Here is a 57,671-nt window from a genome sequence, read left to right as displayed (position 1 = left end):
GGAATTTGATGAGGAGTGGCGTTCCGTCATTCATAGTGGGCCATTTAAGGCGCTGTATCTCAAAGTCTATCGTAATGAGATTTTGGAGATGGAACGTGATTTACCATCTATCGTGCAAGAGAATAATCTCATCAAGAGAGCCGAACGGACTCGTGATGCCGTAGGTCCTCTCATTCGAACCTTCCTTGCCGGGAGCCCTGCTCTCATAGAGATCGTCAAGGAATCGCTTCGCCGCATTCATCATCAAGAACCGTCGCTGTCGATGTCAACAAGCGATACTTAAGGAGCGCATATGACGAAATTTCGTAAACTATTAGTTACGGGTGCCGATGGATTTATCGGATCCCACTTGACGGAGGCACTCGTTCGCCGCGGATATGATGTACGCGCTTTTACGCTGTATAACTCCTTCAACTCCTGGGGCTGGTTGGACCATGCTGCGGAGGATGTTCAGGGGAAGTTTGAGGTATTTGCCGGCGATGTAAGAGACCCGCACGGCGTGAAAGAAGCGATGAAAGGCTGCGACGCGGTTCTGCATCTGGGCGCGCTGATTGCAATTCCGTTCTCGTATCACTCGCCCGACACGTACGTGGACACGAATATCAAAGGCACGCTTAACGTCCTGCAGGCCGCCCGGGACCTGGGAATCAGTAAAGTTGTCCATACCTCGACTAGTGAGGTATACGGCACGGCGCAGTATGTGCCCATCGACGAGAACCACCCCCTGCAGGGGCAGTCTCCGTATTCGGCTTCCAAAATCGGGGCGGATCAGATGGCGATTTCGTTTTACCGGTCCTTTGAATTGCCTGTCGGCATCATACGTCCATTTAACACGTATGGCCCGCGTCAATCCGCGAGGGCGGTCATTCCAACGATTATTACCCAGCTTGCAGCGGGCAAGAACAGCATCAAGCTGGGCGCCGTTCATCCCACGCGAGATTTTAACTTTGTGAAGGATACGGTCCAGGGCTTCATTCATATGCTCGAATCGCCCTCAAGCGTAGGTGAGGTTATTAATATCGGAAGCAACTTCGAAATTTCGATCGGACGTACCGCCAAGCTGATCGGAGAGCTGATGGGAAGAGAAGTCGAATGGGTAACAGACGAAGTGCGCATACGTCCCGATAAAAGCGAAGTCGAACGCTTATGGGCCGATAATCGGAAGGCATTTGAGCTGCTGGCATGGAGCCCCGATTATGCAGGAGAAGACGGGTTCCGAAGAGGGCTTCAGGAAACCATAGCTTGGTTTAGCAATCCTCGCAATCTAGAGCAGTACAAGGCTTCGATTTATAACATTTAAGGGGAACTGCGATGTGAGCCAGGAACGCTTGCCAGAAGAAATCGTCGCCATATTAGAGAATATGTTCGGCCGACGGAATGGAGCGCTCGCGCTCCATGAGCCTGAGTTTGCCGGCAATGAATGGAACTACGTCAAGGAATGCATCGATACGAGGTGGGTTTCTTCCGCGGGACCGTTCGTAGACCGGTTTGAAAGAGAGATGGCAGCGCGGACTGGGGCAGCTTATGCGGTGGCCGTTGTGAACGGAACTGCCGCGCTGCACGTCAGCTTGCTGCTTGCCGGAGTCAAGGAAGGGGATGAAGTACTCATCCCTTCCTTGACTTTTGTCGCTACGGCGAACGCGGTCAGTTACTGCGGTGCGATCCCTCATTTTGTCGATATTTCCGGGACTACGCTCGGAATGGATGCAGGTGCAATGGAGACCTATCTGAATGACATCGTGCATTTCGATTCCGAAGGTGAGCCAAGGAACCGAATAACTGGAAACCGCATTAAAGCTGTTGTACCGATGCATACGTTTGGCCATCCCATGGATTTGGATCCGCTTATGGAATTGTGCCTGCGGTATCGGCTCGAACTTGTGGAAGATGCCGCCGAATCACTAGGCTCTACGTACAAAGGCCGGCATACGGGGACGTTTGGACGGCTGGGAGCGTTCAGTTTCAACGGCAACAAGATCATAACGACTGGCGGCGGCGGCGCAATTGTCACCAATGACGCAGAGCTCGCTAAGATGGCGAAACATCTAACGACAACAGCAAAGCTTCCTCATCGCTGGACCTATATGCATGATCAGGTTGGTTACAACTATCGGATGCCCAATCTGAATGCGGCTCTTGGCTGCGCACAGCTGGAGAATTTGGATCAAGCTATTGCCGACAAGAGAGCAGTAGCGGAGCGGTATGTGGAGCGGTTTAGTTCAATGCCGGGCCTTCGTTTGATGACGGAGCCGGTCGATTGCCGAAGCAATTACTGGCTGAACGCGCTTATATTGGATCAACCCGATCCGGCTATGCGAGACCGGATCCTGCAGCAGACGAATGACGCGGGCTTCCAAACGCGTCCGATCTGGGTACCTATGCACCGTCTTCCGATGTTTGAACATGCGCCGCGAATGCCGCTTCCCGTCACACAGCGGATGGAGGATGCTGTTATCAATGTGCCGAGCAGTCAGGGGCTGATCCATTGTTGACGCCAGCTGGGAAAAGAAAGATATGTGTTGTTACCGGCACGAGGGCGGAATATGGACTGCTGACGCCGCTGCTTCAGGAGCTGAATGAAGACCCCGATATCGAGCTTCAGCTCCTTGTAACCGGCATGCACCTCTCTCCCGAGTTCGGACTTACCGTACGGCAAATCGAGACCGACGGGTTCAAGATCGATGCCAAAGTAGAAATGCTCCTGTCGAGCGATACGGCGGTAGGCATAACAAAGTCGATGGGCCTGGCGCTTATTGGTTTCGCGGACGCCATGGAGCGCTTATCGCCGGATATCATCGTGCTGCTAGGGGACCGGTATGAAATCATGACAGCAGCGCAAGCCGCGATGATCGCCAACGTTCCAATTGCTCATCTTCACGGAGGAGAAAGCACGGAGGGGGCTGTTGACGAGGCGATCCGCCACAGCGTGACCAAAATGGCGCATATGCACTTTACCGCAACCGAGAAATACAGGCAGCGCGTGATTCAAATGGGGGAAAACCCTGACAGTGTTCATAACGTAGGTGCAATCGGTCTGGATAACATACGTAAGCTTCGTTTGCTGGACAAGCATGAGCTTGAACAAGCGTTGGATTTCGAATTCGGAACGACGAATCTCCTCGTTACCTATCATCCGCTAACGTTAGCGAAGCAGTCTTCCAGCGAGCTGATCGCACAATTGCTGGACGCTTTGGACTGTTTCCCGGATGCGAAGATCATCTTCACGAAACCGAATTCCGACATGGATGGGCGAGTTATCGGGGCGATGATGGATGAGTATGCGGCTTGTCATCCAGAGCGCGTCAAATGCTTCACTTCTTTAGGGCAGTTAAGGTATTTAAGTGCGCTTGGTCATGTGAGTGCTGTAATTGGGAATTCCTCCAGCGGTATTTTTGAAGCGCCGATGTTTCATATCCCGACGGTCAATATCGGGAATCGTCAGGGAGGACGCATGAAAGGCCCATCCGTGATCGATTGCGGCACATCCAGCACAGACATCGTGCGGGCGATTAACTATGCGCTAACCCCCTCTTTTCAAGAATCGCTGCGGTCCATGTCCTCTATATACGGAGATGGAAATACAGCTCCGAAGATTAAAGCGGTTTTGAAACACATTTCGCTTGAAGGCGTTTTATATAAGTCCTTTTATGAGATAAAGCCATGAGCCATTGCAGTTCAATATCACGGCAGCGCAGCCGGTATTAAGCAGAAGAATGTTCGTACTTCAAAAGGGGATTTGGGAATGACAGGTGCCACTTATATTATCGCAGAAGCGGGAGTCAATCATAACGGTTCGATCGAGCTGGCCAAGAGATTGGTCGAAGAGGCTGCCAAAGCCGGAGCGAATGCGGTTAAATTCCAAACCTTTCAAGCTGCAAAATTAGTCAGCAGCCGTGCTGAAAAAGCCGAATACCAAAAAAGGCTGACGGACTCGCAAGAATCGCAATTGGAAATGATTCGCCGACTTGAGTTGTCTCTCGACGACCACGTGGAATTAATCGAATGCTGTCGACTGCATAACATCGATTTCTTGTCGACGCCCTTTGACGACGCAAGTTTAGTTCTATTGACGGAGAGGCTGCGGCTGCCGCGTCTTAAATTTTCGTCCGGGGATTTATCCAATTTGCCCTTGTTGCTGAAAGCTGCCCAAACGGGCTGCGAGCTGATTGTCTCTACGGGGATGGCCACGCTGGGCGAGGTGGAAGAGGCGCTGTCCGTTATCGCATTCGGACTCGTCTCGGATGAGAATATCAAGCCGTCTCTATCGGCATTTCGAAGTATCTACGCTTCTGAGGAAGGGCAGCAGGCTTTGCGTAATAAAGTGACATTGCTTCATTGCACGACGGAATATCCGACGCCATACGAGGATGTACATTTGAACCGAATGCTTACGCTTGAACAAGCGTTTGGGCTGCCTGCCGGCTACTCGGATCATACGCTAGGAACGGAAGTTTCCGTTGCTGCCGTAGCGCTCGGTGCCAAAATGATCGAAAAGCATTTCACGCTCGACAAAACGATGGAAGGGCCGGACCATCAAGCTTCACTGGAGCCGCAGGAAATTCAGGCGCTGATCAAGCAGATCCGGCATACGGAAGCGGCGCTAGGCACACGGGTGAAATACCCGGCAGCCTCAGAACTAAAGAATATGACCCCTGCCCGCAAAAGCATCGTTGCGTCCCGCAGCATCCAGCCGGGAGAAGCGTTCGATGAGACGAACCTCACGCTGAAACGGCCGGGAAATGGCCTCAGCCCTTCAATATATTGGGAAATCCTGGGGCGTAAGGCGAATCGCAGCTACGAGCAAGACGAGTTAATCGAATGGTGATCCTCGAAGGGCGTCGATTGATCGTCACGCTCAAATCGAGGAGCCTACAGTCGGCAGTATTGCGCATTCTTCATAACATTCAGGTCCATTCTTTCGCATACGGTGTTCCAGCTAAGGAGAAATCATAACATGAAACCAATACAGGAGTTGTTCGTTTCACCTGATCAGTCGATCCTGGATGTACTTCAAATAATCGATCGCGGATCCATGCAAATTGCGCTTGTTGTGGATGAAGAACGGCATTTATTAGGAACGGTTACGGACGGCGATGTGCGAAGAGGCATATTGCGCGGAATCGGGTTAGATTCCCCTGTCTCGATGGTCATGAACCGAGAACCGAGAACAGCTAGACTTGATATGGATCGGGATATGATTTTGAGCGTCATGCAATACTTGAATTTGCGCCAATTTCCCGTGCTGGATGAAGCGGGACGAGTGGTAAGGCTTGACTTGCTCGATGATTTGCTGCAGCGGAATAGCCGGGATAATTGGGTCGTTCTGATGGCTGGAGGACTTGGTTCGCGGCTTGGGGAAATGACCAAAGATTGTCCGAAGCCCCTGCTTAAGATCGGTATGAAGCCTATCTTGGAAGTGATCCTCGAAAGCTTTATTTCCAACGGTTTTCATCGTTTTTATATATCCGTGAATTATAAAGCGGATATGATAAAAGACTACTTCGGCGATGGATCGCGATGGGGAATCGAGATTCGCTACATACATGAAGGGAAGCGGCTCGGCACGGCCGGTGCACTTAGTTTAATTCCGGAGATCTTGACTCAGCCGATTATCGTGATGAACGGAGACTTGCTGACCAAGGTGAATTTCCGTCAGTTGGTCGATTTTCATGTTGAAGCCAAGGCGAAAGCCACCATGTGCGTAAGGGAATACGAGTTCCAAATTCCGTATGGCGTCGTACAGGTTGAGAACCATAGGCTAAGGAAAATCGAAGAGAAGCCTTTGCAGAAGTTTTTTGTCAACGGAGGTATTTACGTTATCGATCCGGAAATATTGCAAATCATCGCCAAGGATACATTTTTCGATATGCCTACGCTATTTGATGAGGCGATCCGACGGGAGTTTAATACGGCGGTCTTCCCGATCAGAGAGTATTGGATCGATATTGGGCGTAAAGATGATTTTGATCGGGCGAACGGCGAATTTATGGAGAATTTCGGATAAATATATCTAGCATCCTTGATGGCAGGGAGTTGACAGTGTGATAGACGGTAAAAAAGTACTCGCTGTTATCCCGGCAAGAGGAGGCTCCAAAGGGCTTCCGAGGAAAAACATCCGGCTGCTGGACGGGAAGCCTCTTCTGGCATGGACGCTGGATGCTGCAATGGCATCCAAATACATTGATTATGCATTCGTATCAACGGATAGCCTGGAGATCGCAGCTGCTGCGAGGGAATGGGGGGGACAAGTTCCTTTCATGCGCCCCGCGGAATTGGCGCAAGACGACACGCCGGGCATATCGCCGGTCATTCATGCGATCGAAATGTTGAAGACGTATGAGATTGTACTGCTTCTTCAGCCTACGAGCCCGTTTCGGATCGCAGAGGACATTGACGGCTGCTTAGAGCAGCTCGTTGCTTCAGGCGCCTCAAGCGTAGTATCAGTAACGGACATGGAGAAGCCGCTCTCCTGGATGTTTACTGTGAGTGAGGAGAGCCGCGTACTCGCTCCCGCGGTGAGCGATGCGGAGTTTGTTCTTCAGCGCCAAGCCGCTTCAAAAGTTTATGTGTTGAACGGTGCCGTATATGCTGCGTACAGTTCTTTTATTGTATCGAATCAATCTTTTTTCTATGAAGGTGCAGAGGGATATAAGATGCCTAAGGACCGCTCATTAGATATCGATACGATGCTCGATTTTGTGGTGGCAGAGAGTATGATTCAACTGCTTAAGAAATGATAGCAGGGGATTGGTTTAAGGTAATGTATTCGCTTACAAAATAGATATTGACAATATTGTGACGGCGATGGTATATTCGATTTGTGGGCCACGCCTAGTGATCTCGCAGCTATTTGAAGATGAAGGGAATGTTCTGAATGCAAGGTAAAGTAAAATGGTTCAACGCTGAAAAAGGTTATGGATTTATCGAGACTGAGCAAGGCGGCGACGTATTTGTTCACTTCTCCGCAATCCAATCCGAAGGTTTCAAAACACTTGAAGAAGGACAATCGGTTGAATTCGACATCGTCGAAGGCGCACGCGGTCCTCAAGCTGCTAACGTAACTAAACTGTAATTATCCCGCTGTTAAGCGGCTACATCATACATGGTATGCGCTTAACGTATCAAGCAAGAGCTCTGGGCAACCAGGGCTCTTTTCCATTTAACAGAACAATTGGGCTAACATGTTCCAGTCTAGTATTACAATCTACTAAATTGTTTAATTATTCAAAAAAAACAGATAATATCTTTGAGATCGCCTGCATAAGATGTTATAATAAGAGTATGTAAAAGGAGGAATGCCATATGAAATACAACATTCGAGGTCAACACATCTTAGTGACAGACGCCTTGCGCGACTATGTCGAGAAGAAACTCAGCCGCCTGGAAAAGTATTTTGAAGAGCCCTTTACCTCCGAAACAAACGTAACCCTGTCCGTTACGAAAGGTAAACATGCCATTGAGGTGACGATTCCGCTGACCAGCGTGATGCTTCGAGCCGAAGAGAAGAGCGAGGATATGTACGCTTCAATTGACCTGGTAGTGGACAAACTGGAACGGCAAATTCGCAAACATAAAACGAAAATAAACAGTAAATTCCGTAAAGAAAGCGGTATTCGCACCTTCTTTAAAGAAGAGGGCTCATCAGTTCGAGTCGCTGATGAGGAGGAGGAATTTGAGCTTGTACGTACAAAGCAGTTCATGTTGAAGCCCATGGATGTTGAAGAAGCCATTTTACACATGAATATGGTCGGTCATTCTTTCTTCATGTTCGCGAATTCTGTGACGAGTGAAGTGAATGTCGTATATAGGAGAAATGATGGTAAGTACGGACTCATTGAACAAACTTAAGCATTCATTTCATTGACACATAGGGATAGGAACGGGGGGTGTCCCAAAAGTCATCAAAAGATGACGATAGGCGCCCCCGTTTCTCTTACCATATCTTTGGTTACCTATCCACTGCGCGGCCCGCATGTTCTTCCGATCGCTGTTGTTCCCGGATTCCTTGCATGTAATTAGTTAAGGTAGGAATCCGCTCACAAAGGCGAACGCTGACGCATCTCCAGAATCATGCGACCTGCTCCGTTCAGGTTACCCTTTAAATTTTAAAACAAAAAGAAACCTTTCCTTGTTAAAATGGAGGTACCACCCACCCATTCTAAATAAAGAGAGGTTTCTTTATGTACAAAGAATATAGCATGGACCAACTCGCTTTGCCAATGGATCTGCAGGAAGACATCCCTCAAAACCATATCGTTCGCGTCATCAACGAAGCCGTCGATCGGTTACCTATGAAGCTCTTCACCAAAGCTTATCCCGGCGGAGGACGAGACAGCTACCACCCCAAGATGCTGACGAAGATCATCATCTACGCCTACGCGCAGCGCATCTACGCCTACGCGCAGCGCATCTACTCCTCGCGCCAGATTGCCAAAGCCGTTTGCGAGAATATCATGTTTATGTGGCTGGCTGCACGGCAGCGTCCAGACTTTCGCACCATTAATCGCTTTCGTTCCGAACGCATGAAAGACGTGCTTGATTCGGCGGATGCATGAACCAGAGAGCGTATTTGGACAGCTGAAAAATAACCGGGGATTTCGAAGATTCCTGCTTCGCGGCCTGCCAAAAGTGAGCCTAGAGGTCGGGTGGCTTTCGCTTGCCCACAACCTGTTGAAGAAAGCCGCGGTGGACCGAAAACGGCAAATGGCGCCACAGGGATAGGACGCTGTAACGCCATTTTTTGTGCGATTAGAGGGTTTTCGGAGTTAGAAGATAATTACTTCAACCCTTTTGAGACAGCCCCTTTTTTATGTTTACTGCAGGTTGTAAGGACTGAAGCGCAACGAAACTAGTTCTACAGAATGTTGGCAATTCCAATAGAAAATACGAAATGTGAAAATATACCTACAAAACGCTATAGTTCTTTCCGATAGTAGTAGTAGAAAACGACTACATCTACTGTGGAGGCAAAGTCAAATGAAATTAAAGCCAAAGTCTAAAGTGCAGCCTAGTAATAAAACAAAGACTGCAAGACTTGCAACAGGATTATTGAGCGCAACGCTACTATTTTCTACAGTGAGTCCATCCATTGGATTTGCAGCTGGAACGACAGCCCCGTCAGCAGCAGCAATTAATGTTGCGAATAATAAGTCAGGGGTGCAAGACACGGTCAAAGTAACCGGACTTGCTGCAGGCGATGTTGTGAAGGTGTACAATGCAGCAACAGCTGGAACGTTGATGGGTACTGCTACCGTAGGAACAGGTGCTACTGAAGCGCTCGTGAGCATTAATCAGCTAGGCAGTGCTGCTGGCAGCGTATATGTCACGGTAACAAGCGGCAATGGTACAGATACGGAGAGCACGCGTGTTGTTAAAGCGTATGACTCTGAAACTTCTGTAGCACCGTTGGCAGCGAACATTACGATCAGTAATGAAAAAACGGGAAGTCCCGATACGGTCAAAGTAACCGGCCTCGCAGAGGGCGATGTCGTCACGGTTTATGGAAGCATCCTTGAAAGTGCAGCAGTGCCAAGCGGCGCAACGGAAGTTACGGTTTCTAAAGCGGATTTGCTGACAGCAACAGGCGGAACTGCTCAGGTTTCGGTTACAAAAGTTAATAAGCTGGAGAGTTTGCGTACGTCCAAGACGTATAACTCCGAGCCGGTATCGACTGTACCGGCAGCAGCGAATATTACTGCGACTAACAATAAAGCAGGCGTAGATGATAAAGTCGTCGTAACCGGTCTTGCAGAAGGCGACGTTGTGAACGTGTATAGCGCACAAACAGGCGGTACGGCAATCGGCACGGCAACGGTAGCAACAGGTGCAACCTCCGCAACGGTAACGATCACGCAAATCAGCGCAGCAGCAGGCAGCGTGTATGTGAGCGTGAAGAGCGTAGATAAGCTGGAGAGCGCAAGAACAGCGAAAACGTATGACGGTGAAATTAGCGTGGCGCCAGCGTTAGCGGTTATTACAGCAGTTAATAACCCAACAGGCAGCGCAGATACAGTGAAAGTAACCGGCCTTGCAGAAGGCGATGTCGTGAACGTGTACGGCGTAGCGACAGGCGGCACGGCGATTGGCACGGCAACGGTAGCATCTGGCGCAACAGAAGCAACGGTTTCTAAAGCGGACTTGTTTGCGGCAACTGGCGGCAGCGTGTATGTAACGGTGACGAAAGTCAATAAACTGGAAAGTGCGCGTACAGCAAGATCGTATGTAACGGAACCAGTATCTGTGGCACCAGTAGCAGCGAATATCACGGCGACGAACAACAAAGCAGGCGTAGACGATAAAGTCGTCGTAACGGGTCTTGCAGAAGGCGACGTTGTAAAAGTATACGGCGCAGCATCCGGCGGCACGGCAATCGGCACAGCAACGGTAGCATCAGGTGCAACTTCGGCAACAGTAACGATTACACAAATCGGTGCGGCAGCAAGCAATGTGTATGTGAGCGTGAAGAGCACGGACAAGCTGGAGAGTGCAAGAACAACTAAAGCGTATGACGGAGAAGTCAGCACAGCGCCAGCGCAAACAGCCATTACGGTAACGAATAACCCAACAGGCACCGCAGATACGATTAAAGTAACGGGTGTGGCAGAAGGCGATGTCGTGAACGTGTACAGCGCAGCAACAGGCGGTACGGCAATCGGTACGGCAACAGTAGCAACAGGTGCAACGGACGTAACGATCTCCGATGAGGACCTGCTCACAGCAGCTGGCGGCAGCGTATATGTAACGGTAACGAAAGCGAACAAGCTGGAAAGTACGCGTACAGCGAAAACGTATGTAACGGAGCCAGTATCTGTAGCACCAGCAGCAGCAAACATCACGGCAACGAACAACAAAGTAGGCGTAGACGATAAAGTTGTGGTAACGGGTCTTCTGGAAGGCGACGTTGTAAAAGTATACGGTGCAGCGTCCGGCGGCACGGCAATCGGAACAGCAACGGTAGCATCCGGCGCAACTTCGGCAACAGTAACGATCACGCAAATTAGCGCAACAGCAGGCAATGTGTACGTGAGCGTGAAGAGCACGGACAAGCTGGAGAGTGCAAGAACAGCTAAAGCGTATGACGGCGAAATCAGCGTAGCGCCAGCGCAAACAGCCATTACGGTAACGAACAGCCCAACAGGCAGCGCAGATACAGTGAAAGTAACCGGCCTTGTAGAAGGTGACGTCGTAAACGTGTACAGCGCAGCAACAGGCGGTACGGCAATCGGCACGGCAACGGTAGCATCCGGTGCAACAGACGTAACGATCTCCGACGAGGACCTGCTGACAGCAACGGGCGGCAGCGTATACGTAACGGTAACGAAAGCGAACAAGCTGGAAAGTACGCGTACAGCGAAAACGTATGCAACGGAGCCAGTATCTGTGGCACCAGTAGCAGCGAACATCACAGCAACGAACAACAAAGTAGGCGTAGACGATAAAGTCGTCGTAACAGGCCTGGCAGAAGGCGACGTTGTAAAAGTGTACAGCGCAGCAACAGGCGGCACGGCAATCGGAACAGCAACGGTAGCTTCCGGTGCAACGTCCGCGACAGTAACAATTACGCAAATTAGTGCAACAGCAGGCAGCGTGTATGTGAGCGTAACAAGCACGGACAAGCTGGAGAGCGCAAGAACAGCTAAAACGTATGACGGCGAAATCAGCGTAGCGCCATTGGCAACAACGATTACTGTAGCTAACAACCCGACAGGCACCGCAGATACAGTGAAAGTTACCGGCCTTGTCGAAGGTGACGTCGTGAACGTGTACAGCGCAGCAACAGGCGGCACGGCAATCGGTACGGCAACGGTAGCGTCCGGAGCAACAGAAGTAACGATCTCCGATGAGGACTTGCTCGTGGTAGCAGGCGGAAGCGTGTATGTCACAGTGACGAAGCCGAACAAACTGGAGAGCGCACGTATAGCGAAAACGTATGTAACGGAGCCAGTATCCGTGGCACCGGTAGCAGCAAACATCACGGCAACGAACAACAAAGTAGGCGTAGACGATAAAGTCGTTGTAACGGGTCTGGCAGAAGGCGACATTGTGAAAGTGTACGGCGCAGCAACAGGCGGCACGGTAATCGGAACAGCAACGGTAGCTTCCGGTGCAACGTCCGCGACGGTAACGATCACGCAAATTAGCGCAGCAGCAGGCAGCGTGTATGTGAGCGTAACAAGCACAGACAAGCTGGAGAGCACAAGAACAGTTAAAGCATATGACGGCGAAATCAGCGTAGCGCCATTGGCAACAGTTATTACTGTAGCTAACAACCCGACAGGCAGCGCAGATACCGTGAAAGTAACAGGCCTTGTAGAAGGCGATGTCGTGAACGTGTACAGCGCAGCAACAGGCGGCACGACAATCGGTACGGCAACGGTAGCGTCCGGTGCAACAGACGTAACGATCTCCGACGAGGATCTGCTTACGGCAACGGGCGGCAGCGTATACGTAACGGTAACGAAAGCGAACAAGCTGGAAAGTACGCGCGTTGCAAAAACATACGTAACCGAGCCAGTATCGGTAGCACCAGTAGCAGCGAACATCACAGCAACGAACAACAAAGTAGGCGTAGACGATAAAGTCGTTGTAACAGGCCTTCTGGAAGGCGACGTTGTAAAAGTGTACAGCGCAGCAACAGGCGGCACGGCAATCGGCACGGCAACAGTAGCAACAGGCGCAACGTCCGCGACGGTAACGATCACGCAGATCACCGCAGCAGCAGGCAGCGTGTATGTGAGCGTAACAAGCGCAGACAAGCTGGAAAGCGCAAGAACAGCTAAAACGTATGACGGCGAAATCAGCGTAGCGCCATTGGCAACAGTTATTACTGTAGCTAACAACCCGACAGGCACCGCAGATACAGTGAAAGTAACAGGCCTTGTAGAAGGCGATGTCGTGAACGTGTACAGCGCAGCAACAGGCGGCACGGCAATCGGTACGGCAACGGTAGCATCCGGCGCAACGGACGTAACGATCTCCGATGAAGATCTGCTTACAGCAACAGGCGGCTCCGTGTACGTAACCGTAACGAAAGCGAACAAGCTGGAAAGTACGCGCGTTGCAAAAACATACGTAACCGAGCCAGTATCCGTGGCACCGGTTGCAGCGAACATCACAGCAACGAACAACAAAGTAGGCGTAGACGATAAAGTCGTCGTAACAGGCCTTCTGGAAGGCGACGTTGTAAAAGTGTACAGCGCAGCGACAGGCGGCACGGCAATTGGCACGGCAACAGTAGCAACAGGCGCAACGTCCGCGACGGTAACGATCACGCAGATCACCGCAGCAGCAGGCAGCGTGTACGTGAGCGTAACAAGCACAGACAAGCTGGAGAGCGCAAGAACAGCTAAAACGTATGACGGCGAAATCAGCGTAGCGCCATTGGCAACAACGATTACTGTAGCTAACAATCCAACAGGCAGCGCAGATACAGTGAAAGTTACCGGCCTTGTAGAAGGTGACGTCGTGAACGTGTACAGCGCAGCAACAGGCGGCACGGCAATCGGAACGGCAACAGTAGCATCCGGTGCAACGGACGTAACGATCTCCGATGAGGACTTGCTTACGGCAACAGGCGGCAGCGTATACGTAACCGTAACGAAAGCGAACAAGCTGGAAAGTACGCGTACAGCAAAAACGTATTTAACGGAGCCAGTATCTGTGGCACCGGTAGCAGCGAACATCACAGCAACGAACAACAAAGTAGGCGTAGACGATAAAGTCGTTGTAACAGGCCTTCTGGAAGGCGACGTTGTGAAAGTGTACAGCGCAGCAACAGGCGGCACGGCAATCGGAACAGCAACAGTAGCGTCCGGCGCAACATCTGCAACGGTAACAATCACGCAAATCAGCGCAGCATCAGGCAGTGTGTACGTGAGTGTAACAAGCGCAGACAAGCTGGAGAGCGCAAGAACAGCTAAAGCATACGACGGCGAAATCAGCGTAGCGCCATTGGCAACAACGATTACTGTAGCTAACAATCCAACAGGCAACGCAGATACCGTGAAAGTAACAGGCCTTGTCGAAGGCGATGTCGTGAACGTGTACAGCGCAGCAACAGGCGGCACGGCAATCGGCACGGCAACAGTAGCATCGGGCGCAACGGACGTAACGATCTCCGATGAGGATCTGCTGACAGCAACAGGCGGTTCCGTATACGTAACCGTAACGAAAGCGAACAAGCTTGAAAGTACGCGCGTTGCAAAAACGTACGTAACCGAGCCAGTATCTGTGGCACCGGTAGCAGCGAACATCACGGCAACGAACAACAAAGTAGGCGTAGACGATAAAGTCGTCGTAACAGGCCTTCTGGAAGGCGACGTTGTGAAAGTGTACAGCGCAGCAACAGGCGGCACGGCAATCGGAACAGCAACAGTAGCATCCGGCGCAACGTCTGCAACAGTAACAATCACGCAAATCAGCGCAGCATCAGGCAACGTGTACGTGAGTGTAACAAGCGCAGACAAGCTGGAGAGCGCAAGAACAGCTAAAGCATACGATGGCGAAATCAGCGTAGCGCCATTGGCAACAACGATTACTGTAGCTAACAATCCAACAGGCACTGCAGATACCGTGAAAGTAACGGGTCTGGCCGAAGGCGATGTCGTGAACGTGTACAGCGCAGCAACAGGCGGCACGGCAATCGGCACGGCAACGGTAGCATCCGGCGCAACGGACGTAACGATCTCCGATGAGGACTTGCTTACGGCAACAGGCGGTGCGGTATACGTTACAGTGACGAAACCGAATAAACTGGAAAGCTTACGTATCGCGAAAACGTACTTGACAGAACCAGTAACTGTGGCACCGTTGGCAGCGAATATCACAGCAACGAACAACAAAGCAGGCGTAGACGATAAAGTTGTTGTAACGGGTCTGGCAGAAGGCGACGTTGTGAACGTGTACAGCGTAGCAACAGGCGGCACGGCAATTGGTACAGCAACAGTAGCAACAGGTGCAACGTCCGCAACAGTAACGATTACACAAATTGGGGTGGCTGCAGGTACGGTGTATGTGAGTGTAACAGGCACAGACAAGCTGGAGAGCGCAAGAACAGCTAAAACGTATGATACGGAAACTACATCTCCTGCACTGGCTGCCAATATCGTTGTACTTAATAACGATGGCGAAGACGATATCGTACGCGTTACCGGATTGTCCGCTGGAGACGTCGTGACAGTATATGATGCTGCGACAGGCGGAACAGCACTCGGAACAGCGACAGTGGCTAACGGAAAAACGGCTGTAAATGTTTCCATTGCACAGCTATCCGTAGGTGCCGGTAAAGTGTACATCACGATTACAAAAGCAAACAAAGCAGAAAGCACAATTGTAATTAAAGAGTATATTGCTGAATAAAAATTTGAGTTGAGGCTCCTTGGCTTCTGTATTAATTACAGAAGCCAAGTTTTTTTTGTTCTCCGCTAACTATGCAAATGAAGGAAATGAACCGTGCCGCCTAGGCACCAACATTGCGAGAACAGCCGCAAACTGTTACAATTTATGCAAACAGGCGTAACATCGAAAGGGGAAGACCATGCTCGGACTTGTGAAGAAATTATTCGGAGACGCCAACGAACGAGAGATTAAGCGTCTTTTGCGTACCGTAGAGGAAATCAATGGTTTGGAGCCGCAAATCGCTCAGCTTTCGGATGAGGGGCTTCGAGACAAGACGACGGAATTCAAATCCCGTCTGGAACAAGGTGAAGATATTGATGCCCTGCTTCCTGAGGCGTTCGCCGTTGTAAGAGAAGCGTCCAAGAGGGTCTTGGACAAGCGTCATTATGATGTACAGCTGATCGGCGGCATGGTGCTGCATGAAGGGCAAATTGCCGAGATGAAAACAGGTGAAGGTAAGACGCTTGTGGCAACGCTGGCCGTGTATTTGAATGCGCTGCTGGGCAGAGGCGTTCACGTCGTTACCGTCAATGATTACCTTGCTACTCGTGACAGCGAGCAGATGGGCCAGCTGTATCAATTTTTAGGTTTAACCGTCGGCTGCAACCTGCACGGCCTCTCGCATGACGAGAAGCAAGCTGCATATGCATGCGACATCACATATGGAACGAACAACGAATTCGGATTCGATTACCTGCGCGACAACATGGTGCTGTATAAGGAACAGATGGTACAGCGTCCGCTTTATTTCTCTATCATTGACGAAGTGGACTCCATTCTCGTCGACGAAGCGCGTACACCGCTTATTATTTCCGGGCAAGCCGCCAAGTCGACGGAGATGTATTTTGCCGCGGACCGGTTCGTACAGCGTCTGAAAGAAGAAGATGATTTCACCGTAGATATTAAGATGCGTTCGGTAATGTTGACGGATGCAGGCGTCGAGAAAGCTGAGAAAGCCTTTAGCATCGAGAACTTGTACGATCATGCCAATATTCTGATCAATCACCACATTCAACAAGCGCTTAAAGCGCATGTTATTATGAAGCGCGACGTGGACTACGTCGTGCAAGAAGAAGAAGTCGTCATCGTCGACGAGTTCACGGGCCGTCTGATGGCAGGCCGCCGTTACAGCGACGGGCTGCACCAAGCCATTGAAGCGAAGGAACAGATCAAAGTCCAGAACGAAAGCATGACGCTGGCGACGATCACGTTCCAGAACTACTTCCGGATGTACCGCAAGCTGGCCGGGATGACCGGTACGGCGAAGACGGAGGAAGAAGAGTTCAAGAAAATCTACGGTCTCGAAGTTATTCAAGTCCCGACGAACCGGAAAAATATCCGTAACGACATTGCCGATGTCGTGTATAAAACCGAGAACGGCAAATTCAAAGCCGTTGTCGAAGAGATCGTGAAGCGCCACGCGAACAAACAGCCTGTTCTTGTGGGTACGGTGTCCATTGAGAACTCCGAGAAGCTGTCCGAATTGCTGAAGAAACGCGGCGTACAGCACAAAGTCTTGAACGCGAAGTACCATGCGGAAGAGGCAGAAATTATTTCGCGCGCAGGTCAATCGGACGCAGTTACGATCGCGACGAACATGGCAGGCCGCGGTACGGATATTTTGCTGGAAGAGTCCGTTGGCGATCTTGGCGGTCTGCATATTATCGGTACGGAGCGCCATGAGAGCCGCCGTATTGATAACCAGCTGCGCGGTCGTGCGGGACGTCAGGGCGACCCGGGCTCCTCGCAATTCTATCTGTCCTTGGAAGATGACCTCATGCGCCGCTTCGGCTCTGAGAACATTATGGGCATGATGGAGAAGCTGGGCTTCGAAGAGGATCAGCCGATTGAGAGCCGTTTAATCTCCCGTGCCATCGAATCCGCGCAGAAACGAGTGGAAGGCAACAACTTCGATCAACGCCGTATCGTCCTGCAGTACGACGATGTCATGAACCAGCAGCGTGAAATTATTTACAAGCAGCGCCGCGAGGTGCTGTTCTCGGAGAATATCCGCGACATCGTGCTGGAGATGATCAAACCGGTCATTACCAAGATCGTGGAAGCGCATTGTCCGGCTGACGAAATTCCGGAGAACTGGGAATTGCAAGAGGTCGTGGATTTTGCGGAAGCGAACTTCCTGAACGAAGAGATGATTACGAAGGATGATCTGTGGGGCAAGGAACCGCAGGAAATCATTGACTTTCTCTACGAGAAGGTCAACGGCCTGTACGATCAGCGCGAAGAGGAAATCGGCTTGGAAACCATGCGCGAATTCGAGAAGGTTGTCGTGCTGCGCGCGGTAGACAGCAAGTGGATGGACCACATCGATGCGATGGATCAGCTTCGTCAGGGGATTCACCTTCGTGCTTACGGCGGTACAGATCCGCTTCGTGAATATCAGTTCGAAGGCTTCGAGATGTTCAAGGAAATGATCGAGAATATTCAAGAAGAAGTCACAAAATACATCATGAAGGCCCATGTCGAGAACAACCTAGAGCGACAAGAGGTTGCTAAGGGCCAGACGGAATCCGGCGGCAGCAGCGAGATTCAGGAGAAACGTCCGGTGCGTAAGGAAGAACGCGTGCGCCGCAACGATCCATGCCCCTGCGGAAGCGGCAAGAAATACAAGCAGTGCCACGGACAATAAGCGTTACAGCTGCATAAGGTAGGCACAGAACGATAGGTTGAGGTGAACGATAGTCATGATAGATATAACGGTGAAACAGGATTTACGTGAAATGGCTAAACGTCTCCAAGAGCTTAGGGGGTCTCTTTGACTTAGATATTAAGCAAGAGATGATCTTGAACTTCGAAGAGAAGATGTCCGCGCCCGATTTCTGGGACGATAACGAACGCGCGCAAAGCACGATTGCCGAGCTGAACGCGGTCAAATCCGTCGTCGATCAGTATGAACGCATGCAGAGCGAGCAGGAAGATCTGCAGACGATGCTGGAGCTGGCCGAAGAAGAGGCCGATGATCAGGATTTGGCGGACGAACTGAAGAAGAGCGTCACGGAGCTCATGAGCAAGGTGAGCGAATTCGAGCTGCAGCTGCTGCTGAACGAACCTTACGACAAGCTGAACGCCATATTGGAGCTGCACCCGGGCGCGGGAGGCACGGAGTCGCAGGACTGGGGCCAGATGCTGTACCGGATGTATACCCGCTGGGCGGAGAAGCACGGCTTCAAGGTGGAACTGCTCGATTATTTGGCAGGCGACGAGGCGGGGATCAAGAGCGTGACAATCTCCGTGAAAGGTCATAACGCCTACGGGTACTTGAAAGCGGAGAAAGGCGTGCACCGTCTGGTGCGCATCTCCCCGTTCGATGCTTCGGGACGCCGGCACACGTCGTTTGTGTCCTGCGATATTATGCCTGAGATCGATGACGATATCGAAATCGAGATTCGCAGCGAAGACTTGAAGGTCGACACGTACCGGGCAAGCGGCGCCGGCGGCCAGCACATCAACAAGACGGAATCGGCTATTCGGATCACGCATGTGCCGTCTGGAATTGTCGTGTCTTGCCAGACGCAGCGTTCGCAAATCCAGAACCGGGAGCGCGCCATGCAGATGCTTCGATCCAAGCTCTATGAGCGCAAGATCGAAGAGCAGCAGAAGCATCTCGCGGAAATCCGCGGCGAACAGTCCGATATCGCATGGGGCAGCCAAATTCGCTCCTATGTATTCCATCCGTACAGCATGGTGAAGGATCACCGGACCTCGGTGGAAACCGGAAACGTCGGCGCGGTCATGGACGGCGACTTGGATATGTTTATCGACGGATACCTGCGCAGTAAAATCCGCCACGACGACCATTAAGTTGGCGGCATGCATAGTCAAGGCAAAGAGTTCCGACACTGATAGGTGTTGGGACTCTTTTTTTTGCATTCCAAGGATGACGGTATAGATAGAGGTAAAGAACGTAACAGGGAAGAGAAGGGCGGAAGAGCACGATGAACGACCGTCAAGGGGACCATAGGGAAGCACTGAAGGTCTCTTCGCTGCATGCGGAGCGAGAAGGAACAAGGCCGGGAGACCGGCCATTAGAAGAACGGCATAGTGGGAAGAGGCAAGGAGACGTGGGATATAACAAGCGCAAGGCGCGAAGCATGGGGCCGAAAGCGGAGGCGCTGCTCAGTGTCGTGCTGCTGATCGCGGGTTCCTTTCTGATCGCGTTCAGCTTTAATGTCTTTCTGGCGCCGCTCGGCATCGCATCGGGCGGCGTTTCGGGCATATCCATTTTGGTTCAGCATGAAACGGGCATTCCGCCGGCGTATACGCAGTGGGCGCTCAATGTGCCGCTGTTTCTGGTGGGATTGTGGCTGCTTGGCAAGAAGTTCGCACTCAAGACGGCGCTCGGCTCGTTTCTGCTGCCGCTGCTTGTCTTGTTCACGTCCCATTGGAAGCCGCTGACGGACAACGCGATGCTGGCGTCCATCTACGGGGGCATCGGCGTCGGCGCAGGGCTTGGTCTCGTGTTCCGCGGCAGGGCATCCACGGGCGGCCTGGACCTGGCTGCGCAGCTGCTTCACCGGTACACAGGTATAAGACTCGGCTTGGCGGTAGCTGCATTCGACGGACTCGTTATCGCTTCGGCAGGCATCCTGATCGCGCCGGAGAATGCGCTGTATGCACTCGTGGGCTTGTTCGTGACGAGCAAGACGATCGATTTCGTGCAGACAGGGCTGGCAACGTCCAAGGTCGCGTTCATTATTTCCGACCGGCCGGAGGCGATCATGCAGTCGGTGCTGCATGATTTGGACCGCGGATTAACGAAGCTGGACGGTCACGGCGGATTTACGGGCGCGGAGCGGCCGGTGCTGATGATCGTCGTCGGGCAGGGTGAGGTTTCGAAGCTGAAGAGCCTCGTGCGCGCGGCGGATCCGGGCGCTTTTGTCATTATCAGCGACACGGCGGAGGTGCTGGGCGAAGGGTTTAAATTACCGTGAAATTCGACATAATTTATCGTTGTATTTATATAAAACCGTATGTATAATAATACAAAGTGTTAGCTATTTCTTATACCCTTCCGTTCGTGTAAAATGGTTAGCTAGGAAGGATAAGGATGGGAGAGACGGACATGAGTACAGTGGTAAGAGCAGCAATTATCGGATCAACGGGATACGGCGGCGTCGAGCTGATCAGGCTTTTGGCGAATCACCCGCAGGTTGAAGTGACTTCGGTTATTTCGTCCTCAAGCGCAGGAGCGCCGATCGCGGAAGGCTTCCCGCATCTAACGGAAATTCGTAACGACGTATTGGACGATGTCGACACGGCCTTGATCAAGAGCAAAGCCGATGTCGTATTTATAGCAACACCCGCGGGCATTGCGACCCGTTTAGTGCCTTCGCTGCTGGCAGAGGGCTTGAAGGTCATCGATGTTTCCGGCGATCACCGCTTGAAGGACCGTGCGGAATACGAGAAATGGTACAAGAAAGAGGCTGCCCAGCAGGAGTATCTGGATAAAGCGGTCTACGGTTTGGCGGAAGTGTACGGCGATGCCGTGCGCGGCGTGGATTTCGTATCCAACCCGGGCTGTTACACGACGACGTCACTGCTTGGCCTGGTGCCTGCGGTGAAGGCGGGCTTCATCGACCCGGATTCCATCATTATCGATGCCAAATCAGGCGTGTCCGGCGCTGGCCGCGGCGTCAACGTCGGCGTTCATTACGCGGAAATCAACGAGAATTTCAAGGCTTACAAAATCAACAAACACCAGCACATTCCCGAGCTTGAGCAGGTGCTCTCCGACGCCGCGGGCAAGAAGGTCGTGACAACGTTCACGACGCATCTCGTTCCGATGACGCGGGGCATTATGGCCACCATGTATGCAACGATGACAGGCAATCATACGAATGAGGACTTCATCTCGTTATATCGCAATTACTATGAAGGCCGCCATTTCGTGCGGATCCGCAAGGACGGCACATGGCCGGCGACGAAGGAAGTATCGGGCTCCAACTATTGCGACATCGGCTTTGCCGTCGATGAGCGCACGAAGCGCGTCACGATCGTGTCGGTCCTCGACAACCTCGTAAAGGGCGCCGCAGGTCAGGCGATCCAGAATCTCAATCTCATGATGGGCTGGGAGGAGACGCTTGGTCTCCGTTTCGTACCGGTCTATCCGTAAAAATAAACCAACTACCGCGCAGAAGGAGAATCGATTGATCAATGGGACAGGGGAATGCTTCATCATCATATATCGTCGTGCCGAACGGCTCGGTCACGACGCCCAAGGGCTTTAAAGCCGCCGGCCTGCACTGCGGCCTGAAGAAAACGACGCGCCACGATCTCGGCGCCATCGTCTGCGACGTACCCGCGGCTGCGGCAGGCGTGTATACGACGAACGCGTTCCAGGCGGCACCTATCGCCGTCACGCGCGAGAGCATCGGCGCAGGCGGCAAGCTGCGCGCTGTTATCGTCAACAGCGGTAACGCCAATGCGTGTACCGGCAAGCAGGGCGAAGCGGACGCGTACGAGATGCGCAGCGCCTTCGCGGATGCGATCGGCGTTCCTGCGGAGCAGGTAGCTGTCGCGTCAACGGGCGTCATCGGCGAGCTGCTGAAGATGGATCGTGTGCGCGGCGGCATTGCGGAGCTGCCGGCCCGTCTTGGCGCCTCGTACGAGGCGGCGGATGATTTCTGCCAGTCGATCTTGACGACGGATTTGGTGAAGAAGGAAGTATGCGTATCCGTCACCGTTGACGGTCAGCTCGTTCATATCGCGGGCGCGTCCAAGGGAAGCGGTATGATTCATCCCAACATGGCGACCATGCTCGGCTTCGTGACGACGGATGCGGCCATCGGCAGCGACACGCTGCACAAGCTGCTGCGCCAAGTTACGGATCTGACGTTCAATATGATCACCGTGGACGGCGATACGAGCACGAACGATATGCTTGTCGCGATGGCGAGCGGCTTCGCAGGCAACGAAGAGCTGCATGACGGCCATCCGGATTTCGCGGCATTTACGGACGGACTTCGCTACGTGTGCGAAGTGCTCGCTAAAGCGATCGCGCGCGACGGCGAAGGCGCGACGAAGCTCGTCGAGGTGCAGGTGCGCGGCGCGCAAACGGATGCTGCAGCGCAGGCGATCGCGAAGACGGTTATCGGCTCTTCGCTCGTAAAATCCGCCGTGTTCGGCGCAGATGCCAACTGGGGCCGAATTATTGCGGCCGTTGGCCGCGCAGGCCAGCCGGTCAATCCCGAGACGGTCGATATCGCGCTCGGCAGCATCGTGACGCTTACGCAGTCGCGCCCGGTCGCGTTCGACGAAGAAGCGGCGCTTGAGTATTTGAAGGGCGACACGGTCATCATTCACGTTGACCTTCACATGGGCGACGGCGAGGCAACGGCTTGGGGCTGCGATTTGACGTACGATTACGTCCGCATTAATGCGGCTTACCGGACATAGGGCATAGCATGTCGACAGCGAAAGGAACGGACGGAACAATGGAACAGCGGTTTGTCATGAAATGCGGAGGCAGCACGCTTGCGGCGCTGCCGGCCTCCTTCTTCGAAGATTTGAGGGATTTGCAGGCGCGGGGCGTTAAAGCGGTCATTGTGCACGGCGGCGGGCCTGCGATCTCCGAGACGCTCGGCAAGCTTGGCATCGAAAGCGAGTTCGTTGGCGGCCTGCGCAAAACGAGCAATGACGTGCTCGACGTGGTGGAGATGGTCCTTGCGGGACGCATCAACAAAGAAATCGTCCGCCGCATTCAGCAGAGCGGCGCGAAGGCGCTGGGGCTCTCCGGTGTAGACGGCGAGCTAATCCTGGCGAAGCCGGTGGCGAACGCGGCCGAGATCGGCTTCGTCGGCGACGTGACAGACGTGAACGCCGCCATCATCGAAGGTGTTATGGGCATGGGCTACATTCCCGTCATTGCGCCAATCGGCATCGATGCTTCGGCACAGCGTTATAACATCAACGCCGATACGGCAGCCGGCGCGGTGGCCTCCCATCTCGGCGTAGAGCAGATGATCGTCGTGACCGACGTGCCCGGCATCATGAAGACGGTCGGTGGCGTCAAGCAGGTGCTGCCGTCCGTGACAGTGGAAGAGATCGAGGCAATGATCGCGAGCGGCGACATTTACGGCGGCATGATTCCGAAGGTGCGAGCGGCGATTGCCTGTATTCAAGGCGACGTCAAGGAAGTCGTTATCGTGAACGGCGATGTGCCGGGCGTGCTTAGCAAAGCGGTGCTTGAAGGCGGCATCGGCACGCGGATCGTGCAGCGTTAATTCATTTTTTATAAGGGGTGAACGAATGATGAGCGATATGAACAAAGCGGCAGTCAGCGGCGGAAGCTCGCTGTTCCCGACGTATGCGAGATATCCGATCTCGTTAGTGAAGGGGGACGGAAGCTGGCTGTGGGATGACAAGGGCAACAAATACTTGGATTTCATGAGCGGGATTGCCGTCACGAATCTCGGTCACGCGCCGAAGCAGGTCAAGGACGCGCTCGTGAAGCAGCTGGATGAGCTGTGGCATGTGTCGAATCTGTTCCATATTCCCAATCAGGAGGCGGCGGCGAAGCTGCTGACGGATAACAGCCATGCGGAAGCGGCGTTCTTCTGCAATTCCGGCGCGGAAGCGAACGAAGCGGCAATCAAGCTTGCCCGCCGTTACCATCAGAAGGTGAAGGGCAACGGTCGCTATGAAATCATTACGTTCGCCCAATCCTTCCACGGACGGACCTTGGCGACGCTGACCGCAACGGGTCAAGAGAAAGTGAAGGAGGGGTATTTGCCGCTGCCGGAAGGCTTCCGCTATATCCCGATGCACGACATCGAAGCGCTTGAAGCCGCAGTGACGGATAAGACGGCCGCTGTCATGCTGGAGACGATTCAAGCCGAGGGCGGCGTCATTACGGTCGACCCGGCATTCCTGCACCATCTGGCGAAGCTGTGCAAAGAACGCGGCGTGCTGCTCATTATCGACGAGATTCAAACGGGCATGGGCCGTACAGGAAAGCTCTTCTCGTTTCAGCACTATGGCGTTGAACCGGATATTTTCACGCTGGCCAAAGGACTCGGAAGCGGATTCCCGGTGGGTGCGATGCTGGCCGGCGGCGAGCTGATCGAAGCGTTTACCGCCGGCAGCCACGGCTCCACCTTCGGCGGAACGCCGATAGCGACTGCGGCAGTGAAGGCCACAATCGAGACAATCGTGCAGGAGAAGGTCGCGGACCGCGCAGCCGAAATGGGCGAGTACCTGATGAACGAGCTGCGCAGCAAGCTGGCGGGCCATCCGCTCGTAAAGGAAGTGCGCGGCCAAGGTCTGCTCGTCGGCATCGTATGCAAGGGTCCCGTCGCTTCGATTATTGCGGAAGGCCAGAAGCGCGGACTGCTCGTTATCACGGCAGGTCCTGACGTGGTGCGTCTGCTTCCGAGCCTGCTCGTGACGCGGGAAGAAATAGATCAAGCGGTGAGCATGCTGGCCTCGATTTTTGCGGATCAAGCGGCGCTCGCGCAGCTGTAGAACGAGAGGAGAACCACCACCCATGTCCCACCTGTTAACAGAAGAACTAGCGGTCAGCCTGAAGGGCCGCGATTTTATAGCTTTGGTCGATTATACGCCGGAAGAAGTGCGTTATCTGATCGATTTGGCGATTGAGCTGAAGCGCAAGCAGCAAGCGGGCGAAACGTATCATCCGCTGAAGGGCAAGACGCTCGGGATGATTTTTGAGAAGTCCTCCACGCGTACGCGTGTTTCTTTTGAAGTCGGCATGTACCAGCTCGGCGGCCATGCGCTGTTCCTGAGCCGCAACGATCTCCAGATCGGCCGCGGCGAAACGGTATCCGATACCGCGCAGACGCTGTCGCGCTATCTGGACGGCATGATGATTCGCACGTTCGCGCACCGCACGGTCATTGAGCTTGCCCGCGCCGCAACGGTGCCGGTTATCAACGGCTTGACGGATCTGTCGCATCCGTGTCAGGCACTGGCCGACTACCAGACCGTGCTGGAGCATAAGGGCCGTCTGGAAGGCCTCAAGATCGCCTACGTCGGCGACGGTAACAACATGGTCCACTCCCTGCTCATGGGCGCGGCGAAGCTCGGCATGCACATGTCGGTCGCAACGCCGGAAGGCTACGAGCCGGACGAGGATATCGTGCGCATGACGAAGGAGAACGCGGCCGAGACCGGCTCGCGTATCCACGTCTGCCGCGATCCGCGCGAAGCGGTTGAAGGCGCAGACGTCGTCTACACGGACGTGTGGGCGAGCATGGGCTTCGAAGCGGAGCAGAAGGAACGCGAGCTTGCGTTTGCGAGCTATCAAGTGAACGAAGAGCTGATGCGCCACGCGAAGAGCGACTTCCTGTTCATGCACTGCCTGCCTGCGCACCGGGGCGAAGAAGTGAGCGAAGGCATCATCGACGGCAAGCATTCCATTATCTTTGACCAAGCCGAGAACCGCCTGCACGCGCAGAAAGCGATCATGGCTGCCATAATGTAGGATATAGTAAGGGAAGCTCGGGCACCTATGCCGCAAGGCTGTTGTTCGAGCTTCCGCACTCATTTTCTATTAAGGAGCGTTCACGTAATCATGGCGAAGGAAAAAATCGTTTTGGCATACTCCGGCGGACTCGACACATCCGTCATTTTGAAATGGCTGAAGGAAACGTACGATGCGGAAATCATCGCGTTCACCGCGGACATCGGACAAAAGGATGAGCTCGATGGTCTGGAAGCGAAAGCACTGGCAACCGGCGCATCCAAAGTGTATATCGACGACCTGCGGGACGAATTCGCGCAGGACTTCATCTACCCGATGTTCCAATCCGGCGCGCTGTATGAAGGCCAATATCTGCTCGGCACGTCTATCGCGCGTCCGCTGATCGCGAAGCGCATGGTCGACATCGCTCGCGCGGAAGGCGCAACGGCGATCGCGCATGGCGCAACGGGCAAAGGCAACGACCAAGTGCGGTTCGAGCTTACGGCTGCCGCATTGGCACCAGACATCGCGGTTATCGCTCCATGGCGCATCGAAGAGTTCCGCGAGCAATTCCCGGGACGCGCAGAAATGATCGCTTACGCCGAGAAGCACAACATTCCGGTACAAGCTTCCGCGGCGAAGCCGTATTCCATGGATCGCAACCTGCTGCATATCAGCTTCGAGAGCGGCATGCTGGAGGATCCGTGGTTCGATCCGAGCAGTGACGAGAACAAAGGCATGTTCGTCCTTTCCGTCTCGCCTGAGGATGCACCGGACCAATCCGAATACGTAGAGCTAACGTTCGAAGGCGGCAACTGTACGGCGGTTAACGGCGAGCAATTGAGCCCGCTGGCCGTCATGGAGAAGCTGAACGAGCTGGGCGGCAAGCATGGTATCGGCCGCGTTGATATGGTCGAGAACCGCTTCGTCGGCATGAAGAGCCGCGGTGTGTACGAGACGCCGGGCGGCACGATTCTGTTCACCGCTCACCGCAAAATGGAATCGCTCACGATGGACCGCGACGTCATGCATCTGCGCGACTCCCTCATTTCCAAATACGCTTCGCTCGTTTACAACGGCTTCTGGTTCGCGCCTGAGCGTCTTGCGCTGCAAGCGCTCGTGACGGAAAGCCAGAAGAACGTCAGCGGCGTCGTTCGTCTCAAGCTGTACAAAGGAAATGTCATCGGCGCAGGGGTGAAGAGCCCTGTAAGTCTGTACAACCCGGACATCGCGACGATGGAAGCCGATCCGTCCAAGGCCTATGATCAAGGCGACGCAACGGGCTTTATCCGCCTGAACGCGCTGCGTTTGAAAGTATCCTCGGGCGTTGAGCAAAGCAAGAAATAAGAAACGGCGTTCCGCCGCATAGATCAAACCGGGTGTCCCGGGTCGGCGTCAGTGCCGGTCCGGGCATCTCGTCAATAGGGGACGAAACGATAAAGGAGTGCACCGCTTGTGAGTAAATTATGGGGCGGCCGGTTTACGAAGAAAACCGACCAGCTGGTTGAAGAATATACGGCATCGATTATGTTTGATAAAGAACTGGCCGAGGAGGACATCCAAGGCAGTCTGGCACATGTCACGATGCTGGGCAAGCAGGGCATTCTGCCTGCCGCGGACGTCGAGACGATCAAGGATGGCCTGCACCGCGTGCTGCAGCGCATCAAGCGCAATGATATCGAATTTTCCATTTCCGATGAAGACATTCACATGAATATCGAGAAGACGCTGATCGACGATGTAGGACCTGCCGGCGGCAAGCTCCATACAGGCCGCAGCCGCAACGACCAAGTGGCGACGGACATGCACCTCTACCTGCGCAAGCGTGTCGTAGAGTTCGTCGACCTGCTGCAGAAGCTGCAGGAGTCGCTAATCTCGCAGGCGAAAGCCAACATCGATACGATTCTGCCGGGCTATACGCATCTGCAGCGCGCGCAGCCGATCTTGTTCGCGCATCACATGATGGCGTATGTGAGCATGTTCGGCCGCGATATCGAGCGTCTGCAGGACAGCTACAAGCGCGTTAACATGCTGCCGCTAGGCGCCGGCGCACTGGCGGGCACGACGTTCCCAATCGACCGCCATTTCGTGGCGAGCCAGTTGAAATTCGACCGCGTCTACGAGAACAGCCTGGATGCGGTAAGCGACCGCGATTTCATCCTGGAGTTCCTCTCCCAGGCCTCCATCATTATGATGCACTTGTCGCGGCTAAGCGAAGAGCTGATTCTGTGGTCGAGCACGGAGTTCCATTTCGTCGAGCTGGATGACGCGTTCTGCACGGGCAGCAGCATTATGCCGCAGAAGAAGAACCCGGACGTGCCGGAGCTTGTCCGCGGGAAGACGGGACGTGTGTACGGCAACCTCGTCGGTCTGCTGACCGTATTGAAGTCGCTGCCGCTCGCGTATAACAAAGACATGCAGGAAGACAAAGAAGGCATGTTCGACACGGTTCGCACGCTGCAAGGCGCGCTCCAGCTGTTCGCGCCGATGGTCGCGACGATGAAGGTCAACAAGGACCGGATGCGCCAAGCCGTTAACCAAGACTTCTCGAATGCGACGGATATCGCGGACTTCCTCGTCGGCAAGGGATTGCCTTTCCGTCAAGCGCATGAAGTCATCGGTAAGACGGTGCTTTACTGCATCCAACAGGGAAAATATTTACTCGACCTGACGCTCGACGAGTTCAAGCAGTTCTCCTCGCTGTTCGACGACCGCATCTACACCGTGCTGCAGCCGGAAAATGTCGTGAACGCCCGCAACGTTTACGGCGGCACGGCAACGCAGCAAGTAACCGAGGCGATTGTCCGCGCGGAGAGCGATCTCGCAGGCACGTCGGCTTGGGTGACGGAGTACGCGGAACGCAGCCGCTGAACGGACGCATAACCATAAGCGCATAATAAAGCCCCTTCGCGGGCTGACGATTGCCGTCAGCTGCGCGAAGGGGCTTTTCGCATATTGAGGAGCAGTGGGTCTGGCACTCGCGTCGCCGCCCCGATTGGGGCGCAGTACTTCAGCCTTGCCGTCTCAGCTTCTCCGCCCTTGCAATTTACTCCGCCACACCGTCCTCCAGCAGCGGCTTTTCGTTATCGTTGATGCTTTCGGGATGGGATTGCTCCGGCGCAATGGCATACACCGTAGCCTGCGCCTTATACGTATCCCGCGATATGCGATTGCTCGATACGACTTTTCCATTCACGAGCTTCGTGCGGAACGTTTCGACGACATAACCGGATTTGCCGGTCGTAAGCAGCCGGCGCGTGCCCGGCTGCAGGGAGGCTCTTGCGACCTCCTTCACTGGCGGCGCCACGGTACTAACCGTCTTCGAGGAAATCGTATAGCTGACGTTCCTCGGCATCGTGCCGAACAGCTTCACCGTCAGTTCCCGGTCCTTCACTTCCGTGCGAATGATGAGCGTTTTGCCGGTCGTGTTTTTGAATCGGAAATTAATGGCGCCTTCTGCATACGTCGCATCCTGGCCCATAGGAAGATAAGCGACAGGGAGCGAGTGGTTGCGCCGCTCCACCATTTCAAGGCCCGCGTGGAGGGCGGCATTATAGAGCGTGCTGGATACCTGGCAGATCCCGCCGCCGATGCCGGGAACGAACTCGCCGTTTAGAATGACCGGCGCGGCGCGGTAGCCGTAGTTTTTGTTGGTCAGGGCGATGACTTTGTTATAATCGAACACTTCTCCCGGGGCCAGCTCCCAATCGTTGAGCGTTCGCGCCGTCATCTCCACGTTAAAGGCGCGCCCTGCGCCGCTCGTCGTGAAGTCTGTCGTGAAGGCGGCAATCCGCCGTTCCACGCCCTCGTCTTTCAACCGCTGCAGCGTTACCGACGGATGAATCACTTGAAGCTCGACCTTCAAGCTGATTGGCTTCAGCCCTTCGTTCCAGCTCGCCCCAAGCAAGCGTTCTACCGCTTGTACCGCATGGCTGAACATGGTGTCGGCATCCAGTCTGTAGGCATCGGTATGCGCCGTATACACCACTTCATCGTTTGCGCGAATGGTCCGCTTCGCATTCTTAGGCTCTCCCGCATCGAGATAGCCCCATTGACTGCGAATCTGCTTCAGGAATACCGCCTTGTTCCAGCTCACGCTGATGCTGAGCTGTTCGGGGAACTGCCAGCGGGCCTTCACCCGGTCTCGAATGCTGCCTGTCGTTAAGGTATTAACGGCCGCCGCAGCTGCATTCGTATTCACGGAGACGCCCAGCTCCGCTAACGTCCACGACTTTTGCGCCGCGTTTTCCGGGCCGCCCTGCACGCGCAAGGTAAGCTGTTCAAGCGCTGCTTTACGGTCCGCGAGCATCCGCTGCACGTCCGATATGTGAAGACCGCCGATGGCTTGGATGCTGCCGCCCTTGAGCGTCTGGAGGCCTTGTCCGGCTTCGCTGCCGCCTTGCGTTAAGGCGACGTTCTTGGGAATGGTTTGCTGCGAAGCATACACCCAGATGCCGCCCCAGCCGGCGGAAAGCAGCAGCACGAATAGAATCACAAGCGTCCAAATGAGATGGAGACCTTTTAATTTCAATGCGAGTCAACTCCTTGGCGGGGATTCTTTCATGTATATGCGGTGTCATTCGGTTTCTTTCTAAAAGTTTCTTTCATCCGAACGTTTGTCGAAAAATATACGGTTTTTCCAGCCGTCATCGCCGATTCCCATCATGAGAATTATGAAAAATGCAGAAAGTGGGACTTTGGTAGAGGATTTAGCGTCATTATGTCGAATATCTAAAAGCTGACTACCTACAGGATGTGATATTGTGATCGAATTGCAGGATATTTGGAAAACGTACGCTGACGGCACTCATGCGCTCCGCGGCGTTTCTGTTCGTATAGACCGTAATGAATTCGTTTACTTGGTAGGACCTTCCGGAGCAGGGAAATCCACCTTCATGAAATTGATTTACCGGGAAGAGGTTCCAACCAAAGGGCAGATTTCCGTCAACGGCTTTAACATTGGCAAGCTGAAGCCGAGGAAGATCCCGTTTGTCCGCCGCAATATCGGCGTCATCTTTCAAGATTACAGGCTGCTTCCAAAGCTAACCGTTTACGAGAATATCGCATTTGCAATGGAAGTCATCGAGGCGCCGAGGCGGATGATCAAGAAACGCACCATGGAGGTGCTGGAGCTTGTCGGACTTCGCGGGAAGCATGCGAGTTTTCCGCAGCAGCTCTCCGGCGGCGAGCAGCAGCGCGTGGCCATCGCCCGCGCCATCGTGAACAACCCGGCCGTGATCGTAGCGGACGAGCCTACCGGCAACCTGGACCCCGAGACATCCTGGGGCATTATGAACCTGCTGGAAGAGATTAATTTTCGCGGCACGACCATCATCATGGCTACGCATAACAAAGAGATCGTCAATACGCTCCGCAAACGCGTCATCGCCATCGAGAACGGAACGATCGTGCGCGATGAAGTGAGAGGAGAGTACGGCTATGAAAGCTAGCACCCTTCTACGCCATCTGCGCGAGGGTTTGAAGAATATTGTACGTAACGGCTGGATGACCTTCGCATCTGTCAGTTCCATCGTCATTTCGCTGTTCATTCTCGGCGTTTTCCTGCTGCTTGCACTGAACGTCAACATATTGGCCGACCAGATCGAGAGCCAGGTACAGGTGCGTGTCTATCTGCAGCTGGGCACCCCGGAAGCCAAAATCAATGAGCTGAAGAACGCGATCGGCAACATTCCAGAAGTAAGCAAGGTCGAATTCGTATCCAAGGAGCAAGGTCTGGAGGATTTGCGCAAGAACATCGGCGCGGACGGTACAGAATTGCTTGAAGGCTACGATAAAGCCAACAATCCGCTGCCGGACTCCTTTACCGTCGAAGTATTCGATCCGCAGAAGATCGCATTCGCCGCGAAGCAGATCGAGGCCATCAGTGCTGCAGATGCGACGAAGCCGATTACGAGCGTGAAGTACGGGAAGGGCACCGTCGAGAAGCTCTTCCGAATTACGAACGCGGTCCGCAACATCGGGCTAGTTATCGTTGCAGGGCTGGGCCTGACGGCCATGTTCCTGATCTCCAATACGATCAAAATGACCATTCTCGCGCGCCGCCGCGAAATCGGCATCATGAAGCTCGTCGGGGCAACGAACAATTTTATCCGCTGGCCATTTTTCATAGAAGGCGCATTGATCGGCCTGATGGGCTCTGCCATCACGATCGCGCTGCTGCTATTTGGCTACTCGCAGCTCGTTGAAGTGTCGCAGTTCGAACTGGGCCTAATGATGATTAAGCTGGTCACGCTGAAGGAAGCGGGTCTTGAAGTATCGGCGATTACGCTGGCGCTCGGCACGCTGATCGGCATTTGGGGAAGCACCTTGTCCGTCCGTAGATATTTGAAAGTGTAGGTGACTGTACACGTGAACGTGAAGAAAGGCTTATTTGTTCTCGCGACCGTTGTTTTTGCGGGATTTATCTTTCAACCCTATCAAGGAGAGGCTTCCTCGCAGCTGGATAAGATCAATAGGGAGCTCGCCCAGGTCCGCGCGGAGATGAGCGCGGCTACACATAACCGCAACCAAGCGGATAAAGACAAAGCTTACGTAATGGAGATGAAAGAGAAGACGGCGAAATCCGTCAATGAGATCGTCGCCCAGATCAACGATGTCGGCGGGCAATTGAATAACGTGCAGTCGCAAATCGATTCGACCGAGGAGAAGCTGCAGCAGGCCGGAACAGATCTGGAAGCGGCGGAGAAGCGCCTTAAGACGCGCGATAAGCTGCTTCAATCCCGCATTCGTCTTATGTACACGAACGGCGTCGTATCGTACCTCGATGTGCTGCTGAGCGCGACAAGCTTCAGCGATTTCATCGACCGGATGGATTCGCTCTCGTCTATACTCGGCCAGGACCAGGATATTCTGGCAAGCCACAAGAAAGACAAGGCGCTCATTGCCGCGAAGAAGAAGGAAGTCGAGAAATCGCTGGCAGACGTCAAAACCATGTACGGCAAGCTGGCAGACTACCACGGCCTCCTGAAAGACAAGGAAAAGCAGAAGGAAGTTATGGTCCTGAAATACAAGGATCAAGCGGACGAGCTGGATGAAATCAGCGAAGACCAGGAAGACCTGCTCATTAAGCTCGCGAAGAAAGTATCCGATCTCGAGACGAAGAAGAATAACATCAAGGTGTACTACACCGGCGGCAAACTGGGCATGCCTCTTCGTGCGAGCTGGCATTTAAGCTCACCGTTCGGCTACCGGATTCACCCGGTTACAGGCAGGCGGAAGCTGCATACGGGGATGGATATGGCCGTTCCGAAGGGCACGCCGATCTACGCTGCGGAGTCCGGCGTCGTTATCGTCGCCCAGTGGTGGAGCGACTACGGCAACTGCGTGATTATCGATCACGGCGGCGGCTTATGGACGGTATACGGGCATATTCGCGACGGCGGTATCAAAGTATCGAAAGGCCAGTCCGTCAAGCGAGGTCAGAAAATCGCGGAAGTCGGCAGCACGGGCATGTCCACAGGCAACCATCTCCACTTCGAAGTACGCAAGAACCAAGAGCCGGTCAATCCGGCACCTTATCTGAAATAAATATCGGGCAGAGCCTGCAGGGCTCCATGCCGCTTGATGACGCCGTACCCAGAAGTAAATAATTGGGTGCGGCTTGTCATATACTAGGGAAGTTGTGAAAACTTTACGGTCAGCAGGCATGTTCAATGAAGGGGTGTTAGGGTGCATTTTAAAGGACGAACAGTTGCGGCTTTTATTTTGCTTACGATGGCGGCTTCCGTGCTTGTCACCTTGACGGTTGCGGATCGCATGATCGCGCTCGATGGGACGACGGCAAGAGCAGCTTCGTCGGCATCGTCCGGACAAAACGGGTTAAGCGAGAAGGAGCTTAAGAAGTTAAATACGGTGCTCGATTTGATCGAGACCAAATATTTTCGCGATGTCAACCGGACGAAGGTGCTCGACGGCGCGGTCAACGGCATGATGGGCGCGCTCGGCGATCCGTATTCGGTTTATATGGAGAAGGATGTGGCGAAGCACTTCTCCGAAACCATCGAAGGCTCGTTCACGGGCATCGGCGCAGGGGTACAGATCAAGGACGGCAAGATCACGGTCGAATCGGCGATCAAGGGTTCTCCGGCAGAGCGCGCTGGCGTCTTGCCGAACGATGTACTGCGTTCAGTTAACGGAGAGAAGCTGGACGGACTGACGTTGAATGATGCCGTGTCGAAGATCCGCGGACCGAAGGGGTCCAAAGTGAAGCTGATCATTGAGCGGGCAGGCGTGACGCAGCCCATTCAGCTGACCATCGTGCGGGACGATATCGATTACGAAACCGTCTATTCGCATCTGCGCGATGACGGAATCGGCGTTATTGAGATTCGTCAGTTCTCGCTCAACACCGGCGAACGTTTCGCCGAGGAACTGGCCAAGCTGGAGAAGCAGGGCATGAAGGGGCTCGTTATCGACGTTCGGGGCAATCCCGGCGGCGTGCTGCCTGTCGTCGTCTCGGTCGCGCAGCCGTTCGTTCCGGAGGGTGAGCCGATCGTGCAGGTGGAAGATAAGAGTGGTCATCGCGAGAAGACCGTTTCCACCGGAAAGGGCAAATCTTATCCTGTCGCGGTGCTGATGAACAAAGGCAGCGCCAGCGCGTCCGAGGTGCTCGCGGGGGCGCTCAAGGAAGAAGCGCATGCCGTACTTATCGGCGAAACGTCGTTCGGCAAAGGGACGGTACAGGTCAGCTACGATAAAGTGATGGCAGACGGAAGCCTAATCAAAATGACCATTGCGAAGTGGCTGACACCGCTTGGCAATTGGGTGCATGAGAAAGGGCTTAAGCCGGATGTCGAGGTGCTGCCGCCGGATTATTACACCGCGGCTCGCTTGTCCAAGGAGAAGACCCTCGTGCCGAATACGATCGACGAGAATACGAAGAGCCTGCAGATGATGCTGTCGGGTCTCGGCTACAAGGTCGACCGCAAAGACGGCTATTACAGCAGCGAGACGGAAAGCAGCGTGCGCGCGTTCCAGAAGAAAGCAGGGCTGCCGGTGACCGGCAGAACGGACAAGGCGACGGCGGAGAAAGTGGAAGAGCAGCTCATCGTGAAAATCCGCGACGAGAAGAGCGACACGCAGCTGTTGAAAGCAGTCACCGTACTGAAAGCGAAGCTTGCCGGCTCGAAATAAAGCAGGCAGGAGAATGTGCGTCTGGCGTCGAATAGAAAGAAGGTTGACTCTCTGCGGCTTGCGGAGAGCGGCCTTCTTTTTTTATGGATGGAAGAACCAACCCTTAGGGAGGGAATCGTTTGGACACAGCTATGGATGTGCTTCGTCTTGCGGGCTCAGCGGCGCTAAGCCTGCTGTTGTCGCCGTTTTACTATATCGGTGTACTGCTGATCATGCTTCAATATTTGCGGCAGACGAGGCTGGAACGGAAGCTGTTTCACGTTCGGCTGCATGCTTGGCCCAATCAACTGGTCCGGACGGTGCTGGCAGGCCTTGCCGTCGGCGTGCTGCTCTCGGTTGTCAGCTTGTTTCTCGGTGTTTCCGTGACGGACGAAGCGGTGCTGTGGCTGTGGGGAACCGCTGCCTTGCTCGTGTTTATCCGCGTTCGGTATTTATGTTTCGCGTACAGTGCGGGCTTACTCGGCGTTCTGCAGTGGTGCCTCGGCTGGACGGCGATGGACGGCCGCAGCGATTGGCTGGGCACGGCTGCCGGCTCGCTCGCCCATCTCGATATTCCGGGGCTGCTCGTCCTTGTGGCGCTGATGCATATCGCGGAGGGTATTCTGGTGCGCTGGCAGGGGGCGCGGTTTGCAAGTCCGCTCTTTCTGGAAGGCAAGCGCGGCAAGCTGGTGGGCGGCTTCATGCTGCAGGCCTACTGGCCGGTCCCAATGCTGCTGCTGGTTCCCGCGGTTTCGGGGGGAGGAGACGTAAACCTGCCCTGGTCGCTGCTGCTTGGCGGAGGATCGGATTGGAGTCATGGCATTTCGATGATCGGATTTCCGATGATGCTCGGGTTCACGGAGTTGACGCGTACGATGCTGCCGGGGGCCAAAGCCCGCAGCGCATCGAGAGGTCTGCTGTACTACGGCATCGTGCTTGGCGCAGCGGCAGTCGCTGCTTCGTTCTGGCCGCCGCTCATGCTGGTCGCCGCGTTGTGCGCGCTGCTGGTTCACGAGGCGCTGGTCGCCGTCAGTTATTACCGGGAGGAAGCCCATACGCCGCTATACGTGCATGATGGCCGCGGCTTGCGCATATTGGCCGTCATTCCGGGAACGCCCGCGGAGGCGATGGGACTGCTGCCTGGAGAAATTATTCACAAGGTCAATGGCGTTCGCGTACATACCAAGGACGAGCTGTATGCCGCGCTTCATATCAATTCGGCCTTCTGCAAGCTGGAAGTGCTTAACTACGAGGATCAGGTCAAATTCGTTCAGCGTGCGCGCTATGCCGGCGAGCATCATCAGCTTGGCGTCGTGCTGGCGCCGGATGAGAAAGCGGGTTATTATGCCGCGGCTTCCCCGGCTTCCCTGTTCGATCTGTTGCGCAGGCGGACGGCGAAGTCACGGCAGCGGGCGGCTTCCGCGCCGACATCCACATCCTTATAAGCAGGCGGAGGTTCCGCTTGGAATGCCCCGGCTGCGTCAGCGATGACGCAGACCGGGGTGTTTTTGTACGGGAGGAAACATCAACCTTTCATTGCAACGCTCACGCTAAAACGGTATAATAAACGGGTATGGGAACACATATTCTTATGTTTCTCGTTAACGATTATGAAATCTAGCAATCATTCGCAGCGATCACATACAGAGGAATATAAGAACGGAGCGGGCTGTTTCATCCAGCTCGCATATGGGCATACCATTTAATAGGCCTTTTCATAGAAGACGTAGGATTGGGGTGTATGCATTTATGGTTGAACGTGAGAAACAGGGAAGGCTTTTTGAGCTGAAGTCGGAATATACACCGCAGGGCGATCAGCCCCAGGCGATTCTGGAGCTCGTCGATGGTGTGCATGCAGGAGCGGTGCATCAGACGCTGCTCGGCGCGACGGGTACAGGGAAGACGTATACGATCGCGAATACGATCGCGAAGCTCAACCGGCCGACGCTGGTCATTGCGCATAACAAGACGCTCGCGGCGCAGCTGTGCAGCGAGTTCAAGGAGTTTTTCCCGGACAACGCCGTCTCTTATTTCGTCAGCTATTATGACTATTATCAGCCTGAAGCGTACATCCCGTCCTCGGATACGTTTATCGAGAAGGATTCCAGCATCAACGACGAGATTGATAAACTGCGCCACTCCGCGACGAGCTCGCTGTTTGAGCGGCGGGATGTCATCATCGTGGCGAGCGTATCGTGCATTTACGGCCTCGGTTCGCCGATTGAGTATGGAAATTTGGTGCTCAGCCTGCGGGTCGGCATGGAGAAGTCGCGAGATGCCATCCTTCATAAACTGGTCGACATCCAATATCAGCGCAATGATATTAACTTTATACGAGGCACGTTCCGTGTGCGCGGCGATATTATCGAGATATTCCCTGTTGCCAATAATGAGCGTGCCATGCGCGTGGAGCTGTTCGGCGATGAGATCGAACGCATAACGGAGATCGATGTGCTGACGGGCGAGATCGTCGGCGAACGTGACCATGTCGCGATTTTCCCGGCATCTCACTTCGTTACCCACGAGGACACGATGAAGGTGGCGATCAAGAACATCGAGGCAGAGCTGGAAGAGCGTCTTGCGGAATTCCGCGAGCAGGGCAAGCTTTTGGAGCTGCAGCGGCTGGAGCAGCGTACGCGCTACGATCTGGAGATGATGCAGGAGATGGGCTTCTGCAGCGGGATCGAGAACTATTCGGGGCCGCTGACGTTCCGCGAGCGGGGCGCGACGCCTTATACGCTGATGGACTATTTCCCTGACGATATGCTTGTCGTCATCGACGAGTCGCATGTCACCATTCCGCAGATTCGGGCGATGTACAACGGTGACCGCGCACGGAAAGAAGTGCTTGTGGACCATGGGTTCCGCTTGCCGTCTGCCATGGACAATCGGCCGCTCCGCTTCGAAGAGTTCGAGAAGAAAGTAAAGCAGGCGATCTATGTATCGGCAACGCCCGGCCCCTACGAGCTTGAGCTGTGTCCGGAGATGGTGCAGCAGATTATCCGGCCAACCGGGCTGCTCGATCCGATCATCGAGGTTCGCAAGACGAAGGGACAGATCGATGATCTGCTCGCGGAGATCCGCGACCGGATTGCCAAGGATGAGCGTGTGCTCGTCACTACGCTCACGAAGAAAATGTCGGAAGACCTGACGGATTATCTGAAGGACGTCGGCATTAAAGTGCGATATTTGCACTCGGATATCAAGACGCTGGAGCGGCTCGCGATTTTGCGGGACCTGCGGATAGGGACTTTCCATGTGCTTGTCGGGATCAACCTGCTGCGGGAGGGCTTGGATTTGCCGGAAGTATCGCTTGTTGCGATTCTGGACGCGGATAAAGAAGGGTTCCTCCGTTCAGAGCGCTCCTTGATTCAAACGATAGGGCGCGCCGCGCGGAACGCCGAGGGCCGCGTTATTCTGTACGGTGATAAGATTACGGATTCTATGGCCAAAGCCATCAGCGAGACGGAGCGGCGGCGTACGATTCAAATGGCTTATAACGAAGCCCATGGCATCACGCCGCAGACGATCCGCAAGAAGGTACATGACGTCATTGAAGCGACCAAAGCGGCCGAACAGAAGAGCGATTATCTGACCGGCGTAGGCGTCGATAAGATGTCGAAGAAAGAACGTCAGTCGCTGCTGCAACGGCTGGAAGCGGAAATGAAGGAAGCGGCGAAGAGCCTGCAGTTCGAACGTGCTGCGGAGCTGCGAGACGCGCTGCTTGAGCTTAAAGCGGAGCTGGGCCTGTAGGCCGGAAGGAGAGTTAAGAAGTGGCTAGTGATTCTATCGTCATTAAAGGGGCAAGAGCCCATAATTTGAAAAATATCGACGTCACCATTCCCCGGGATAAGTTTGTCGTACTGACAGGCCTCAGCGGCTCGGGCAAATCTTCGCTTGCTTTCGACACGATCTACGCCGAGGGGCAGCGCCGGTACGTGGAGTCGCTGTCGGCCTATGCCAGGCAATTTCTAGGCCAGATGGAGAAGCCGGATGTCGATTCCATAGACGGGCTGTCGCCGGCAATCTCCATCGACCAGAAAACGACTAGCCGTAACCCGCGTTCCACGGTCGGAACGGTAACGGAGATTTACGATTACTTGCGGTTGTTGTTCGCGCGCGTCGGCAAGCCGCACTGCCCGGATCACGGCATCGAGATTACGTCGCAGACCGTGGAGCAGATGGTGGACCGCATCATGGAATATCCGGAGCGGACGAAGCTGCAGATTCTGGCACCGATCATCTCGGGCCGCAAGGGCGAGCACACCAAGCTTTTCGCGGACGTGCAGAAGCAGGGTTTCGTGCGGGTGCGCGTAAACGGTGAATTGCGCGAGCTGAGCGAGAAGATCGAGCTGGAGAAGAACAAGAAGCATAACATCGAGGTTGTCGTGGACCGGATCGTCGTCAAGGATGACATCCACAGCCGGTTAGCGGATTCGCTCGAAACCGCGATTAAGCTGTCGGGCGGTCAAGTGCTCGTCGATGTGATGGAGAAGGAAGAGCTGCTGTTCAGCTCCAACCTAGCTTGTCCAGTGTGCGGATTCAGCATAGATGAGCTGGCGCCTCGCATGTTCTCGTTCAATAGTCCCTACGGCGCTTGCCCGGACTGCGACGGACTCGGCGCGAAGATGATCGTCGATGCCGAGCTCCTTGTGCCGGATATGAGCAAGTCGATCGAGGAGGGTGCCTTCGAGGCATGGGCAGGCAGTACATCCAACTACTACCCGCAGTTCCTAGAAGCTGTATGTATCCATTACGGTATTCCGCGGAACGTACCTGTCAGCGAGCTTTCGCCCGAGCAGATGAAGAAGCTGCTGAACGGCACCGGCGGAGAACGCGTCCGCTTCCGCTACGAGAATGACTTCGGTCACTCCAAAGAAGCGCTCGTGCCGTTCGAGGGTATTGTGCACAACCTGGAACGCCGCTATCGGGAGACGGGCTCCGACGGCATACGCGAGCATATCGAGCAATATATGAGTGCCAAGCCGTGCAGCGGCTGCAAAGGCCACCGCCTTAGGAGAGAAAGCTTGGCCGTTACGATCGGAAGCCAGAACATTTCCCATGTGACTTCACTGTCGATTGGAGAAGCGGAACGCTTCTTTAACAGCCTGGAGCTAACAGACAAAGAGAAACTCATTGCCCATCTGATCCTCAAAGAGATCAACAGCCGCCTCGGGTTTCTTGTCAATGTCGGCTTGGAATACCTGTCCATGAACCGTGCCGCCGGTACGCTTTCCGGCGGGGAAGCTCAGCGGATTCGATTGGCTACGCAGATCGGCTCGAGCCTGATGGGCGTCCTGTACATTCTAGATGAACCGAGTATTGGGCTTCACCAACGCGATAACGACAAGCTGATTCAGACGCTGGAGCATATGCGCAATCTCGGCAACACGCTGATCGTCGTTGAACATGACGAGGACACGATGCTGGCCTCCGACTATATCATCGACATCGGACCGGGCGCGGGTATTCACGGCGGACAGGTTGTATCCATGGGAACGCCGAAGGAAGTCATGGCGGACGAGAATTCACTGACTGGCGCCTATTTGAGTGGCCGCAAGTTTATTCCGGTTCCGCTGAAGCGCCGCGAGACGAACGGTAAGTGGCTTGAAGTTCGCGGAGCGAAGGAGAACAACCTGCGCGGCATTAATGCGAAATTCCCGCTTGGCGTGTTTACGGCGGTAACCGGCGTTTCGGGCTCCGGTAAGTCGACCTTGGTCAACGAAATTCTATACAAGACGCTTGCGCGCGATCTGAACAAAGCGAAGATGCGCCCGGGTGAATTCAAGGAGCTTCGCGGACTAGAGCATATCGAGAAGGTCATCGACATCGACCAATCGCCGATCGGCCGGACGCCGCGTTCCAATCCTGCAACCTATACCGGCGTATTCGACGATATTCGCGACCTGTACGCATCGACGAACGAAGCCAAGGTTCGCGGCTACAAGAAGGGCCGGTTCAGCTTCAACGTGAAGGGCGGCCGCTGTGAATCCTGCCGCGGCGATGGCATTATCAAGATTGAAATGCATTTCCTGCCGGATGTCTATGTGCCTTGCGAAATCTGCAAAGGCAAACGGTATAATCGCGAGACGCTGGATGTGAAATACAAAGGCAAGAGCATTGCGGATCTGCTCCAATTGACGATCGAGGATGCCTGCGAATTTTTCAGAAACGTGCCTCGTATTCACCGGAAGCTTCAGACGCTGCTTGATGTAGGGCTTGGCTACATGAATCTGGGCCAGCCGGCTACGACACTATCCGGCGGCGAAGCGCAGCGCGTGAAGCTGGCAGCGGAGCTCTATCGCCGCAGTACGGGCAAGATGCTTTACATTCTTGATGAACCGACTACGGGCTTGCACGTCGACGATATTGACCGGCTGCTCGTCGTCCTACACCGGCTGGTTGATTCAGGCGAATCGGTGTTAGTTATTGAGCATAATTTGGACGTCATCAAGACGGCGGATTATTTGCTCGACCTTGGACCTGAAGGCGGCAACGGCGGCGGTATGATCGTTGCGACCGGTACGCCGGAAGAAGTGATTAAAGTGGAAGGCTCGTACACGGGGCGCTACTTGAAGCCGATCTTAGAGCGTGACCGCGAACGTACGATTGCCCAGCAGCGTGCGATGCAAAGCGTGGCTGCAGCAGGAATCGAGCAATAATGGAGCTGTAAACTATAAATTAACTTGGCAAACAGCCTCCTTTAAGTCGTGCACGCAGGCGGTGAATTCACCTGCTGCGTCCGGTTTCGAGGGGGCTGTTTACTGTCTTCTGCGGATGTCCGCATGCGCTCACATTTGTTAATGATGGAGGCTGTCTCGTGCGGCAGAAACGCTAATCAGCTGGAAGGAACACCAACATCAAAAAAAACGTCCCAAAGGATTTCTCCTTGGGACGTTCTATTTAACCAGCCAAGATTTCAGTCAGCTTCTCTTGGAAAGCCGGAACACCAACGCGATTCACATAATGATGGAACGACTCGCCGGCTTGGCGGCCATCTTTGTAGAAGTGAATCAACTGGGCGAGCACGCCGCCAAGGTCATCGCCTTTGACGCGGCCTTTCAGCGATTGGTTAAATTGAGCGCCAGGGCCGAGGATACCGCCGACCGCAATGTCGAACGCATCGACCATGCCTTCAGGTGTTTTAACAAGTGCGCCTTGCAGGCCGATGTCCGCAATATGCTTCTGACCGCAAGCGTTCGGGCAGCCAATGAAGTGAATTCGGATTTTCTCGTCCAGTTCCACATTCTCGTCTAAATATTCCGCAACGCGGACAGCACGGACTTTCGTTTCAACGACAGCCAGATTGCAGAACTCGTTACCTGTGCAGGACACGGTACGGCTCATGAAGTTTTTTGCTTTCGGCGAGAGGCGTTGAAGCACCGGTAGTTGAAGCGCAGCTTCCACTTTCTCGTCCGGAATACCGGCCAAGATGATGTTTTGCGACATCGTCGTGCGAATCGTGCCATCGCCGAACTCATCTGCCGCATCTGCGAGCTGTTCCAACTCAGTGGCGTTGGTGCGTCCAACCGGAACGTTTAGGCCGATAAAATTAAGACCGGCTTCCTTTTGCGGGTACACGCCGTCATAGTATACGGCGTTCCAGCCGACCGTTTTGTTTTCGCCTGCCGCAGGCATGTCGCCGATGATTTCCTTCAGCTTCTCCAAGAACTTCTCAGGGCCCCAATCCGCCATAAGAAATTTCAAACGGGCTTGGTGGCGCTTCTCGCGATAGCCGTGATCACGGAAAATCGTCGTCACGCCGATCGAAACCTTCAACACCTCTTCAGGACGAACGAACATGTCCAGCTCTTTGGCCAAGTGGGGCTTTGCCGACAAGCCGCCGCCGACAAAAGCGTGGAACCCGATTACTTCTTGGCCGTCGATGACTTTAACAGCCGGGACGAAGGCAAGGTCATTGATTTCAGCGTTCGCATTGTTATAGATATTGGATGTTATGGACATTTTATATTTACGCGGTAAGTTGGAGAAATCGCGGTTCAACAAGTAGAAATCGTTAACCTGCTGCACGATCTCGCGCGTATCCATCAGCTCGTCACGGTCAATTCCGGCAAGCGGGTTGCCGACGATCGTGCGCGGGCAGTCGCCGCAAGCTTCGTACGAGTACAGTCCAACCGCTTCAAGGCGATTGAAGATGTCCGGAAGATCTTCGACCTTCAGCCAGTGATATTGAATTGCTTGGCGCGTCGTTACGTCAATCAAGTCGCGTCCGTAGTCGCGGCCAATGGAAGCGATTGCGCGCGCTTGCGCGGAAGTCATAATTCCGGTGTTGATACGGATCCGCATCATGAAGTAGCCGTCTTTTGGCTTCTGCTCGTATACGCCAGCCCATTTGAAACGATTCATATCGTCCTCAGGAATAGAGGAATAGCCTTCTTTGGCATACTTGTCGATAATCGTGCGGATAACGTCCAGACCGTCTTTTTCCATTTTGATGAATTCGAATTTATTCAGCTTGGAAGGGTCATTCATCCATACGGCTTCATAGGCCATTATTATAGTTCCTCCTAAGAATGTTTTTTGCATACGATTTGGATATAGTGATTTAAATCCGACGAATCTCGTATGAAATTACTATCATGAATCGTATCATATTTAAACTTCGGTCACAATGCACATACGCGCCTTAACTATAAGAGTTTATTATATTTCTAAGCAGGTCTGTTTATAATAAAAGCGTCCTTCCCTAAAAGGTGACAAACTTGTTACGATTGTTTAATGTGACTTGCAACAAGTCCCAGATGAGGCTAACATAAGTAATATAGGCAACGTGCGAAAATTAAGGAGGTCCTCACCTAATGTTTCTTGCTGAGAATGCTTCAACAGCCCTTGCGAAATTCGATCCCATGGATATTATGATGCTGCTGTTTACCATTGTTATCTTCATCGGCTGGATTCGTTTGATTATGGCTCGTCCAAAGAAAAGTCCGTTTGCGATTGGATTTACGACCGTAGCGCTGCTCGTATTCGCGTTCGCGAATTACGTGATGATTTTTAAAGTTTGGCTGGCATAGAAATACGGCTCGGGACACCGAAATAAAGCCGCTCGGCGCTTGATCCAACAAGCAGCTGCGCGGTTTTTTTTTTGCGCGATGCAGTCAGCAAGAATAAGCAGCTTCTGCCATCCATATAAAAAACTCCGATTCCATTAGGAATCGGAGTTTTTATGTCTTACACCCACCACATTTCGCCAAGCGGCTCACGAATCAGGATGGATTGCAGGTTTTGCACGGCTTTGGTGAAACCTTCATCAACCGACATCAGACCGTCTTCGTGCTCGATGCTGACGACATAATCGTAGCCGACCAGACGAAGCGCGCTGATAATGTCGGACCAAACCTTCAGATCGTGGCCGTAGCCCACGGTGCGGAACTGCCAAGCGCGGTCGAGCATCAATGCATACGATTGCATATCCGTTACGCCGTGGCGGTTCACATTGATTGGATCGATGGAAGTGTCTTTGGCATGGAAATGGTGAATCGCTCCAGCGCGGCCAAGAATGTGAATGGCTTGGACAGGATCGATGCCCTGCCACCACATGTGGCTTGGATCCAAGTTGGCGCCGATGGCATCGCCGGCAGCTTCACGCAAACGAAGGAGCGTAGCAGGTGTGTGCACGGAGAAACCGCCATGAAGCTCCAAGCCGATTTTAACATTACTTTCAGTCGCAATTTTACCAATTTCTGTCCAATAAGGAATGACTTTGTTTTCCCACTGCCAGTCCAAAATTTCTTGGTAATCGTTCGGCCAAGGCGCTACAGGCCAGTTCGGATATTTGGCATCCTCGTGGTCGCCCGGGCAGCCGGAGAACGTATTGACGACAGGGACGCCAAGCTTGGAAGCCAGCTCGATCGTTTTACGAATAATCGCGTCATGCTCGCTCGAGATTGCTTTTTGCGGATGCAGCGGGTTAGCGTGGCAGCTGAGCGCGCTGATTGTAAGTCCGCGGGAGTCGATGGCATCTTTGAAGGCCCTCAATTTGCTTTCGTCGGCAAGCAGCGTGTCGGGATCGCAGTGAGCATTGCCCGGGTAACCGCCCGTTCCGATTTCGATGGCATCCAAGCCTTTCGATGCGATGTAATCGAGAGCGTCTTCAAACGACTTTTGAGCGAATAGAACTGAAAATACGCCGAGTTTCATACGTGTATAGTGACCTCCTAAATGGTTATGTATTGCGCAAGTCTGTCTTCATTATAGCATGGGCAATTTGCAAGGTTAAGTTTCCAGCGCGGCAAAGCCAAAAACGCATAACTAATGGACAAAATGAAACCGCTTATCATTTTTAACGAATCCACGATTGTTCTTTCCGATGGTACGGCGCAAGTATTGAGCATTTGAATACAGCCTCAACAAGAAAGGCGGCATTTGCATTATATGGCGGCTTTTGTTTATAGGCCTGCTCTGGTACACTGAGAACAAATAAGTGATTTAATAGATAGGATGGCGGAAGGAACGATGAATACGATAACACGGCAAGATGTCGAGCTGCTGGCGCCGGCGGGCGATTGGGATTGCATGCGCGCGGCAGTGGCGAACGGAGCCGATGCTGTTTTTTTTGGCGTAGAGAAATTCAACGCACGCGCTAGAGCGAATAACTTCCAGACGGACGAGCTGCCCGAAGTTATGGCATTTCTGCACAGCTACGGCGTGAAAGGGTTTCTAACCTTTAACATATTGGTATTTGAAGATGAACTTAATGAAGCGAAGCGCCTGATGGAGGCATGTATCGACGCTGGCGTGGACGCGGTTATCGTACAGGATCTCGGACTCGTGAAGCTGATCCGCGAGCTGTCCCCGGACTTCCCGATTCACGGCTCGACTCAGATGACCATTACCTCGCCGGAGGCCGTAGAGTTCACGAAGCCCTTCGACATGGAGCGCGTCGTGCTGGGCCGGGAGAATAACTTGAAGCAGATCAAGATGATCGGCGATCAAGCGAAGCTGCCCATGGAGGTTTTCGTGCACGGAGCGCTATGCGTGTCGTATTCGGGTCAATGTCTGACCTCCGAGATGTGGGGCGGTCGATCCGCGAACCGCGGCGAATGCGCGCAGGCGTGCCGGCTGCCGTACGATCTTATGGTTGACGGCGAGCACAAGCCGATGGGCGATGTGACCTATTTGTTGTCGCCGAAGGATCTTGCGGCTGTTGAGCTGATGCCGGAGCTGATTGAAGCAGGCGTCACGTCGTTTAAAATCGAAGGAAGGCTGAAAAGCCCTGAATATGTAGCGAACGTGGTGAGCAAGTACCGCAAAGCGATCGACAAATATTTCGACGGAGATCGTTCCGCTCCATCCAAGGAAGAGCTGCGCGAGCTGCAGCAGAGCTTCTCCCGGGGCTTTACGCACGGTTTCCTGGGCGGAACGAACAATAAGAAGCTGGTCGAAGGCACGTTCCCGAAGAGCCGCGGCGTCTACTTAGGCCGTGTGGAGCGGGTGCTTCGCGATGCTGTCGTATGCCGAATTGAAGCGCCGTTGAAACGCGGAGATGGCATCGTATTCGACGCCGGCGACCCGACCAAGAAGGAAGAAGGCGGCCGCGTCTACGATCTTCGCAGACAAGGCACCAAATTTGAAGGCGAAGCACAGGAGGGCACGGTCATTGAGCTTGTTCCGGGACGAAATGATATCGATTTGCGCAGAGTCCATGTCGGTGATCGAGTGTGGAAGACGAGCGATCCTGCGCTCGACAGACGGCTTCGTGCAACCTTCGAGACGGAGAAGCCGTATCGGGTGTTCCCGCTGCATGTTAAAGTAACGGGCACGATTGGACAGCCGCTTCGCTCCTGGTGGACAGACGTGGAGAAGGGCAATGTCGTCGAGGTCGTATCGGAGCTGCCGCTTGAGCAGGCACAGAAGCGCCCTATGGACCGTGTGCTGCTGGAAGAGCAGCTCGGCCGTCTCGGCGGCACGGTATACCAACTGGAATCGCTTGACGTCGAGCTGAACGGCGATCTGATCGTACCGATGCGCGAGCTCAATCGGATGCGCCGCGAAGCGGCTGAAGCGCTCGCGGGTGAACGGCCGAAGCCGCCGGTGTATATCAAGCGCTTCGTCGAGGTTTATGATGACGTACGCAGCGGAACCGTCGCTGCCGAAAACGAGCGACCGGCGCCGCAGCGCCAATCGGCTAAGTTGACGGTGCTATGCCGCAGCCTGCCGCAGCTTGAAGCAGCAGTACATTCCGACAAGGTCGACATGGTGTATGCCGACTTCGAGTTTATCAAGCAGTTTCCCGCTGCGATGGAACTTGCGCGAGGTGCGGGCAAGCGGATCGGACTAGTAACGCCGCGGATTCATATGCCTGGCGAGAACGGCTACCACGCCAATATTCTGAAGCTGAAGCCCGATGCGGTGCTTGTTCGCAATACGGGTGCGCTGTACTATTATTTGCGTGCGCGGGCAGCGAACCCGAATGAGTCGTTCCCTGAGCTGATCGGCGACTTTTCATTGAATATAGCGAATCACAAGGCGTCTGATTTGTTTCTGGACGCCGGCTGCAGCCTGATTACGCCTTCGTACGATTTGAACGTGCAGCAGATGTTCGACCTGCTTAAGAACAGTGATACCTCACGCACGGAGGTCGTTATTCATCAGCATTTGCCGATGTTCCATACGGAGCACTGCGTCTACTGTACATTCATGAGCGAAGGAACGGATTTCACGAACTGCGGACGTCCTTGTGAGGAGCACCGCGCCTCCCTGCAGGACCGAATCGGGATGTCGCATCCCGTCCGCGTCGATGAAGGCTGCCGAAATACGGTCTATAACGCCATTGAGCAGTCGGGCGCTGAATATATGAAGCAGTTCCGCGATCTCGGGGTCGCCTCGTTCCGAATCGAGTTTCTTGAAGAAACAGGCGATAAAGTAACCGAAGTAATCGACCTATACAGCGACGCGCTGGCCGGCCGAATTGGCGGTACGCAGGTGTGGCGCAGCTTGAAAGCCATCAATCAGCTTGGAGTAACAAGAGGCCAGCTGGTTAAATAAGAAGCAGCAGCATAACGAAAGAGAGTCCGGCTATCGGGCTCTCTTTTAATTTTTTAACGTTAGAAGTGCAAAATTCTCTCAATATCGACAAACTAGTAAAGGATTTTGGGAAATGGGGGCGAATAGTAGCAACATTAGCTCATATATATTGGATAAGTGGGTTTAGAAAAGGCCGAATGCCAATAAATGAAGCGTAGTGAGGATGCCAAATGAATCAGAATAACAATAAGATGACGCAACCGGATCAATGGCTGGGCCATGTCTTGAAAGCTGAACAAACGATACTGGATGGGCATATGCCGCCGATTGAGCAGCTGCTTTCCATCCCAGCGGATATAAGAATGAAATCACCAATTTTGCTTCGTGCAGAATGCGAATACGGTTTGCTGAGCGGCCGCTTGATGGAGACGAAGCAGATGCTTGAGGCTGCGCTGCGCGGTTTTGCGGCGCAGGCGGACGAGTCTGCCATGCTGACGATGATGGCCATGCTCGGTTTATTGTACGTACAGGTAGGCGATAAACAAGAATCGAAGCCATTCATTGCGCTCCTCAGTCAAGAATGGGAGCGCAATCCGGAGAACTGCAGCGGGTTTGTCCCCTGGGCACTGGCTCGGGCTTCGGCGAATAAAGACGGGAAGGCGACAGCCTTCGAAGATGCGCAGGCGTTGTTTATGGCTTCCGCGGAACGGTTTCGGGAGGAAGGCAGACCGCTGTGGACCAGCTTTGTTTTGCTGGACCGCCTTTTGTTTGATTCGCGTGAGCAGTCGCACCCGGATTGGCAATTTTGGCTCAATTGGCTGAAGCGGCACACCTCCGAGAATCCGTCGGCAGCGGCAGTCGCGAATTTGCTCGTCAGTCAAGAGCCGAGCGCGGCGCTCTGCGACCAGCTTCCGGCACGGTTTGCGTACTTGAGCAAGGCCGTGCTGCTGAAGCAGCCGGAGGAGCAATTGCCCGCCGAGCTCGCGGACGATATCGAAAGCGCGGCTTACGCTGCAGGAGCTTCTATTAAACGGCAGCTTGCGGAAGGGCTGCATGCGGAAGCGGCGGAATCGCTGCTGCTGCTGAATCGTCAGCGCAGGCTGGTGTCGACGCCGGAGATCGAGAGACTTGCCTTTGATCTGCAGACACAGCTGGCATCGGCTTCGGCCGCCAAGCCCGCGATTGTGTACCGGATCGAGCAAGAGGAATTGGCATCGCAAGCGAAAGCGCAGCAAAGACGCGCTGCGGTTGCGGTGCAGGAGAAGAAGACGCGAGCTATGGAAGCGGGCCCAGCGGGACTGGCCGAGAAATGGCGGGTCAAGCTGATTGACGGGATAAGCTTCAGCACGGCTGACGGAAGAAATGCCGAGCCGATCTGGAAACGGCGCAAAGCCGGCGAATTGTTTGTCTACCTGCTGATGCAGCCCGGGTATAGAGCGAACAGGGAGCAAGTGGTCGACAAGGTGTTTGGTGAAGGGGATCCAGCGAAGCGTTCGAATCAGCTTTATGTTACGCTGCATGACTTGCGCAATTCGCTGAAGGAAATCAGCGGACAGGAAGACCCCGTTTTCGCGAAGCGGGGCATTATCGGCATATCGGAGCTCGTATTTGAATCCGTGGATATCGAAGAGTTTATCACGCTGTCACGGGTTGGCGATCAGCTTTGGATGGATGATCGTGAAGCAGCAGGCCGGCTGTACGATAAAGCGCTGCCGCTATACGGGCAATTGGGCACGGAGCTTCCGCATGCCGAATGGCTGGAACGTTTGCGGGAGCAGCTCTTGGACCGCCAGACCAATATGCTGAAAAGGCTGGCCTCCTTCTATATCGAGCAGCAGGACGAAGCGCGCGTGGAACAGCGGCTTGCCGACTGGATCGAGCTGCGTCCGGTGCAGGAAGAGGCTTATGAGGCGATGATCAGGCTGTGCCTGCGAGGCGATCGGCGAATCGAAGCGATCGGGTGGTACCGGCGCCTGGAGCGCGTTTGCAAAGATCAGCTCGGCAGTGAGCCGCTTGATGAAGTAAGGAAGCTGCTATGGCATTAACCCTGCAGCAAAAACAGCTGGTTCACCATAGAAGCTCGCTGCTGAATCATTTGCTTGCCGTATATATGATCACGATTTTCGCTGGATTGTTGATTTTACATACGGAGACGATTTTGGATTCGTTGTTTGCCGACATGTTTCCTTTCCCACTGATCCATTTAAGCTTGGGCGCTTTTGTATTGGCGATGACGCTCGTATGCATTTCTGCATGGCGCCTTAGGCCCGTCTTCAAGGTACTGGATCTGGATGGCGACCGCGACAGCGAACAAGAGCATCTAACGAATCAAGCGCTTCTCCGGCTATACCGTATGCCTTATGAGCTGTTGGGCACGATCCTCCTGCTGGGCCTCGTGTTTTCATTAGGGTTCCACAGCGGGGATATGATTCGGCAGCCGATTCCTAACGGTTTCAAGTGGCTGCGCCTGGTTGGCTCTATGGCAGGTGAGCAAAGCTTGTTCATCTGGGTTGCCATCTCCTTGTTTACGCTAGTACGGCGCATTTTCAGGCCTGTTGTCATGCGGCTTCAGCCTCTGCCGAGCGGTTTCGACGGAAGAGCCTCGGTGTCGCAGCCGCTGGTTATTAGCTATATCTGCACGTTTATCGTGACGATCCTGAGCCTGCTGCAGCTCGCAATCGTGACGGCCATGCCGCATGAGGCGATGGATCCTTATAAATATGGCCTCATAGCGTTCTTTTACTTTATAATGGGATTGAGCTTGTTTAGCTACGTAACGATGCAGTTTCGGAAGGAGCTGCGGGGGCTGATCCGCGACATCCGCGGACTGGTGGTTGGGAACGAGCTGATGCGGCACGGTAGACAAGCGGTTTTGCATGATGAAGCCGGCGAGCTTGCCGTCGCGTATAATGAACTCCAGAATCGGATCAATCGGGAATACGAATCGCTTGAACGCGAGCTGAAGCTGGCTTACAATGTACAGCAAAAGCTGCTCCCGCCCGGCGATTTGACCATTGGAGCTTACCGGATCATCGCGCGATGTCAATCTTATCGCGAGGTGGGCGGCGATTTCTTTGATGTCGTCTCGCTTGGACCAAGCCGGTTTGCAATCATGATCGGCGATGTTTCAGGCAAGGGCATGCCTGCGGCGCTGCTGATGTCTGCGCAGCTGCTCGTATTTCGTTCTGAAATACGCCGCAATGGCAGTCCGTCTGAAGTGTTGGCGCGGATGAACAGGCAGCTATGTGAGGCGATGGGCGAGGAAGGGGCCGTGACACTTGCGGTCGGCGTTATCGATTTAACGAATAATAATGTGCAGTATGCCAGTGCAGGACATCTCGCGCCTTATGTCATTGCCAAACAAGGTCATTTTAAGTCGGTGGACTGCAGCTCGCTTCCGATGGGCATCGATCCTGAAGCCGTGTACGAAGAAGTCAGCTTGCAGCTCGAGGACGGTGACCGTCTGCTCCTCTATACCGATGGGCTGATCGAAGCGGTTAATGGCGAAGGACAGATGTACAGCTTTCAAGGGTTGGAATCTGAGATTGCTACATGGAAACCGGCTGTGGATATTGCTGCTGTCATAGACGAGTGGCTTGCGCGCATGGATCAGGAGTGCGGACCCGGACAGGATGACCGTACCGTAGTCGTCCTGGAGCTGGCTGGGGAATATCGAAGCGCGCTAGCGAAATTGAACATTCCTCCGAGTGAGCATATACGTGCAGGGGAATCCTTTGACAACCCATTTATGACGCGGGAGTGGTCGATGCGGAGCAAGCTTGGCAATGAACGTCTTATTGCCATGAAGCTCGGCGACTGGATGGAGGAACGTTGGCCGGAGTGCAACCTGCGTGAAGACTTGCAAAGCGCGGTTTGCGAAGCCATGATTAATGCGATCGAGCATGGCAACAAGCTGCAGCCGTATACGTATGTGACGGTTATCGCCCAAATCGGAGGCATGCTGGCCGTATGCCGCATTTACGATGAAGGCGGAGGTTACTTTCCGCGTCTGTCCCGCGATGAGGATGAGATGCGCAAGAAGCTGGAATCCGATGACCCACGGGGCTGGGGGCTTGTGATGATCGATTCGCTCGCGGATTACTGGACTACAGGCCGAGATGAGAAAGGCTTCTATGTCGAATTGTATTTTATGCGCAAGTCGAGGACGGCTCCAGATGGACAGCATACATAGAAAGGAGAGTAAACATCATGGCAGAACAACCTTTCTCCATGCAATCAAAGAAGTTTCCTGGCGGATTAGTGCTTGAACTAAACGGAGATTTGAGTAAAGCGGCGGAAGCGAAGCTTTTGGCCGGATTGGAGCAGGAGAGTGAACTTGGCCAAGGCATTCGTTTTCTTGCGCTAGATTTAACCAAAGTCGATTATATCAATAGCGGCGGGATGGCTGTTCTGATCCGCTTTGCCCGGATGGGCAGCAAAGCAGGCGTGCACACGTTTGCTTGGGGCGTTACTCCCCACTACGAGAAGCTGTTCCGAATGGTGGGCCTGACGGAATATATGATGATTTATCCCAATGAGTTTGCGGTCATGCAGCGCATCGAGGCGCTGGAGCTGTAAACGGGCAAAGTGGACACGGAGGGCGAAATGGAGCTGCAACAAGCGATTTATAAAGATTGGCGGCATGTGTTTAAGCTCGATCCTGACCGTGAAATTAGCGATGAGCATCTGGATGCCGTCTGCATGTCGGGCACGGATGCCATCCTAGTCGGCGGGTCTACCGGCGTAACTTTCGACAATACGGTAGACCTGATGTCCCGCATAAGGCGCTATGAAGTGCCCTGCGCACTGGAGGTATCCAGTGAAGAAGCGGCCGTGCCTGGATTCGATCATTACTTTATTCCGCTCGTGCTCAATACGGACCGTGCGGAATGGCTGGCAGGCCGGCAAATCGGAGCACTTCGCAAATTCGGGGCGTTCATCCCATGGGAGAACACTGCAGCGGAAGGTTATCTGATCCTAAATGGAGATGCGGAAGCGGCCAAGCTGACAGGAGCGTGCAGTACCCTCGATGCGGAGGATATAACGGCGCATATCTATATGGCGGACAGACTTATGCATCTGCCTATTATTTATATGGAATACAGCGGGAAATTCGGCGATATGGCGCTGGTGAAGCAGGCGAGCAGACTCGTGACGGGAGCGCGGCTGTTCTACGGCGGCGGCATCGACGGCGCCGATAAGGCGAGGCAGGCCGCTGAAGCGGCGCATACCGTTATCGTCGGGAATGTGATTTATGACGATCTAGAGGCGGCACTGACAACAGTGACTGCGGTCTCCGAGGTTCCAGTTCCTAAATAGACGAACACCAAGACGGCTTCGGAAACGGATCGGCGGCAGGATGCGATCTATGTTTGCGGCCGTTTTGTTTTTTTTGTTGTAAGGCAATTCGTTTCTTTCTGGAAGAACTTATTCGGGCGATTATAATTGACACAGCCCGGACGGTTGTCTAGACTGAAGGATAGGCGAACAAATGCGAACAAAGGAGTTTACGTTCACTATGTTGAATGAATTTAGCATCGAGCAGGCTGTCAGCAAACTGAATCCTCCGCAGCGCGCGGCCGTTCAGGCGACAGAGGGTCCGCTGCTTATCATGGCGGGAGCGGGAAGCGGCAAGACGCGTGTGTTGACGCACCGCATTGCATACTTGATGGAGAAAAGACGCGTAGCGCCATGGAGCATCCTGGCGATTACATTTACAAATAAAGCGGCCCGTGAAATGCAGCAGCGGGTTGCGGCCCTTGTCGGGCCTTCCGCGCAGGACATATGGGTGTCTACCTTCCACTCCATGTGCGTGAGGATCCTTCGCAAGGACATCGGCCGGATCGGTTTTACGAACAGCTTCTCGATTTTGGATTCCGCGGATCAGCTGTCCGTTATCCGTAACTGCATGAAGGAACTCAATATCGACACGAAAAAAATCGAGCCGAAGAGCGTTCAGGCTGCATTGGGCGGAGCGAAGAACGAATTGATTTCGCCGGAGCAATTCGAGCTCAAGATCGGCGATTATTTTGACGGCATCGTAGCCAAGGTTTATTCGGCTTATCAGAAGAAGCTGAAGAGCAACAATTCACTCGATTTCGACGATCTCATTATGAAAACGATCCAGCTGTTCAAGGATGAGCCTGATGTGCTGGCGTTTTATCAGAATAAATTCCGGTATATCCACGTCGATGAGTATCAAGATACGAACCGTGCTCAATATATGCTCTGCAACATGCTGGCTTCAAAGCATCATAATTTATGTGTTGTGGGCGACAGCGATCAGTCGATTTACCGCTGGCGGGGCGCGGACATTACGAATATTTTAAATTTTGAGGAAGACTACCCGGAGGCCAAAGCCATACTGCTGGAACAGAATTACCGCTCAACCTCCAACATCCTGAATGCGGCGAATGCGGTCATCAAGCTCAACAGCGGCCGCAAGGACAAGAAGCTGTGGACTGACCAAGGCGAGGGAGAGCCTATTACGGTGTATCAGGCGGACACCGAGCACGACGAAGGCTTTTTCGTTACGGGACAAATCCGTCAAGGGTCTAACGCGGGCAAAAAATTCGGCGACCATGCGATTCTTTACCGGACCAATGCCCAGTCGCGGGTCATAGAGGAAACGCTCATTAAATCCGATATTCCGTACCAAATCGTAGGTGGCGTAAAGTTCTATGATCGTAAAGAAATCAAGGATCTGCTCGCGTACCTGCGTCTGATTTCGAACCCGGACGACGATATCGCGCTTCAACGGATCGTTAATGTGCCCAAACGCGGCATCGGCGATACGACGGTGACGAAGCTGTCCGATGAAGCGGGATTGCGTGGTATTTCCATCTTTGAATTGCTGGATCAGTTGGATTGGTTGGACGTAACCGGGCGTGCGCGTACGGCGCTCAAGGAGTTCCGGGATATGATTCAGGGTTTGACGCGCATGGTTGAGTACCTGTCCGTCACAGAGCTGACGGAGAAAGTGCTTGAGATGAGCGGATACCGTGAGGAGCTGCACCGCGAGAACACCCTGGAATCCAAGGCGCGCATCGAGAATATCGATGAGTTCCTTTCCGTGACGCAGGATTTCGAGAAGCGCAATGAAGATAAATCGTTGATTTCGTTTCTGACCGATCTGGCACTCATTGCGGATATTGATTCAATGGATGCGGATGAACCGGAAGGCGGCGTGAAGGATGCTGTCGTGCTGATGACGATGCACAGCGCCAAAGGTTTGGAATTCCCAGTCGTATTTATCATCGGGATGGAGGAAGGCGTATTCCCGCACAGCCGCGCGTTGAACGATAACGACGAATTGGAAGAGGAACGCCGACTGGCCTATGTCGGTATCACGCGGGCGGAGAAGCGCTTGTTCCTCACCAGCGCACGAATGCGTACGCTGTTCGGCCGAACCAATGCTAACATGCCTTCACGCTTTTTGCGCGAGGTGCCGGACGAACTGAAGACTGATGCTTCGGCGGTTGGACGTGGACGTCCCGCGGGCGGCGGCATTGGAATTGGTCGTACGAGCAGTGGAGGTGGGAGCGGCTTTGGAGCGGGACGAGCGGCGGCGGGAGCTTCGCCTTTCCGCACGAGCCCAGCCGGTGCGCAGCGCCCGCCTGCGGCTGGAAGCAGCGGCGTGCGTGTCAGCACGCCGATGGATGCCGCGAAATCCGGCGCAAGCGCGGGAGGCGCTGCTGCCAGCGGCGATTTTGCAGCTGGAGACAAGGTTTCGCACGGCAAGTGGGGTATTGGAACGATTGTTTCTGTCCGCGGAACGGGCAGCGACAAAGAACTCCAAATCGCTTTTCCCGCGCCAGTGGGCTTGAAGAAGCTGCTAGCGAGCTTTGCTCCGATTACGAAAGTCCAGTAAGACGACTGCCCTATATTAAATTTCAATAGATCTCATTCTAGAGAGGAAGACGTCAATGACGACTGCGATGGAACCGGGACATCACGCTGAACCTGCTAAGCTGGCGCGCATGCGTGAGCTTGTCGATTTGATTACGCTCCACAACCATAACTATTACACGCTGGATCAGCCGTCGACCAGCGATAAGCAGTACGACGAGCTTTATGACGAGCTCGTTCAGCTGGAGCAGCTGACAGGGCATGCACTGCCCGATTCCCCGACGCAGCGCGTAGGCGGCGAGATTTTGAAGGGCTTTGAGCCGCATAGGCATCGCGCCCGTCTATGGAGCTTGGATAAAGCGCAAGACGCGGAGGATCTCCTCGCTTGGAATGCACGGGTCACGAAGGCAATAGCGGACTATAATGCCAAAAATCCGGAGGCGGAGCCGCTGCCGGAACCAAGTTACGTCATCGAGCTCAAATTCGACGGGCTTACCCTCAATTTGACCTATGATGGAGGCACGCTCGTCCAAGCATCCACGCGAGGCAACGGCGTTGTCGGAGAAGGCATTCTGGCCCAGGTGAAGACGATTCGTTCGATTCCGCTGACGATTCCGTTTACGGACGGTTTGATCGAGGTGCAGGGAGAAGGGATCATGAATCTCTCTGTGCTGGAAGCGTACAATTTAACGGCTGCAGAACCGCTAAAGAACGCCCGTAATGCGGCCGCGGGAGCTTTGCGCAACCAGAACCCGCGAATTACGGCGGAGCGCAAGCTGAATGCGTTCTTCTATAATGTCGGTTATTCGGAAGGTGTTTCGTTTCAAACGCATGCCGAGATGATTCAGTTTTTGAAGGACAATCGGTTTAAAGTGAACGGATATACGGCATATTGCTCCACCATCGACGAGGTGCAGGCAGAGCTGGAGCGTGTCGCCGCAGGTCGTCACGAGCATGATTTTTTGATTGACGGTGCTGTAGTCAAGCTGACCGATATGCGGACGCGTGAAACACTGGGCTACACGGATAAATTTCCGAGGTGGGCGGTGGCATTCAAATTTGAAGCGGAGGAAACGACGACAATACTGGAATCCGTTTCCTGGGAAGTGGGCCGCACCGGCAAAATCACTCCTGTCGCGCGCGTCGAACCGGTTGATCTCGCAGGCGTGACGGTTCAAAACTGTACGCTTAACAACATTGGGGACATTGAGCGCAAAAATTTGAAGTTCGCGCTGGGTACTCATGTCTTCATTCGTCGATCGAATGATGTTATACCTGAGATTCTAGGCAAAGTAGACGATGAGCCCGGCGGGGAGATCGCGGCACCGACGGAATGCCCTTCGTGCGGAACACCGCTAGAGCTTCGGGGAGCGCACTTGTTCTGCTCAAATAAACTGGGCTGCAGACCGCAAACGATCGGACGTATCACGCACTTCTCGTCGCGCGACGCGATGGATATCGAGTCGTTCAGCATAATGACAGCCGAGCAGCTGTTCGACGATTGCGGTGTTCGAGACCCGGCAGATCTCTACGCGCTGACCTATGACAATCTCATAGGCCTGGATCGTTTCGGCGATCGCAAAGCGCGCAAGCTGCTGGAAGCGCTGGAGAAATCCAAGGATCGGGATCTGGCGGCTTTTCTCTTTGCGCTTGGCATTCCCAATACAGGCAAGGCTACAACGAAGATGCTCGCCGATCATTACGGCAGCTTGGCAGCCGTTCGCGCTGCAGAAATCGAGGGGCTCGTCGGCCTGCCCGACGTAGGCGGAATCGTGGCTGAAAGCATCTATACCTATTTCCGAGATCCTGTTGCCGCTGACAGCATAGACCGGATGCTTGCGCTCGGCGTGAAAGCTGAAGGTGAACAGGC

39 protein-coding genes and 1 pseudogene (2 of these 40 only partly in view) are annotated in these 57,671 nt (G+C 54.0%); 37 read left to right on the top strand and 3 right to left on the bottom strand.

Annotation, left to right across the window (positions count from 1 at the left end; translation table 11 throughout):
- From KXU80_RS16890 to argH, 22 genes and pseudogenes are all read left to right on the top strand, one after another.
- Positions 1 to 283, top strand: partial view of a motility associated factor glycosyltransferase family protein gene (locus tag KXU80_RS16890; protein ID WP_219834391.1) — the 3' end only. It extends 1,985 nt beyond the left edge of the window; only the last 283 of its 2,268 coding nucleotides appear in the window; its start codon lies beyond the left edge, outside the window; its stop codon occupies positions 281 to 283.
- A 9-nt stretch (positions 284 to 292) separates the two neighbouring features.
- Positions 293 to 1,300, top strand: coding sequence for an NAD-dependent 4,6-dehydratase LegB (locus tag KXU80_RS16885; RefSeq protein WP_219834390.1), 1,008 nt, complete (start codon positions 293 to 295; stop codon positions 1,298 to 1,300).
- Positions 1,301 to 1,313: 13 nt separating this feature from the next.
- Positions 1,314 to 2,492 (top strand): LegC family aminotransferase, encoded by a 1,179-nt coding sequence (locus KXU80_RS16880; RefSeq protein WP_374987710.1) that lies wholly within the window; start codon positions 1,314 to 1,316, stop codon positions 2,490 to 2,492.
- Complete coding sequence (gene neuC, locus KXU80_RS16875) at positions 2,486 to 3,664, top strand: UDP-N-acetylglucosamine 2-epimerase (protein WP_258171040.1); 1,179 nt, start codon at positions 2,486 to 2,488, stop codon at positions 3,662 to 3,664. The genes KXU80_RS16880 and neuC overlap by 7 nt, the downstream gene beginning before the upstream one ends.
- A gap of 78 nt (positions 3,665 to 3,742) precedes the next feature.
- A complete protein-coding gene (gene neuB / locus KXU80_RS16870; RefSeq protein WP_219834389.1) occupies positions 3,743 to 4,825 on the top strand; it encodes an N-acetylneuraminate synthase in 1,083 nt (360 codons plus the stop codon).
- Positions 4,826 to 4,954: 129 nt separating this feature from the next.
- A complete protein-coding gene (locus tag KXU80_RS16865; protein ID WP_219834388.1) occupies positions 4,955 to 6,004 on the top strand; it encodes a nucleotidyltransferase family protein in 1,050 nt (349 codons plus the stop codon).
- 37 nt (positions 6,005 to 6,041) lie between these two features.
- Positions 6,042 to 6,737 carry an acylneuraminate cytidylyltransferase family protein gene (locus KXU80_RS16860; protein ID WP_219834387.1) on the top strand — a complete coding sequence of 232 codons (696 nt, stop codon included), beginning with the start codon at positions 6,042 to 6,044 and terminating at the stop codon, positions 6,735 to 6,737.
- Positions 6,738 to 6,874: 137 nt separating this feature from the next.
- A complete protein-coding gene (locus tag KXU80_RS16855; protein ID WP_090575545.1) occupies positions 6,875 to 7,072 on the top strand; it encodes a cold shock domain-containing protein in 198 nt (65 codons plus the stop codon).
- 230 nt (positions 7,073 to 7,302) lie between these two features.
- Positions 7,303 to 7,848: a ribosome hibernation-promoting factor, HPF/YfiA family gene (gene hpf / locus KXU80_RS16850; protein WP_219834386.1), complete on the top strand. Its 546-nt coding sequence runs from the start codon at positions 7,303 to 7,305 to the stop codon at positions 7,846 to 7,848.
- A 332-nt stretch (positions 7,849 to 8,180) separates the two neighbouring features.
- Positions 8,181 to 8,555 (top strand): transposase, encoded by a 375-nt coding sequence (locus KXU80_RS16845; RefSeq protein ID WP_258171039.1) that lies wholly within the window; start codon positions 8,181 to 8,183, stop codon positions 8,553 to 8,555.
- A 4-nt stretch (positions 8,556 to 8,559) separates the two neighbouring features.
- Positions 8,560 to 8,721: pseudogene (locus KXU80_RS16840) on the top strand (transposase); the annotation flags it as partial.
- Positions 8,722 to 8,976: 255 nt separating this feature from the next.
- Positions 8,977 to 15,357 carry a hypothetical protein gene (locus KXU80_RS16835; protein ID WP_219839280.1) on the top strand — a complete coding sequence of 2,127 codons (6,381 nt, stop codon included), beginning with the start codon at positions 8,977 to 8,979 and terminating at the stop codon, positions 15,355 to 15,357.
- 178 nt (positions 15,358 to 15,535) lie between these two features.
- Positions 15,536 to 18,043: a preprotein translocase subunit SecA gene (secA, locus tag KXU80_RS16830; protein ID WP_219834384.1), complete on the top strand. Its 2,508-nt coding sequence runs from the start codon at positions 15,536 to 15,538 to the stop codon at positions 18,041 to 18,043.
- 55 nt (positions 18,044 to 18,098) lie between these two features.
- A protein-coding gene (gene prfB / locus KXU80_RS16825; RefSeq protein ID WP_219834383.1) for a peptide chain release factor 2 occupies positions 18,099 to 19,215 on the top strand; the annotation gives its coding sequence in 2 pieces (ribosomal slippage) (positions 18,099 to 18,170 and positions 18,172 to 19,215; 1,116 coding nt in all).
- A gap of 290 nt (positions 19,216 to 19,505) precedes the next feature.
- Complete coding sequence (locus KXU80_RS16820; RefSeq protein ID WP_219839081.1) at positions 19,506 to 20,345, top strand: YitT family protein; 840 nt, start codon at positions 19,506 to 19,508, stop codon at positions 20,343 to 20,345.
- Between the two features lie 131 nt (positions 20,346 to 20,476).
- The gene (argC, locus tag KXU80_RS16815) at positions 20,477 to 21,526 is read left to right on the top strand and encodes an N-acetyl-gamma-glutamyl-phosphate reductase (RefSeq protein ID WP_219834382.1); all 1,050 of its coding nucleotides are present in this window, start codon (positions 20,477 to 20,479) and stop codon (positions 21,524 to 21,526) included.
- A 41-nt stretch (positions 21,527 to 21,567) separates the two neighbouring features.
- On the top strand, positions 21,568 to 22,809 hold the full coding sequence (gene argJ, locus KXU80_RS16810; protein WP_219834381.1) for a bifunctional ornithine acetyltransferase/N-acetylglutamate synthase: 1,242 nt from the start codon (positions 21,568 to 21,570) through the stop codon (positions 22,807 to 22,809).
- Positions 22,810 to 22,847: 38 nt separating this feature from the next.
- On the top strand, positions 22,848 to 23,636 hold the full coding sequence (gene argB / locus KXU80_RS16805) for an acetylglutamate kinase (protein ID WP_219839080.1): 789 nt from the start codon (positions 22,848 to 22,850) through the stop codon (positions 23,634 to 23,636).
- Positions 23,637 to 23,661: 25 nt separating this feature from the next.
- A complete protein-coding gene (locus tag KXU80_RS16800; protein WP_219834380.1) occupies positions 23,662 to 24,876 on the top strand; it encodes an acetylornithine transaminase in 1,215 nt (404 codons plus the stop codon).
- A gap of 22 nt (positions 24,877 to 24,898) precedes the next feature.
- Positions 24,899 to 25,855: an ornithine carbamoyltransferase gene (argF, locus tag KXU80_RS16795; protein WP_219834379.1), complete on the top strand. Its 957-nt coding sequence runs from the start codon at positions 24,899 to 24,901 to the stop codon at positions 25,853 to 25,855.
- A gap of 90 nt (positions 25,856 to 25,945) precedes the next feature.
- Positions 25,946 to 27,181 carry an argininosuccinate synthase gene (locus KXU80_RS16790; RefSeq protein WP_219834378.1) on the top strand — a complete coding sequence of 412 codons (1,236 nt, stop codon included), beginning with the start codon at positions 25,946 to 25,948 and terminating at the stop codon, positions 27,179 to 27,181.
- Between the two features lie 108 nt (positions 27,182 to 27,289).
- The gene (gene argH, locus KXU80_RS16785; protein ID WP_219834377.1) at positions 27,290 to 28,705 is read left to right on the top strand and encodes an argininosuccinate lyase; all 1,416 of its coding nucleotides are present in this window, start codon (positions 27,290 to 27,292) and stop codon (positions 28,703 to 28,705) included.
- A gap of 175 nt (positions 28,706 to 28,880) precedes the next feature.
- Here the strand turns inward: argH and KXU80_RS16780 are convergent, their stop codons facing one another.
- The gene (locus KXU80_RS16780; protein ID WP_219834376.1) at positions 28,881 to 30,365 is read right to left on the bottom strand and encodes a VanW family protein; all 1,485 of its coding nucleotides are present in this window, start codon (positions 30,363 to 30,365) and stop codon (positions 28,881 to 28,883) included.
- Positions 30,366 to 30,597: 232 nt separating this feature from the next.
- Here KXU80_RS16780 and ftsE point away from each other — a divergent pair, with 232 nt between their 5' ends.
- The 7 genes from ftsE (at position 30,598) to uvrA (ending at position 41,628) form a co-directional block, all read left to right on the top strand.
- Positions 30,598 to 31,284: a cell division ATP-binding protein FtsE gene (gene ftsE, locus KXU80_RS16775; RefSeq protein ID WP_219834375.1), complete on the top strand. Its 687-nt coding sequence runs from the start codon at positions 30,598 to 30,600 to the stop codon at positions 31,282 to 31,284.
- Positions 31,274 to 32,191 carry a permease-like cell division protein FtsX gene (gene ftsX, locus KXU80_RS16770; protein ID WP_219834374.1) on the top strand — a complete coding sequence of 306 codons (918 nt, stop codon included), beginning with the start codon at positions 31,274 to 31,276 and terminating at the stop codon, positions 32,189 to 32,191. The genes ftsE and ftsX overlap by 11 nt, the downstream gene beginning before the upstream one ends.
- A 12-nt stretch (positions 32,192 to 32,203) precedes the next feature.
- Positions 32,204 to 33,382, top strand: coding sequence for a murein hydrolase activator EnvC family protein (locus KXU80_RS16765; protein ID WP_219834373.1), 1,179 nt, complete (start codon positions 32,204 to 32,206; stop codon positions 33,380 to 33,382).
- Between the two features lie 141 nt (positions 33,383 to 33,523).
- Complete coding sequence (locus KXU80_RS16760) at positions 33,524 to 34,987, top strand: S41 family peptidase (protein WP_219834372.1); 1,464 nt, start codon at positions 33,524 to 33,526, stop codon at positions 34,985 to 34,987.
- 119 nt (positions 34,988 to 35,106) lie between these two features.
- The gene (locus KXU80_RS16755; RefSeq protein WP_258171038.1) at positions 35,107 to 36,411 is read left to right on the top strand and encodes a PDZ domain-containing protein; all 1,305 of its coding nucleotides are present in this window, start codon (positions 35,107 to 35,109) and stop codon (positions 36,409 to 36,411) included.
- A 304-nt stretch (positions 36,412 to 36,715) separates the two neighbouring features.
- Entirely contained in the window at positions 36,716 to 38,719 is a 2,004-nt protein-coding gene (gene uvrB / locus KXU80_RS16750) for an excinuclease ABC subunit UvrB (protein ID WP_219834371.1), read from the top strand.
- 20 nt (positions 38,720 to 38,739) lie between these two features.
- The gene (uvrA, locus tag KXU80_RS16745; protein ID WP_219834370.1) at positions 38,740 to 41,628 is read left to right on the top strand and encodes an excinuclease ABC subunit UvrA; all 2,889 of its coding nucleotides are present in this window, start codon (positions 38,740 to 38,742) and stop codon (positions 41,626 to 41,628) included.
- A gap of 241 nt (positions 41,629 to 41,869) precedes the next feature.
- Here the strand turns inward: uvrA and KXU80_RS16740 are convergent, their stop codons facing one another.
- Positions 41,870 to 43,480: a nitrite/sulfite reductase gene (locus tag KXU80_RS16740; protein WP_219834369.1), complete on the bottom strand. Its 1,611-nt coding sequence runs from the start codon at positions 43,478 to 43,480 to the stop codon at positions 41,870 to 41,872.
- A gap of 305 nt (positions 43,481 to 43,785) precedes the next feature.
- Between KXU80_RS16740 and KXU80_RS16735 the strand changes: the two genes are divergently transcribed.
- The gene (locus tag KXU80_RS16735) at positions 43,786 to 44,001 is read left to right on the top strand and encodes a hypothetical protein (RefSeq protein WP_219834368.1); all 216 of its coding nucleotides are present in this window, start codon (positions 43,786 to 43,788) and stop codon (positions 43,999 to 44,001) included.
- Between the two features lie 157 nt (positions 44,002 to 44,158).
- Here the strand turns inward: KXU80_RS16735 and KXU80_RS16730 are convergent, their stop codons facing one another.
- Positions 44,159 to 45,127 carry a sugar phosphate isomerase/epimerase family protein gene (locus KXU80_RS16730; RefSeq protein WP_219834367.1) on the bottom strand — a complete coding sequence of 323 codons (969 nt, stop codon included), beginning with the start codon at positions 45,125 to 45,127 and terminating at the stop codon, positions 44,159 to 44,161.
- Between the two features lie 315 nt (positions 45,128 to 45,442).
- On the opposite strand from KXU80_RS16730, the gene KXU80_RS16725 reads away from it, so the two are divergent.
- The 7 genes from KXU80_RS16725 to ligA all read left to right on the top strand — a co-directional run.
- Positions 45,443 to 47,974, top strand: a complete 2,532-nt coding sequence (locus KXU80_RS16725) for a U32 family peptidase (protein ID WP_219834366.1) — start codon at positions 45,443 to 45,445, stop codon at positions 47,972 to 47,974.
- Positions 47,975 to 48,183: 209 nt separating this feature from the next.
- Complete coding sequence (locus tag KXU80_RS16720; protein ID WP_219834365.1) at positions 48,184 to 49,998, top strand: AfsR/SARP family transcriptional regulator; 1,815 nt, start codon at positions 48,184 to 48,186, stop codon at positions 49,996 to 49,998.
- Complete coding sequence (locus KXU80_RS16715; RefSeq protein ID WP_219834364.1) at positions 49,989 to 52,145, top strand: ATP-binding SpoIIE family protein phosphatase; 2,157 nt, start codon at positions 49,989 to 49,991, stop codon at positions 52,143 to 52,145. Before KXU80_RS16720 ends, KXU80_RS16715 begins: the two co-directional genes overlap by 10 nt.
- A gap of 17 nt (positions 52,146 to 52,162) precedes the next feature.
- Complete coding sequence (locus KXU80_RS16710; RefSeq protein ID WP_219834363.1) at positions 52,163 to 52,531, top strand: STAS domain-containing protein; 369 nt, start codon at positions 52,163 to 52,165, stop codon at positions 52,529 to 52,531.
- 27 nt (positions 52,532 to 52,558) lie between these two features.
- The gene (locus KXU80_RS16705; protein ID WP_219834362.1) at positions 52,559 to 53,272 is read left to right on the top strand and encodes a heptaprenylglyceryl phosphate synthase; all 714 of its coding nucleotides are present in this window, start codon (positions 52,559 to 52,561) and stop codon (positions 53,270 to 53,272) included.
- Between the two features lie 199 nt (positions 53,273 to 53,471).
- Complete coding sequence (pcrA, locus tag KXU80_RS16700; RefSeq protein WP_219834361.1) at positions 53,472 to 55,823, top strand: DNA helicase PcrA; 2,352 nt, start codon at positions 53,472 to 53,474, stop codon at positions 55,821 to 55,823.
- Between the two features lie 55 nt (positions 55,824 to 55,878).
- A protein-coding gene (gene ligA, locus KXU80_RS16695; protein ID WP_258171037.1) for an NAD-dependent DNA ligase LigA crosses the window boundary here: on the top strand, positions 55,879 to 57,671 show its 5' portion. The gene runs 253 nt beyond the window's last position; only the first 1,793 of its 2,046 coding nucleotides appear in the window; the start codon lies at positions 55,879 to 55,881; its stop codon lies beyond the right edge, outside the window.

The sequence above is a fragment of the Paenibacillus sp. R14(2021) genome (genome assembly GCF_019431355.1).
Taxonomy (GTDB): domain Bacteria; phylum Bacillota; class Bacilli; order Paenibacillales; family Paenibacillaceae; genus Paenibacillus_Z.
Note: the sequence above shows the minus strand (reverse complement) of the source record. Positions and strands in the feature narration are given on the sequence as shown.

What these genes read in the sequence shown, in the direction of transcription:
- KXU80_RS16885 (WP_219834390.1), top strand. Translation starts at nt 293, where the DNA reads ATGACGAAATTTCGTAAACTATTAGTTACGGGTGCCGATGGATTTATC.
- neuB (WP_219834389.1), top strand. Translation starts at nt 3,743, where the DNA reads ATGACAGGTGCCACTTATATTATCGCAGAAGCGGGAGTCAATCATAAC.
- KXU80_RS16865 (WP_219834388.1), top strand. Translation starts at nt 4,955, where the DNA reads ATGAAACCAATACAGGAGTTGTTCGTTTCACCTGATCAGTCGATCCTG.
- KXU80_RS16855 (WP_090575545.1), top strand. Translation starts at nt 6,875, where the DNA reads ATGCAAGGTAAAGTAAAATGGTTCAACGCTGAAAAAGGTTATGGATTT.
- hpf (WP_219834386.1), top strand. Translation starts at nt 7,303, where the DNA reads ATGAAATACAACATTCGAGGTCAACACATCTTAGTGACAGACGCCTTG.
- KXU80_RS16845 (WP_258171039.1), top strand. Translation starts at nt 8,181, where the DNA reads ATGTACAAAGAATATAGCATGGACCAACTCGCTTTGCCAATGGATCTG.
- KXU80_RS16835 (WP_219839280.1), top strand. Translation starts at nt 8,977, where the DNA reads ATGAAATTAAAGCCAAAGTCTAAAGTGCAGCCTAGTAATAAAACAAAG.
- secA (WP_219834384.1), top strand. Translation starts at nt 15,536, where the DNA reads ATGCTCGGACTTGTGAAGAAATTATTCGGAGACGCCAACGAACGAGAG.
- KXU80_RS16820 (WP_219839081.1), top strand. Translation starts at nt 19,506, where the DNA reads ATGGGGCCGAAAGCGGAGGCGCTGCTCAGTGTCGTGCTGCTGATCGCG.
- argC (WP_219834382.1), top strand. Translation starts at nt 20,477, where the DNA reads ATGAGTACAGTGGTAAGAGCAGCAATTATCGGATCAACGGGATACGGC.
- argJ (WP_219834381.1), top strand. Translation starts at nt 21,568, where the DNA reads ATGGGACAGGGGAATGCTTCATCATCATATATCGTCGTGCCGAACGGC.
- argB (WP_219839080.1), top strand. Translation starts at nt 22,848, where the DNA reads ATGGAACAGCGGTTTGTCATGAAATGCGGAGGCAGCACGCTTGCGGCG.
- KXU80_RS16800 (WP_219834380.1), top strand. Translation starts at nt 23,662, where the DNA reads ATGATGAGCGATATGAACAAAGCGGCAGTCAGCGGCGGAAGCTCGCTG.
- argF (WP_219834379.1), top strand. Translation starts at nt 24,899, where the DNA reads ATGTCCCACCTGTTAACAGAAGAACTAGCGGTCAGCCTGAAGGGCCGC.
- KXU80_RS16790 (WP_219834378.1), top strand. Translation starts at nt 25,946, where the DNA reads ATGGCGAAGGAAAAAATCGTTTTGGCATACTCCGGCGGACTCGACACA.
- ftsX (WP_219834374.1), top strand. Translation starts at nt 31,274, where the DNA reads ATGAAAGCTAGCACCCTTCTACGCCATCTGCGCGAGGGTTTGAAGAAT.
- uvrB (WP_219834371.1), top strand. Translation starts at nt 36,716, where the DNA reads ATGGTTGAACGTGAGAAACAGGGAAGGCTTTTTGAGCTGAAGTCGGAA.
- KXU80_RS16740 (WP_219834369.1), bottom strand. Translation starts at nt 43,480, where the DNA reads ATGGCCTATGAAGCCGTATGGATGAATGACCCTTCCAAGCTGAATAAA.
- KXU80_RS16735 (WP_219834368.1), top strand. Translation starts at nt 43,786, where the DNA reads ATGTTTCTTGCTGAGAATGCTTCAACAGCCCTTGCGAAATTCGATCCC.
- KXU80_RS16730 (WP_219834367.1), bottom strand. Translation starts at nt 45,127, where the DNA reads ATGAAACTCGGCGTATTTTCAGTTCTATTCGCTCAAAAGTCGTTTGAA.
- KXU80_RS16725 (WP_219834366.1), top strand. Translation starts at nt 45,443, where the DNA reads ATGAATACGATAACACGGCAAGATGTCGAGCTGCTGGCGCCGGCGGGC.
- KXU80_RS16720 (WP_219834365.1), top strand. Translation starts at nt 48,184, where the DNA reads ATGAATCAGAATAACAATAAGATGACGCAACCGGATCAATGGCTGGGC.
- KXU80_RS16715 (WP_219834364.1), top strand. Translation starts at nt 49,989, where the DNA reads ATGGCATTAACCCTGCAGCAAAAACAGCTGGTTCACCATAGAAGCTCG.
- KXU80_RS16710 (WP_219834363.1), top strand. Translation starts at nt 52,163, where the DNA reads ATGGCAGAACAACCTTTCTCCATGCAATCAAAGAAGTTTCCTGGCGGA.
- KXU80_RS16705 (WP_219834362.1), top strand. Translation starts at nt 52,559, where the DNA reads ATGGAGCTGCAACAAGCGATTTATAAAGATTGGCGGCATGTGTTTAAG.
- pcrA (WP_219834361.1), top strand. Translation starts at nt 53,472, where the DNA reads ATGTTGAATGAATTTAGCATCGAGCAGGCTGTCAGCAAACTGAATCCT.